The following is a 57671-nucleotide window of genomic DNA, read 5'->3' on the forward strand; positions in this document are numbered from 1 at the left end:
GGGATCCAGGCGGGTGGGGTCGGGGGGGATTCGGTTGTCTTCCCTTTTGATGCGCTGGGGTGACGATTCCCGCGTCTGTTTTAGATGTTGGACGACGCCCTTCTTCAGTGCCTGAGGTGCTTGGGCTGGCGCAGGCCAATCTGCGCCGGATGGCCGACTCTTTCGATGATCAAACTGAATCGATGCTTGCTCGATCTGCCTTGAACCTACTGCTATCGACATTCAAAAACTCCTAAGGAAACTCCAAATTTTCCCTCTACCTATGCGCGAATAATGGGTGAAGGGAAGAGGCGCAGCTCAGGAGGCTAATGGATATAACGACGAAACCCGCGTCACTGCCCGAAAGCATCGCTCGTCGAGCGAAAGCGGGCGGTTTATCGCCATATTTAATTCCGCCATTTTTGATGGCCGTCTCATCGCGGTTTTTCGTCGCGATGGTCAGTTTGACTAAATGTGCTGCGAATTTTTCGAGTGCCGGGATGTCGGGAAAAGCAGGGTGTTGGGTGATTTTGACGAGTCGGAAAATCCGTGAAGCGTGACGGCGCGCGGATACTTGCTGAAAACGCGCGAGCGCACGCCGCCGGTGCAGCCGACCCGCCGTCGTCGCTCGCCGCGCTAATCAGCCGCCTGCTCCGCTGGATCGGTCCGGCCCGCTTGCTTCCACTTCGCCGAGTACCGGAAATGGCTGCCCACCTCGATCGCGACGCCCAATGCGATACCGCAAGCCGCGACCAGCAGTCCGACATGCCGGAACGCAATCTGATCGGCAAGCCAACCGGTCAGCAATGCGAAGAAGACGAGCAAGCCGGTTCCGATCGCATTGCTGCCGGCCGTCAGCGTGACGATATCTTCCGGTTCGCTGGTTTGGATCAGCGCCGATTGCGCTGCTGTAAACGCAACTTCGAACAAGAAGATGAACGCGAAGTAAAGCGCGAGCAATTGCGTGCGCGATTGCGCGAAGGTCGTTGCATAAAGGCTCGCCGATGCCAGAAGGTTGACGGCGAAGCCGAAATGGCCGAGCTTCACGAGCTTCGGCATGATCGACACGGCGAGTGCGCCGAGCACGATCGCAATGCCGCTTGCGACCTGCAATTGCATGACCGCGGTATCGGACAACGCCATCGTCCGGATCGGCAGGATGGTGCGCGCGGCGTTGTGAAAACCTTGGAATACGCCGGTTGCGACACACAGATAGCAGAACGCGCTGAACAGCGCGCGGTGCTTCATGGCTGCGGCGGCGGCCGACGCGATCGCGCCGCGCGCAACAGGTGCAGCGCGCCGCTGCGGTGTCACGTTCGGTAGTAATGCGTAGCAACTCGCCGAGAACACGAATGCAGCCGCGCTGATCTGTGCGACGCCGAGCAACGACACGCGGCTCACGAGCACGCTGCCAAGCACGCCGCCAAGCACGCCGCCCAGGTAATACGACAGATTGAATGTCGATGATGCCAGTTCAAGCTGACGGCCTTCGAACAAGTATTTGACCATCACCACGCGGCTCGTTTTCGTGATCGCTTCGACAAAACCGCGCAGCAGGAAGCAACCAAGCACAGGTATCACCCAGCCGTGCGCGAGCAACAGCCCGATCGTCAATGACAGCACGGCGCCGCTCAGATCGCTGGTTACGATGGTGCGACGCAAGCCGGCGGTCTCGCAGATGCGCCGGATCGTCGAGACGAGCAGCACCGGCAGGATCCATTGGAACGCAAACACCGACGCCGCGCCGATGCCTGAACCATGCACGCGGACCAGATTGGACGACACCGCGAGCAACAGAAAGAACGTGCCGGTGGCGCTGACCAGCATCGCCAGCCATAGCAGCAGGAACCGTCGGTCGCGCGCGAGGAGTAGCCAATCCCGCATAGTTGTCCTTTCTCAATCGTTGATTTCGACCAGCTTGATGCCCAGCACCCGCTCCACGTCCGCGTGCACTTGCGCGACCTGGCGTACCACGTCCGTGTAATTGTCCGCGGTCATGCGCACCACGCCGTGAACGCCATAGTTGTTGTCCATTTTACGCAGCGCCATTCCGGCGCGGATATCCGAGCTGCCGGAATGCAGCCGCGGGAGAAACGCATCGAACCAGTCGGCCGGCAGATCGTCGCGCACCACGCAGTCGCGCTCGGCCGCGATGAACGAATGGCTCGCGGCCGTCAGCGTTGGCAGGCGCTCGATGTTCAGGCGCTCGCCCAGGTAGACGCGCACCAGCAGCTCAAACAGGTTGACGCCGCTCGATGCGCGAATCAGATCCGGAATCGAGCCGCCGGCGATGCGCGGATTGACTTCGACGAGCTGCGGGCCGTCATGAGTGTAGATGAATTCGACGTGGAAGATCCCGAGATCCAGCCCGAGCGTGCGCACTACGCGGATCGCATAATCGGCCGCCGCCGCGTATTGCTCGTCGCTCAGACCGGACGGAATCGTCGAGCCCATTTCGAGGATCGGATTGTGGCGGCCGGTCTTGCGCCGCACGATCGCAAGCGGTGCCCATTCGCCGTGGGCGCTCGCCGCGACTTCGATCGAGAACAGCGGCCCGAGCGCGATCTCTTCGATGATGAACGCGAGCGAGACTTCGTCCTTCAGGCCATCCTCCAGTGCGTCGAATTCCCTGACCGCTTGCTCGAAGTGCGCGGCGAGCCCGGCGTCGTCGTGAACCACCGAGGTCAGGATCTTGCCCATGCCGGTGGCCGGCTTGACGATCGCCGGATAGCCGATCCTAGTGAGTGCGTGCCGTGCTGCGTCGAGCGACGTGACGAACGCGTATTTGACGCACGGCACGCCCGCTGCCGAGAGTAGATCGCGGCACGTTGCCTTGTTGCGGGCATTTTGAATGCCGGCGACGCTGGTGCCGCGCAGTTTTGCGCGCTCGGCCGCGATCGCGGCGGGCAGCGCACACATGTGCAGCGCGCTGAGCACCGTATCGACGCGGTGCTCGGCGGCGCATGCCGTGAGCGCCGCGTGAACGGCGTCGGCGTTTTGCGTGTCGGCGGCTTGCCAGGTGAAATCGACAAGGCGCTTGCGCTCGCCCTTGGCGGTGTCGTCAAGCAGCCAGTCGAACTTGCCGGACGTGATCAGCGACACGGTATGGCCGAACCGCTTCGCGGCTTCCAGCGCTTGAAGGCCGGGGCGGGTCGTTTCGACGAAAACTAGGTGAGCCATGAGGGGGTAGTTTATTCGTATTCGTGGGTGGAAACAGAAATATCGGACGACGGCTCGTTCGGCGCAAGCCCCGGACCTTGCGGCTCGCGGCCGCCTGCGCGCAAAGCTTGCAGGATCTGGCCGCCGCGCAGCGCGTATTGTCCGGTGGGCGTCAGGCTGTTGTCGTCGTATGGGTATGGATTCATCCCCATCACGAAGAGCGGCAGCGTTCCGGCGCCGGGCACGCGCAGCCGGCCGGCGCGATCCGTCTCTACGATGCCGCCTGCCGCGCACATTGGCACGTCGACGCCGTCGACGGTAAGCGGCAGCACGTTGCTTTCGTAGCCGAGCGCCTGAACGATGTAGTCGGCTGCGTCCAGTTTCGGTGCGGCCGCCGCGATCGACGGCGCGCGCAGCAATGTGAAGCCGGACACGCGGCCCGCCGCGATGTCGACGAACGTGGCGCGCGCCGCATGGCGCAGGCCGGAGTAGCGGAACACGTTGCCGGTTTCGGGGCACTGATTGAGCGCCGGATCGGGCACGGCTTCCAGTGGATGATGAGGCTCGGCCGCGTATTCGTCGAAATTGCGGTAGAACAGCTTGACCGGGCCACGGTGCTGCAGCGTCACGGTGCTGCCGGCCGCCAGCGCACCCGGCGCGCGCAACAGATTCGCGATCGCATACGCGCTATGTGAGCCGCCGACGATATGCACGTTGACCGGTGCCTCGCGCCAGCGGGCGGGCACGCCGTGTTCGACGATGTGCCGGGACAAGAGCAGCTTGTCGCGCCAGCGTGCCAATTCGGCGTGCGGCCGTTCGCGGATGCCGGTGGCCAGCACCGCCATATGCGTATGAATGCGCGTGCCGTCGTCGAGATGCACGGTCGCTGCGTCGTGCTCCACGTCGATGCGCATCGCCCGGCGGCGTTGCCATACACGCGTCGCGCCCAATTGATCGCGGATCGCGTCGCCAAACGGACGCAGCGCGTTCGCGAGCCGCGCGAGCGGGAAGCTGCCGGCTGACTGGCGCAGCAAGGTCACGTCGGCGTGGCGCAGCGCACCGCCGAATGCGCGCTCGGGGTGGACCCAGCCGAAGAAATCCGAGCCGTAGGAGTTCGAATCGATCCGATACGACGCGAAGCTGCCCGGACCGAGACGGTCTCCGGCATCGACGACGCCGATCCGGCATTCGAGCAAATCGGGATTGGCGCTCAGCAGGCCGGTGCCGCGCAGTCCGCATCCCACCAGTAGCAAGTCGAGGGCTTGATCGGGTTTCATGGTTGCTGGCATTGGTACGCGACGGCGCATGACCGTCGCGTGCCTGCTTTGCCGTTCAGGCTGCGAGCGAAGCGGGCTGAACCGTCGGCAGCATGACCATCATCCTGTCGCAGACTTCGGCCGCATGTTCGAGCCGGCGCGCCATGCCGAGCGCGATCGGCGCGAGCAGTTCGGGCTGCTTGTCGAGCAACGGCAGTACCACTTCGTTCATCCATCCGTGTGCGTGCTCCACGTCGACCACGGTGTGTTCGAGCAGATAGCGCATCCGGTCATCCGCCCAGCCGACCCGGCGCCAACCCATGATCTGCTGGTCCAGGCGGCCTGGCACCATCAATTCGGTCGCGAGCATCATGCCGATTGCCTGCGGCAGCAACGCGCGATTGAACACGGCGTGGAAGTACATGTTGGCAAGTCGCAGCTCTTCGACGCAGAAGCGTTCGATCTGCGACAGATAAACGTCGTCGACTTCGTCGAGCGCGCTCGTCATGTCCAGGCGCAGTTGCCGGTGCATAGCGGCCGTTTCGCCGCGGCCCATTTCATCCCAGAAGTTCTTCGAAAATTCCGATTTGGCCGCGCCGTAGACGCCCGGCAGCATTTTGGCGAGGATGTCGCCGAAATGGATGTCGAACGGCGTTTCTTGAATCAGGAATTCGCGCAGTTGCGCGTAGCTTGCGGTGTCGCGCAAAAAGGCGAAGAGCGGGTGGCCGACGTTCGAGCGATGCGCTTGACAATGCCGTGTCGCCCACGCTTCGAAATCGGCCGGCGCGGGCAATGGGCCGAAGAAATCGCAATAACACGCGGTTTCGCGTTCGGACCACGCATCCTCGAACATTTGCCGTAGCCGGTCGAAGCGGTGATGATCGAGATTGCGCCAGCCGGGTGTCCACGGCGCGGCGATCCGGCCGGCATACAACGCGTAGAGGACGCGGTGCAACGCCATCTCGGCGCTGGCCTGTCTTTCGTCCGGCGTGCCGAACGCCGCCCTGCAGGCATCCTCGGCTGCCTGGAACAGGCGCTGCCACTCCTGCTCGGTCGAGACGGCCTCGATGCCGAGAAACAGCGGCCAGACGGGATGGCTCGTCGTTGCTTGGGAATGCGCGATCATGGGAGTCATGGTTGTCTCTCGATTTCGTTAGTTGTGTTGAAGCAATTGCGTATTCAGCCACTCGGCGACTTCATCCTCGGTGAAGAGCGACTGATTGAGGGCGCGGTGATAATCGGCGATGCAGCGGCGCAGATCGTCGTGTGCCGATGCGCTGCGCCGTTTCCACTCGGCTTCGAGCAGCGGATACAGCCGATCCGCAAGCTCGGCGGTCGGTTCGAGTCCGTGAGGCTCGAGCAAGCGGGTTTCCCGCAAAAAGCGCAGCAAACCATCCCGTCCACTGCGCACGCCGAACATCTTGACGAGACTTGAGCCGATCTCGTGCGGATCGAGGATGTCGAAAATCGTCGGTGCTTTGGCGAGCAGCTCGGTGCGTATGCCGCTCTGGATGCTGTGCGTGATCACGCCGGTGATCGCTTGCGCGGGATTCTCAAGCAATCCGTACAATCGTTCGCTGAGCCGGCTCAAAGCGAACAGGCCACGGTAGTCGAAGCCCGCGAGTTTGATGCCGTACAGCTTGCGCAATGCCATTGCCACTTCGGCAAGCGCCGGATGGCCGGCGCGATTCGCGAAGCCGCCAACCGACACGTCGACGCCCTGCAAGCCGAGCGACAGGCCCACGATCGCATTGCTCGTTGCCATGCCGAAATCGTCATGGAAATGGCCGTAGAAGCGCAGTGCCGGATGGCGCGTGACGAGCGTGCCGACGGTCTGCTCGAGTTGATGCGGCAGGCAGGTACCGGCGGTATCGACGAGCCGCACCTGTTCGAAGCCATGCCGGGCGACGAGATCGACCGCATTGACGAGATGGCCGTGGTCTGCGCGAAATGCATCGAGCAGACCGATCATCACGCCACCGCCTCGAAAGCGTTTGAGCGTCGGCAGAAACGCGTCGAGCCACTGTAGATTGAAATCGCGCCGCTCGGCCGTGGTGTGGGCGTCCCAATCGGCCTGATCGAAATCGATCGCGCAATCCTTGCGCAGAATCACCGGGAACAGATGTTGGACTTGTTGATCGGAGACCGAATGAATCGCGATCAGCCACACCGAATCCAGCGGCAGGCCATGTTCGTGCGCGATCCCGTCGAGTGCCGCGAACGATTGCTCCATCGTGATGCCGACATGCGAGATCACCATGAAGCGCACATGCGCGGCAATCCGGCCTGCCTGCTGCCGGCGCAGCAATTCGGCGAGGAACGCGATGTTGTGCGGGACGTCCGGAAACATGCCCACCACGATCGTGCGCACGCCGCACGCGGCAATGGCTTCCGCAAGATCGCATTTCGCTTCGATCGTCGGTGGCACGGTTGCGCGCTCGGCGCCTTCGCGCAGCGATTCGTCCATCAAATCGATATCGGACTTGAAGTAATACGTGCGTTCCGGCAGCACCATGCGTGTAATGCTCGAAGCGGTGCTCATGCGGCCACCTCGTCTGTCGCACGCGTGCGATGGTCGGTATCGACGGCGTAGCCGTTGGCGCGCATCCAGTCGTCGTCGAGGAATTTACTCAGATACATATTGCCCGAGTCGGGCAGGATCACCACGATGTTCTTGCCCGGATAGCGGGCGCTGATGCGCGTGGCGACCGACATCGCGCTGCCGCTCGATCCTCCGCACAGAATCCCTTCTTCGCGCACGAGGCGGCGCGCCATCACGAACGATTCGCGATCGTCGACCTGGACGATGTCGTCGATCACGCTGAAATCGACGGCCTTGACCAGATAATCCTCGCCGATGCCCTCGACCTGGTAGGTATGCGGCGTGCTCAGACGCCGGTGATGGAAGTATTCGTAGAACACGCTGCCGATCGGATCGACGCCAATGATCTGCACATTGGGATTGCGCTCTTTCAGATAGCGCCCAATGCCGCTGATCGTGCCGCCGGTTCCAATGCCGGAAACCAGAACGTCGATTTCCCCTTCGGTTTGCTCCCATATTTCGGGGCCGGTGCTCATATAGTGCGCTTCGGCATTCAGCGGGTTGTTGTATTGATCGGGGTAGATCGCGTGCGGCGTCGTCGAGGCGATTTGCCGGGCGACGCTGTAGTAGCTGCGAGGATCGGCGGCGTCGACTGCGGTGGGCGCCACGACGACTTGCGTGCCATAGGCCCGCATTCGAGAGATTTTTTCGCGGCTCATCTTGTCAGGAATGGTGACGATGCAACGCAGGCCATGTGCTGCCGCCACCATGCTGAGTGCCGCGCCGGTATTGCCGGACGAATTCTCCACCAACACCGAATCCTGCGTGAGTTCGCCGCTTTCCTGCATGCGCTTAACCAGATGCTTGACCAGGCGATCCTTGATGCTGCCCCCGGGGTTCATGAACTCGAGTTTGGCGTAGATGTTTGCAACATGCCCCTCGCCGAGTAACCGATTGATCTTGACGAGTGGGGTATGGCCGATCGCATCGAGAATCGATTCTGAAGCCTTCATGTCATTACTCCGCTTATTAATTGGCATAACTAACAGATTGATGTTGGGAACGACGCGTCCAGGCGTGTTCCGACATATCTGTCGGGCCGCCCTATGCCTGAGCATCCGACAAGAAAATGGATATGCGGAGATACCCTCGGTGCAGCGAGTGGTTTGCCCTGATCGCTGCGCTTATCACATTTAGTTCTATGGTTATTCCATAGAAAAAATAAAGCAGTGTCAATCCGTGATTTGGAAGGCCAAATCGAAGGGGCTAAGTAATGTATAGAAAATTAGGAGAACGGTCGTTCGAAAAAGACGGCTTTGAGAGGGCGATGGCAGATATTGAAGTGGGTGCCGGGAATCAGATATTGATTTTGTTATTTTCCGGAAAGAGTTGCTGTCAAAATTAACAGGTTGCGAAATGGGAAGTTCTATTGATTTATTTTTGGACAAATCTATGAAGATTCAGACGTAGGATAAGTTCGATAGGGGATTACCCGCGTTTGGCGCTGGTTGAACTACTTGCATTTCTCGATGATGACTGGTGCGCTTGCTTTTCGACACATTGTGAGGTGCGCTGCCGTGATCGCGCACTTCCTTGGGATTTAATTCGACGGCATGTGACGGTGCAATTCGCTGAATGATCGTAAGATTGATGGATGTGACGAGTGGCTCATGCCGCCTTGTGAAGTGGCTGCTTGTTCGGTGAAAATTAGTCCCTCGAGATCATCCGCGCTCGATATTTTCAGTATTCTTGAAATTGCGCTTTAAAGAAACTGCGCTATGTGACCTGGTCGAGCGAAAGACCTGCAGGAAACGCACGACACCAAAGTTCTTGACGACGATGTCCGATCCCGCCTTCTTTGGGACGAACGGAACTTGGTCATCGGTGAGCCACTACGGCTGGCTGTTTTGCGGCAGGCTCGAAATCACTGCTCGGCAAAATCGGTACACGTCACATTACTTCGAAACGCTTCGCGCGCAGCAAACTTGAACACATTGAGTGCCTTGCGTCATTGAAGCCTTGTCGCGCGACTGTCGGCAATTGGAGCGGAAATCCCGCGGTTTCTATAAGGTCAGGCACAGTCGAGCTTGCTAATGTCAGCGGGTGACAAACGGCGGCGTAACGCCCGCCGCGCTCTCGCTGCGGGCGAATTTTCGTTCGCGTAACAGCGCGACCCGGCAATTTTCGCGGGCCGTTTCGTTGCCGGCGTCGTCGAGCAGCACGAGATTCCCACGCATCACATTGAACGTGACGACCGCGCCGGTATCGGACGCAAGTGCTTCAGGCGTGTGGTGCGAACCGGTTGGCTCGAGCACGGTGCTGCCTGGCCGGGCGACCCAGTCGTATTCGCGATAACGCCATTCGCCTTGCAGCGTATAGACGAATACCGGACCATCGTGCCGATGGCGCGGCAACGCGAGACCTACCGGCATCTTTAGGAGTACAGTCAGTTCGTCGCTTGCGACATTGATGTGCAGATACTTGATTTCGAGACCAGGCAGCTTTGCATCCATTGGCAGCCACGGGCGATCGTCGTCCTGTACGCATGGAATCGGCGGCAAAAGGGCAGAGGGAATGAGCGGAGGCGGTTGATGCATGGCGTCGATATGGCGCTTCGTGCGCGGCAAAATGTGTGAAGCGCGATTATCGCAGACCGGGCCGTGGAATGCCGCGCGGGCTCAATTCGCGGCGGCGCGGATTGGATCGCGAGCGCTGTCGTCGGTATGGTTTGCCGATGAAAGTATTTCCAGCGCGATGCCTTTTGTTTCGATGCCAAGCAAGCCGACTGCGAGCGCCGCCGCGGCGAACGACAGCGCACCAAGCGTGAATACGCCGCGTTGCCCGAACACGGGCAGCACGATGCCGACAACGTATGGCCCGATCAGCGAGCCGACGCGCCCGATTGCCGAGGCGAAGCCAGAGCCTGTTGCACGCACGCCGGTACCGTACAACTCCGGCGTATACGTATAGAGTACGGCCCACATGCCGAACAGGAAGAACTGCATCGCGAGACCGGTGCCGATCAGCAGAGCGATGCTGCTGCCGGCGATCGCACTTTGTCCGTATGCATAAGCCATTGCACCGCCGCCGACGAGTGATGCAATGCAGGTAGGCTTGCGGCCCCAGCGTTCGACGAGCCATGCGGCGCACAGAAAACCAGGGATGCCGCCGAGCGAAATGAGCACCGTATAGAACACCGACTGCGTGACGGCGAAGCCCGCTTGTTGTAACAACGCGCCCAACCACGACGTGAGACCATAAAAACCAAGCAGTGCGAAGAACCACAGCAGCCAGACCATTGCCGTGCGACGGCGATAGGCGGCGCTCCAGAGCTCGAGCAGCGCGCCGCCTCGGCGGGTGACGGGCGCGCCGGGATCGGCGTTCAATCGTGCGGGCGCGGGCAGGCTCGTGATGCGGGCGGATCGCCTTACCTTTGTTTCGATATCTGCGAGCACACGCTCGGCATCGGCGAGACGCCCCTGGTGCTCGAGCCAGCGAGGTGATTCCGGCACGAGCCGGCGGATGACGAGCACGAACACGGCGGGCAGCGCGAGCAACGCAAACACGGTGCGCCAGCCGAACGTCGGTAACACGTAATAGCTGACGATGCCGGCGGTGATGAAGCCGAGCGGCCAGAAACCGTCCATCAGCGCAATCAGCCGGCCGCGTTTTGCCGCCGGAACGAATTCGGACAACAGGGTTTGCGCAACCGGAAACTCCATTCCCATGCCGATGCCGAGCAATACCCGATAGACGATCAGCGTTTCAACGCTTTGCGCGGTCGAACACAGATAGGATGCCGCACCCCATAGCACCATGCTCCACTGAAACACCGGCCGCCGGCCGAAGCGATCGGCAAGCAGGCCCGCGGCGGCGGCGCCGGCCACCATTCCGAAGAAACTCGCGCTCGCCACGGCACCGGCCGTCGCGCTCGACAGGCCGAATTCCTTTTTGATCGAGCCGAGTACGAATGTCATCGTGCCGAGATCGATCGAGTCGAAGAAGAAGGCGATTGCGATGATCGAGAAAATCAGCCGGTGATAGCCGGAAAACGGCAGACGTTCGAGACGCTCGGCGGCACTCGCGCGCGGGGCGGACGAGCGGAAGGCGGCGGTCATGGCATCCTCCGGCAAGGCGGCCTCGAAGCGAGGCGCGGTCTGCTCAGTAGACTCGGCCATTATTCGCCGCCATAGAAGGAAAGCGGCATTGGGCTGGAACGCCCGCGCCATGCACAACGCGCGCCGTTCGTCGATTCAACTCTTCAAGCGGTAGCCGGTCCGGAAGATCCACGCGACGACGGCGAGCAGCACGACGAGGAAAAGCGCGGTCATGCCGAGGCTTGCGCCGATGTGCACGTCGGCGAGCCCGTAGAATGCCCAGCGAAAGCCGCTGATCAAATAGACGATCGGATTGAACAGTGTGACGACTCGCCAGAATGGCGGCAGCATGTCGACCGAATAAAAGCTGCCGCCGAGGAACGTGAGCGGGGTGATGATGAGTAGCGGCACGAGTTGCAGCTTCTCGAAGTTATCGGCCCAGATTCCGATCACGAAGCCGAACAGGCTGAAGGTGAAAGCCGTCAGAAGCAGAAAGACGAGCATCCAGACTGGGTGCAGGATATGGAGCGGTACGAAGAGCGCGGCTGTCGCGAGGATGATGAGTCCAAGTATGATCGATTTCGTCGCCGCCGCGCCAACGTAGGCGACGACGATTTCGAGCGGCGAGATTGGTGCCGACAGCAGTTCGTAAATTGTGCCGGTGAAGCGCGGGAAGTAGATGCCGAACGACGCGTTCGAGATGCTCTGCGACAGCAGTGACAGCATCACGAGGCCCGGCACGATGAACGAACCGTAGCCGATGCCGTTTACGTCGCTGATCCGCGAACCGATCGCGGAGCCGAACACGACGAAGTACAGCGATGTCGAGATCACGGGCGCGATGACGCTTTGCATCATCGTGCGCCGGGTGCGGGCCATTTCGGCGCGGTAAATCGCGCGGATCGCGTGGAAATTGATCATTCGTCGTTACGCTTATCGGGTATCGGCCGCGTGGCCGTTTGCATTTTCGTTGCCATTGCCTTCTCCGTTGCGCTGGTTGCCGACCAGGCGCACGAAGATTTCCTCGAGCGAGCTTTGTGTCGTGCGCAGATCTCTGAAGCGGATGCCTGCCGCGCCGAGCGCGTTCATCAACTCGACGATACTGGTGCGCTCGCTGCGCGTGTCGTAGGTATAGACGAGTTCGCCGCCGTCGCGCGACAGCTCCAGCCGGTACGCGGCAAGCTCGGGCGGCACGCCCGCGAGCGGCTGCTCGAGTTGTAGCGTGAGCTGTTTCTTGCCGAGCTTGCGCATCAGATCGGCTTTCTTATCGACGAGCATGATTTCGCCGCCGTTGATGATGCCGATGCGGTCGGCCATTTGTTCGGCCTCCTCGATATAGTGCGTAGTCAGTACGATCGTCACGCCGTCGGCGCGCAATTCTTCGACGAGCCGCCACATGTCGCGGCGCAGCTCGACATCGACGCCCGCAGTCGGCTCGTCGAGAAACAGCACGCGCGGCTCGTGCGCGAGCGCCTTGGCAATCAGCACACGCCGCTTCATGCCGCCGGACAGCGTGATCAGCTTGCTGTCACGCTTGTCCCAGAGCGACAAATCCTTCAGTACCTTCTCGATATAGTCTGCGGCCGGTGCTTTGCCGAACAGGCCGCGGCTGAAAGACACCGTGTTCCATACCGTTTCGAACGCGTCGATCGTCAACTCCTGCGGCACGAGCCCGATCAGCGCGCGGGCCGCGCGGAAATCGTCGCGGATGTCGTGCCCGCCGACTGTCACACGGCCTTCGGTCGGCGTGACGATGCCGCAAATCGTGCTGATCAGCGTGGTCTTGCCGGCGCCGTTCGGCCCGAGCAGCGCGAAGATTTCGCCGCTCAGGATATCGAGATTGATGTTTTTCAGCGAACGCACGCCGGATTTGTAAGTTTTCGACAGATTGGAAACGGACAGGATCGGCTGCATGCTTGGCGGACGTTGAGTCGAGCGGGCAAAGGCTCTTGTTGCGAAGCGCGCGGGCAGACAGGCCGGATGCGGGACGGCGCGACGCGGACATATCGGAACACTTGCCGCAACGACGGGATCGCTATCTTAGCAACCGCCCGGAAAATTTGCACAACGCACCGACGCAGGCTTTCGGCGATGGTTTTATAGCAGGCGGAAGCAGATGTCAGCAGGAGGGAGATCGGGGAGGCGGCGCGCTGGCTGGCGCGGTTCGGCGCGGCCAGGATGCGGCCGGCGATTTGACGGATCGGCGCAGACGGACTGTTTTCGGCTGCGCCGATGGCCGGCACTGAGCGGGCGCGGCCTGCGCCGTGCATGGGCGGCCGGCGCCTTTGTGCAGCACTGGCCGGACGCCCCCGTTTGCCGGGCCGATTACAGTCTGCCTGCTGTGCGATTGCGCCGGCCGGGCCGATTGCCCTAGTTGGCACGACGAGCCCGCCGTCGGTGTGCGGCCTGATTTGCTCCATTGTTGTCTGCGGGAATCACCCGCTGCCCGGCCGCTCGTCGGTGCGCTTCGCGCGGCGCGTTACGTGATGGCCGGTGTGGGCGCCGAGGTGCCGCACTGCCGCGCGGGCGCGCCGTTCGCGACGTAGTATGCAACGTTTGCCCGAGCGAGCGGCGGACGCTTGCGGATTCTGTCGGCGATTTTTTCGGCAATCATGATCGTCGGCGCGTTCAGATTGCCGGTCGTGATGATCGGCATGATCGACGCGTCGACGACTCGCAATCCGTCGATGCCATGCACCCGGCCTTCATCGTCGACGACTGCCATGTCGTCGAAACCCATCTTGCATGAGCATGACGGATGAAACGCGGTTTCCGCGCGAGCTCGCACGAATGCGTCGAGTTCGGCGTCGGTCTTCAGATCCGCGCCGGGGTTCAACTCACGGCCGCGATAGCGATCGAGTGCGGGTTGCCGCATGATCTCGCGCGTCGCGCGGATCGCGTCGCGGAACTCGCGCCAGTCGAGTGCTTCGGACATGTAGTTGAACAGAATGCTCGGATGGTCGTGCGGGTCGCGCGAGCGCAGCTTCACGCGGCCGCGGCTTGGTGAGCGCATCGAGCCGACGTGGGCCTGGAAGCCATGCATCTCGATTGCATTCGAGCCGTTGTAGTTGATTGCGACGGGTAGGAAGTGGTACTGAACATTCGGCCAGAGGTCGTCGTCGCGGGTGCGGATGAAGCCGCCCGCCTCGAAATGGTTGCTCGCGCCAAGGCCCGTGCCGGCCAGCATCCATTCGAGCCCGATCTTCGGCTGGTTATACCATTTGAGTGCGGGATACAGCGATACGGGTTCCTTGCACTCGTATTGGATGTACATCTCCAGGTGGTCCTGCAGATTGCGTCCGACGCCGGGCAGATCGAGTACGACCGGGATGTCCAGTTCGCGCAGCCATTCGCCGGGTCCGACGCCTGAGCGTTGCAGCAACTGCGGCGACGCGATCGCGCCGCTGCACACGAGCACTTCGCGGCGGGCGTGCGCGGTGACGCGCTCGCTGCCCCGCACGAACGTGACGCCCGTTGCGCGCTTGCCGGAAAACAGAATGCGATCGGCCATCGCATGCGTGACGATTTCTAGGTTCGGGCGCGCGCGGGCTTGATCGAGATAGCCGCGCGCGGTCGACGCGCGTCGGCCGCGGGGCGTGACCGTGCGGTCCATCGGCCCGAAACCTTCTTGCTGGTAGCCGTTGAGATCGTCGGTGCGAGGATAGCCGGCTTGCACGCCGGCCTCGACCATGGCCTCGAACAGCGGATTCACGCCGGGTTTGCTCGTCGTTACCGAAACAGGGCCGTCGCCGCCGTGATAGTCGTTCGGGCCCGCGTCGCGGCTTTCCGCTTTCTTGAAATACGGCAGGCAGTCGAGATATGTCCAGTTGGCGAGGCCCTTGTGCTGCTGTGCCCAGTTGTCATAGTCGAGTGCATTGCCGCGGATGTAGCACATCCCGTTGATCAGGGACGAGCCGCCGAGTCCCTTGCCGCGCCCGCACTCCATCCGGCGGTTGTTCATGTGCGGTTCGGGGTCCGTTTCGTATGCCCAGTTGTAACGGCGGCCCTGCAGCGGATAAGCGAGGGCCGCGGGCATCTGCGTGCGGAAATCGAAACGGTAGTCCGGGCCACCCGCTTCGAGCAGCAGCACACGGACTTCCGGATCTTCGGTCAGGCGCGTGGCGAGCACGTTGCCCGCCGAACCCGCGCCGCAAATGATGTAATCGAATTCGCGAGTCGTCATCGCAGCGGTTCTCCCAAATAGGATGCTTAGAACACCGGCTGATAGCGGCCGAGTTCGACCTGCACCGATTTGATCCGAGTGTAGTGCTCGAGCGTCGTGATGCCGTTTTCTCGCCCGACGCCGGATTGCTTGTAACCGCCAACCGGCATTTCGGCGGGCGATTCTCCCCACGTGTTGATCCAGCAGATGCCGGCTTCGAGGCGATGGATCGCACGATGCGCGCGCGACAGGTTCTCGGTGACGACGCCGGCGGCGAGCCCGTAGTCGGTCGCGTTCGCGCGTGCGATCGCTTCGTCCTCCGTATCGAATACGAGGATGCTCATTACCGGGCCGAAGATTTCCTCGCGGACGATCTTCATATCGTCGCGACAGCCGTCGAACACGGTTGGCGCGACGTACTGGCCGTTCGCGAAATGATCGTGCACGAGGCGCTCACCGCCCGCGAGCAGCTTCGCGCCTTCGGCCTTGCCGCTTTCGATGTAGCCGAGCACCTTGTCGAGTTGCGCGGCGCTGGCGAGCGGGCCGAAATTCGTATCGGGGTCCGAAGGTTTGCCGATGCGGATCCGCGCGACGCGCTCGAGCACGCGCGCGACGAAGGCATCCTTCACTGAGCGTTGGACGAAGACGCGCGTGCCGTTCGTGCATACCTGGCCTGCGCTGAAGAAGTTCGCGGTGACGGCGATGTCGGCTGCGCGGTCGAGGTCGGCGTCGTCGAATACGATGAGCGGTGACTTACCGCCGAGTTCCATCGTCACTTCCTTGAGCGACGACGCGCCTGCGATCGACATGACTTTCTTGCCGGTTTCGACACCGCCCGTAAACGACACCTTCGCGATTCCCGGATGCGCCGTGAGCAGCGCGCCAACCGTGCCGTCGCCTTGCACGACGTTGAACACGCCGGCGGGCACGCCTGCCTCGGTATAGATCTCGGCAAGCTGGAGCGCGGACAGCGGCGTGACTTCGCTCGGCTTGAAGATCATCGCGTTGCCGGCCGCGAGCGCGGGAGCGCTTTTCCAGCACGCGATCTGGATCGGATAATTCCATGCGCCGATGCCGCAGCACACGCCGAGCGGCTCGCGGCGCGTATAGACGAACGAGTCGGGGCGCAACGGCACTTGCAGCCCTTCGATCGCGGTCGCAAGGCCTGCGTAATACTCGATCACATCCGCGCCGGTGGCGATGTCGACGGCGCGCGTTTCCGCGATCGGCTTGCCGGTATCGCGCATTTCCAGCTCGGCAAGCACATCGTTGCGCTCGCGCAGCAACTCGACCGCGCGGCGCAGGATCCGTGAGCGCTGCATCGCGCTCATCGCCGCCCATTCGCGCTGGCCTTCGTGTGCGGAGGCGACCGCGCGGTCGATGTCGTCGGCGCTCGCTTGTTGAACCGTCGCGAGCAGTGCGCCCGTCGCGGGATCGAGCGTGTCGAACGTCTTGCCGCTAGTGGCATCGGCATAGGCGCCGGCGATGTAAAGGCGTTGCAGACCGAATACGGCCATGTGGATCTCCTTGTACGGGATAGGGCGAATGCGCGTCGCGTCAGGGGGCCGACGCGAGCAGCAGGTCGATGTAATCGTTGGCGAGCGCGAGCGCCGCCTGGGTGTCGAATGGTCCGCCCGCGAGCGCGCCGCGCAGCCACAGGCCATCGATCAACGCCGCCAGGCCGCTGGCCGCTTCGCGGGCGCGCAGGCGCGGCAGCGCCAGCGCGAACGCTGCGCACAGATTCGAATAGAGCCGCCTCGTGTTGACGCGTTGCAGGCGCTTCAGCGCCGGCTCGTGCATGCTTTGCGACCAGAATGCGAGCCAGGTCTTCATCGCCGGCGCGTTGATCTGCGTGTCGTCGAAATTCGCTGCGGCGATCGCGCGCAGGCGTTCGCGTGGCGTGCTTGGCGCGGCGGCGCGGTGGCAGGCGGCAGCCGCGCGCAGATCGCCCAGCACCCGGCGCATCGTTGCTTCGAGCAACCCGTCCTTGTCGCCGAAGTAGTGGCTGACGATGCCGGTCGAGATGTTCGCGCGCTGTGCGACGGACGCGAGCGTCGTGCCGGGCAGGCCGACCTCGTCGATCGAGCGCAGCGTCGCATCGATCAATTGCGCGCGACGAATCTCGCGCATTCCAAGTTTCGGCATCGTGTGTCTCAGTGCACCGGGTTGGAAGGAGATCGTGAGGATATCTTTTTTTTATTGAGCGATCAATCAATAAAAAAATAAAAAGGGGATGATCACGTCTCTGGCGTGCGGCTGAGGGTGGAGTGGGTGGCTGTTGTGCGGCGCGGGTGGGTGGCGGCGGCGCGGCGTGAGCGCGTGGTGGTGCGAACGAAAGGAAAAGGAAGGAATGCTGAGAATGTTTAAAACGTTTTAATCGAGTGCTCACCATTACTTATTATCTAAACGGTAATTTAGATACGACTTATTGATCGGCCGATGAGTGGTAATGGATTGGTGGTCGGATATTGAGGTGTCGGATTGGATGTAAGTTTGCACTTGGCCGGGTAGCGTCTGAAATAAAGTGAGTCCGGGGTGGCTGGCAAAAATATGTAAGGTGGAGTTGGGTATTTTTTAAGTCCTATGTGCTTGATTTTTATGGGGCCTCGTGGAGCGAGCCGCGGGCGTAGGGTGTGGCGGGTGCGTTCGGGAGCCAGGCTGCATGAGGGTTCGCTATAGCACAGCCAATATTTCGTGGTGATGAATGAGTTAAGTTTGAAGGGGAATTAGAGGGCGCTGTTCAATGTTGGCTGGAACACATTCGGTGAATTTTTGAAGAAAGTTAGCAAAAGTAGTTGAGGCAGCAATATTTGGCGTATTAATATCACACACATAAAAACGCCAGCGGCCGCGTAATTGCCGGCGAGTACGTTGGAATCGGGGTGCGATTGGCCGAAATCAGAAGGGGCGTCATGCGAGACAAAGGGACTGGAGACCGCGAGCCGATGATGAAGGCAGGACTGGGCTCGGCGGGAAGCATGGTCTGCGATGGTGGTAGGCAGGGGGGGTAAGCAGGCGTGTTCAGTTCCATCGGACGGGTAACCCATGCGGCATTGGGCGTGACCAAGGTCGCGTGCGGATGGCGTGGGGTTACATGAAAGCGCCCTGGAGAGGGGGCGCACTAACAGTTCAATTGTCGAGCAGATGCGGGAGAAACTCGATGGCTATCGAAAAACAGGTCGTAGCGCTGCCGAGCGGATTGAAGGTCCATGTCGAACGTCACGTGTTCGACCCATCTTTTGAAACGGTCATTCTCGTCAACGGAGCGCTGGCGACGACCGCGTCGTTTGGCCAGACGATCCGTTATCTGGGTGAGCGCCTGAATGCGGTGTGTTTCGATTTGCCTTACGCGGGCCAGTCGCGGCAGCACAATCCGAACGAATTCATCCTGACGAAGGACGACGAGGTCGATATTCTGCTGTATCTCGTCGACCGGTTCGCGCCGAGCTATCTGCTGTCGGTGTCATGGGGCGGCGTCGCGTCGCTGTTCGCGTTGGCGCGCGGCTGCGCGAGCGTGCGGCGGGCGGTGATCGCGTCGTTCTCGCCGTTCCTGAACGACGCGATGGTCGACTACGTGACCCGGGCGCGCGATCATATCGCTGCGGGCGAGAACCTGAAGGCCGCGCAATTGCTGAACGATACAGTCGGATGCAATTTGCCGCGGATCATGAAGCTCTATAACTACCGCTATCTGACGAAGCTGCCGAAGAGCGAGCAGAATCAGGTTGCGTTCCACGTGGACCAGATTCTGTCGATGCAGCCGGAGCAGTATTTGCCGTCATTTCGCAATATCAACTGTCACGTGCGATTCATCAACGGCGAGCTGGACGAATACACGACGGCGGCGGACGTGCGGCGGCTGGGCGAGTACATTCGCAGGGCGGATTTTCAGGCGATCCGGCAGGCAGGCCATTTCCTGGATCTCGAGGGGCGGCAGCAGCAGGAGCAGATGCGCAACGCGATGCTCGGTTTCTTCTGCGCGGAACGCGGGGCTGACGACGCGACCGAACCGTTCAGCCGGCAGGCGAATCTCGTCCATGGCGAACTGCCCGCGATGTCGTGATTCGTCGGGCAGACGTTTCCCTCTCCTTCGTCGATAAAGGCTGACAACCGTGAACATCGTTCAAACCCTCGCCATCATCGTGCCGTGGCTCCTATGGCTCGCCTACTGGATCGCAACGTCGAAGGCCGTCAAGAAGACGGCGCGCACGGAGACGTCGATCGCACGCAAGCTTCAGTCGTATCCACTGATCGTCGGGGGCGCGTTGATCGTGCTGCCTGATCTGTCCGCAAGCGCGCTCGTTCCTGACTGGTCGCATATCGGCCCGCTCCAGTATGCGGGCCTGGCGGTTTCAATCGCCGGTTTGCTGTTCTCGGTTTGGGCGCGCGTGCATCTGGGCACCAACTGGAGCGTGTCGGTTACGCTGAAGGAAGGACATGAACTCATCCGTAGCGGCCCTTACGCACTCGTTCGGCATCCGATCTATACCGGCTGCCTGCTGGCGCTCGTCGGCGACGTGATGATCGGCGGCGTGTGGCGCGGCGTGCTCGGCATCGTGCTGATCTTCGCGTCGCTCGCCTACAAGGTGCGCGTCGAGGAAAGCTGGCTGTCCGGGTACTTCGGCAACGCCTATGCACAGTATCGCCGTGAAGTGGCGGCGCTGATCCCCGGCCTTTACTGATCTCTCGCCGGACGTTCGTCATGGCGAAGATGGTGATTACCGCTATCGGCTCGGCCGGAGACATCCATCCGATGCTCGGGATCGGTCGCGCGCTCGGCGCGCGCGGCCATCACGTCGTGTTCTGCACGCATCCGCAGTTCGAAGCCGACGCGCGGCATTGCGGCTTCGAATTCGCGCCGGTCGGCACTGCCGACGAATACGCACGCGCGATGGCGGACCCGGCGCTTTGGAATCCGCGCACGTCGTTCAAGACGCTGTGGCGCGTGATCGCGCCGAGCATGCAGCCGCACTTCGATACGTTGCGTGCATTCACCGATCGCGACACGGTGCTGATCGGCACGCTTTGGGCGTTTTCCGCCCGGATGATGCAAGAGCGGTACGGTACGCCGTATGTGTCAGTGCAGATCTCGCCGTCGACGCTGTTGTCCGCGCACGCGCCGCCGACGCACAAGCGCCTGACGATCCCGCGCCGCATGCCGCTCGTCCTGAAAGCGGGGCTGATGACGCTGATCGAGCGGCAGGTGCTCGATAAGGTGTGCGGCCCGCAGCTCAATGCGTTGCGCGCGTCGCTCGGCCTTGCGCCGGCCAAGCGTATTCTCGGCCGCTGGCTGCATTCGACGGACGGCGTGCTGTGCTTGTTTCCGGACTGGTTCGCGGCGCCCCAGCCGGATTGGCCCGCCAATCACCTGCAAAGCGGTTTCCCGCTCTTCAACGATGCAGGCGAGCGCAACGCCGATCCGGAACTCGACGAATTCGTCGCGGCAGGCGAGCCACCCGTCGTGTTCACCGCGGGCTCGACGCTTGTCGATGCGCTCGAGTATGCGCGTGCGGTTGCCGAAGCAGTGCACGCGACGGGCGTGCGAGGGTTGCTGCTGACGCCCGATGTGGAGCGCGTTGCGCGCGACGCGGTATCGGCTGGCCTGCTCGTGCGCCGCTACGTGCCGCTGCGCACGTTGCTGCCGCGCTGTCGCGCGCTCGTTCATCACGGCGGTATCGGCACTGCATCGCTTGCATATGAAGCGGGTATTGCACAGGTCGTTACGCCGTTCGCGCACGATCAATTCGACAATGCGCAGCGCGTTGCCGACAGCGGCTGCGGGTTGCGCGTCGACGCGCCGGTGCGCGGCGTGGCACTTGCCGATGCATTGGCGCGGGTGCTTGGGAACGCGTCGATTGCGAAGCGCTGCGCGCAGGCCCGCGAGCGGATTCTGGCCGCGCCGGACGGTTGTGTCGAAGCGGCGCGGTTCATCGAGCGTTTCGTACCTGCCGCCGGCGGCGTGGGTGCGCGGCTCGCGCCCGCGCCCGCGGTTGTCGGCGCACCGATGGCGCGAGGCGTATGAGTACCGCTCCGGTGTTGCCGGCCGAGGCTGCGGCGCCTTCGGCGAACCGTGGTTTGCGGCTCGTGCTGCTGACGTTCGCGCTGTCGCTCGCGACCTTCATCGAAGTGCTCGATTCGACCGTCACGAACGTCGCGGTGCCTGCGATTTCGGGCAGTCTCGGTGTGTCGAACAGCCAGGGTACGTGGGTGATCAGCTCATATTCCGTCGCCGCGGCAATCGCAGTGCCGCTGACAGGCTGGTTCGCGCGGCGCGTCGGCGAGGCGCGCTTGTTCGTTGCGGCGGTGATCCTGTTCACGTTGACATCGCTGCTTTGCGCGTTCGCAACCGACATACGGATGCTGGTCGTCTGCCGCGCGCTGCAAGGATTGTTCTCCGGGCCGATGGTGCCGCTGTCGCAGACCATTCTGTTGCGCAGCTTCCCGCCCGAGCGGCGCACGCTCGCGCTTGCGCTATGGGCGATGACCGTGCTGCTCGCGCCGATCTTCGGGCCGGTGGTGGGCGGCTGGATCATCGATAACTTTTCGTGGCCCTGGATCTTCCTGATCAATCTGCCGATCGGCGTGTTCTCATTTGCCGTCTGCACGACGTTGCTGAACCAGGAGCCGGGCGACAAGGCGGCAGGTCGGGTCGATGTCGTCGGTATTGTGCTGCTAATGGTCGGCGTCGGTTCGCTGCAGGCCGTGCTCGATCTCGGTCATGACCGAGGCTGGTTCGATTCCACGCTGATCACGACGCTTGCGATCGTCGCGGTGCTGTCGCTTGGGTCGTTACTGATCTGGGAGGCGGGCGAGGCCCATCCCGTCGTCGATCTGAGCCTGTTTCGAGATCGCACGTTTTCGTTCTGCGTACTGATCATTTCGCTTGGGATGATGAGTTTTTCCGTCGTCGGCGTGGTATTTCCGCTGTGGCTTCAGGCCGTGATGGGCTATACGGCATTCCATGCGGGGCTGGCGACCGCGCCCCTCGGCATCCTTGCACTCGTGTTTTCGATTCTCGTCGGCATCTATGCGAACCGCTTTGACGCACGCGTGCTCGTGACGTTCGGCTTTCTCGTGTTCGCGGGCGTGCTGTGGTGGGATGCGCATTTCACGCTGACAATGACATTCACGCAGATCATCACGCCGGGCCTGATCCAGGGGATTGGCCTGCCGTGCTTCTTCATTCCGCTGACGGCGGCGACGTTGTCTCGAATTCCCGACGACAAACTTGCGGCGGCTTCAAGCCTGTCGAACTTCCTTCGGACGCTGTCGGCGGCATTCGGCACGGCGATGAGCGTGACGCTCTGGGACAACCGTGCGACCTATCATTACGATATCGTGTCGCAGGCGGTCAACCAGGCATCGGGCAACACGCAGCGTTTTGTCGGGACGCTCCATGCGATGGGATTCGACGGTGCGCGGGAGTTGAGCGTGCTGCATCAAGTCGTGATGCAGCAGGCCTATATGATGGCCACGGGCGACATGTTCTTCATCGCATGCGTCACGTGCTTGGTGCTTGCCGCGATGATGTGGCTGACGCGCCCGAAACGCGGCGCCGCTGCCGCGTTCGGGCATTGACGGGGAGCCGCGATGAAACTCGGGGCGCTGGTCATTCTTTATCATCCGACTGCCGATCATCTGGCGCGTATCGCGACGATTCGGAGCGAGTGCGACGCGCTCGTCGTCGTCGACAATACTCCGCAGCCCGATCGGGAGGCGCGCGCACTGGCTGAGCGAGACGGTATCACGCTATTGCATCACGGCAATCGTGGCGGCATCGCCGGCGGGTTCAACGTGGGGCTTGAGGCGTTGTTTCCGGACGTCGATGCGGTTGCGTTGTTCGATCAGGACTCGACGTTGCCGGATCGATATTTCCCGATGATGCGCGAGATCGGCTCGGGGCTCGCGCCGCGACCGTTCATCGTCGGTCCGCGTATTTTCGACGAGAACGGGCAATGCTTCCTGCCCGAACTGATGACGAACGGCGTGACGGTGCGCCGCGTGCGGTTGGAGCCGGGCGGCGAGATGCAGCGCTGTGCGTTTCTGATCTCGTCGGGAAGCGTGGTGTCTCGAGAAGCGTTCCAGTTGCTCGGGCGCTTCGACGAGTCGCTCGTCATCGATCACGTCGATACCGAATACTGCTTTCGCGCGCTCGCGAGCAATGTACCGCTTTACGTGGTGCCGTCGCTCGTGCTGTCGCACAGGATCGGCGTGCGGCAGCGGCACCGGATCGGGCCGTTCGAATTCACGTCGATGAACCATCCGTGGTATCGCCGCTATTACAGCGCGCGCAATGCGGTGCGGCTCGGCATTCAATATGGCATGCGTTTTCCCGTGGCGATCGTGCCGAATTTGCTGACCGTCTGGCAAATCGTGCAGATCATGTTGTACGAGCACGATAAGCGGACGAAGCTGAAGGGTATTCTGCTGGGCGTCGCTGACGGATTGCTGGGGCGGCTCGGCGCGCTTGAGGATGTGCGGCCGCAGTGGACGGCGCGTGTCGCGCGGCGCAGAGCAGCGCGTCACGGATGACAAGGTTGACGAGGAGGCGGTCGAATATGGTTTTGCGCGCTTGGGCCGGGGTGGTCGCGCTCTCGTTCGTACTCGCCGGCTGCGTGCCGTCGGGTTTTCACACGTCGCTCACGCCGCGCGCGAGCGCGAGCGACGCGCTCGCGCATACCGCGCCCGGCTCGCCCGACGGCGAGTGGCCTGCGCCCGACTGGGTCGCGCGGCTCGGCGATCCGCAGCTTGACGCGCTCGTGGCCGACGCGCTGCGCGACAACCCCGATCTACAGGCGGCGCGCGCGCGAATCGACATTGCGCAGGCACAGTTGCAGCAATTCTCGTCGTTGACGGGATTGACGGGCACCAGCGCGCTGTCCGTCAGCAAGGCGCGCATGCCGCAATCCGACGACGTCGCCAACGTATCGGTTCAAGGCTATCAAGTGCCGGTGCAGTTGTTCGGCGATCCGGTGGTGTCGCCGTCGTCGTTGTTCGTCGCGCTTCATTACCAGCTCGACTTATGGGGCAGCAACGCGGCCGCGACGCGCGGGCTGGTGTCGATGCGCGACGCGGTGCGCATCGATGCGCAGCAGGCGCGGCTCTCGCTGACGGTTGCTCTCGTCACGCTGTATTGCCAGCTCGACCAAGCGTATGCGACGCGCGATTTACTCAATGAGAAGCTTGCCGCGAGCGAGCAAGTCGACGCAGTGCTGCGCGAACGTGCGGCGCGCGGCATCGATAACGCATACGACGCGAACGACGCGACGCTCAAGCGCAACCGGCTGCGCGCGCAGGTACAGCTCAACGACGAGCGCTTGCAATTGACCGAACTGCAGCTCGGCGCGCTGTCGGGGCGCGGGCCCGAGGCCGGGCTGTCGCTGAAGCGGCCGCATCTCGCGCCGCTGGCCGATGCACCGCTGCCGCCGCGACTGTCGCTGGACCTGATGGGCCGCCGGCCCGACATCGTCGCGGCGCGGTTGCGCGTCGAAGCCGCTTATGCGAATCTTGATTCGACACGCGCGCAGTTCTACCCGGATGTGAATCTCGCCGCATTCGGCGGGCTGTTCGCGCTGACGCCGGCCGGGCTGTTTTCGAGGAAGGCGCTCGCGGGTTCGATCGGCCCGGCGATCTCGCTGCCGATCTTCGATCGCGCGAGGCTCAAGGCGAAGCTCGGCGAGGACGCCGGCCGCGCGGATGTCGCGATCGCGCTGTACAACAAGACGGTCGACGATGCGCTCGGTCAGGTCGCGCAGCAGATGACGTCGCTGCGCTCGGTCGATGCGCTTCTCGCGCATCAGGCGCAATCGGTCGACGCGGCTGCGAAGATCGCCTCGATTGCCGCGCAGCGGCACCGGCGCGGCCTGATGATGATGCGCGACGTGAATCTCGCGCGGCTTTCGCTGATCGACGAGCGCATGCAGCTCGTCGAGTTGCGCGCGCGTCGGCGCACGTTGCGCGTCGGGTTGATCGGCGCACTTGGCGGAGGCTTCGACGCGGGCCCGGACGCGGCCGCGCCGCCGACGCCCGGCCGGCGCCAGCCGCCTGCCGGGAAGAGCCGGCACGATGGCGCTGGCACGCCGTCCACCTTGTCTCAACAACACGCTCGTCCGAACGATACAAGACTCGACTGAATGCACGCCGATAACCACGTTCACCAAGATCCGATCGTCGCCCAGCGCGAAGCTGAAGCGCTCGAGAAAAAGCGCGCAACGCGCCGGCGCCGTTTCGCGATATTTTTTGGCCTCGTCGCGCTGATCGCGATCGGCGCGGGCGCGCACTGGTTTCTCAGCGCGCGCTTCAACGAAGAAACCGACGATGCATATGTCGCCGGCAACGTCGTGCAGATCGCCGCGCAGACGGCGGGCACGGTCACCGACATCCTCGTGGCCGATACGCAGCAGGTCAAGGCCGGTCAGACGCTCGTGAAGCTCGACGACACCGAGGCATCGGCTTCGTTCGAGCAGGCGCGCGCGCAACTCGCGCAAGCGGTGCGGCAGGTGACGAACACGCGTGTTTCGATGGGCATGTACGAGCAGACGGTCAAGGCGCGCGAAGCCGATCTGAAGCTGGCGCAGCAGGCATACGCGGCGCGTGCCGGCGCGTCGGTCGAAGTGGTCGCGCCGGAGGAGTTGGCACGGGCGAAATCGGCGCTTGCGGGCGCGCAGGCGGCGCTTGCCGGTGCGCAGGCGCAGCTCGATGCGGCGCGCACGTTCGGCCCCGAGCGTCCGGTCGACCAGGCGCCGAGCGTGCAGCAGGCGGCCGCGCAATTCAAGCTCGCGTTTCGCAACCTGAAGCGCACGACGATCATATCGCCCGTCGACGGAACGGTCGGGCAGCGTTCGGTGCAGATCGGCCAGCAGGTGGGGCCCGGTGTGCCACTGATGTCTGTCGTGCAGTTGCGGAAGGTCTGGGTCGACGCGAACTTCAAGGAAGGGCAGCTTCGGCATATGCGGGTGGGGCAGCCGGTGCGACTGGTCTCGGATCTGTACGGCTCGCAAATCGTGTATCGCGGGCGGGTGGAAGGTTTTTCCGCGGGAACGGGAAGTGCGTTCTCGATGCTGCCGTCGCAGAACGCGGCGGGAAATTGGATCAAGGTCGTGCAGCGGGTGCCGGTGGTGATCTCGCTCGATCCGGCCCAGCTCGCCGCGCATCCGTTGCGTGTCGGGCTGTCGATGCAGGTGACGGTCGATACGCGGGAACGCGGCGGCCACTTGCTGGACAGCGACGCACCGCTGCCGGCGCTTGGCACGCGCGTGCACGACAGTTACGCGAGCGAGGCGGACGCGGCGGCCGACGCGGTGATTCGGGAAAACAGCGGGCGGCGCTAAATCGGGTGGCGGGCCGCACGTGCTGTGTCGCAAGCGCGTTTGCGCTGCATGCGCAGCCGAGGATCGAGCCGGTGCGCACCGATGATGCGCCAAGCGCGTCGGATAACGAAACATTCGCGGCGATGCGGTGCACCGTTGGGTTTGATTGGAGGATTCGGCTATGGGCAGCCGTTTCTGTGGAGCGTTGATCGGAAAATTGCGCTACCGGCGTTTCCGGGCGATCGCGACGGGGTTGCCCGCAGACGATCGCACGCCACGGCTTCGATCGCCGTTTGAGCGCTCGGCCGCGGCCACCGATCTTTGCGCAGCCGGACCGTCTCTTCCGCCTGTTCGGCCGCAAGCGGCCTATTTAGGCCGCTGCGTATGCGGGGCGATTCGCGACGTTATTTCTATCGTTTGATCGTTGTCCGTTCTTTTGAAATGAAAAATAATTAGTTCGACTTTTTCGGCGTCTCTCTCATAGTGGGTGCCTGATGGCTATAGACGGCATCAGGTCGTCAAGCCTGCCCCATATTTAGCGCGCCACGCGCGATATTCCGAAGGAGACGCCATGACGGTCGAACTCGACGAACGCACCACTCATCCAATACTCGAAGCCGCACGCGAAGCCGCTCGCGAGGCGGGATTGCCTTATGCAGGCGGTGTATCGCCGCAGGACGCATGGGCGCTCGTCACGGCCGGCAGCGCATTGCTCGTCGACGTGCGCACGGCCGAAGAGCGCGCGTTTGTCGGCCACGTGCCGGACAGCCTGCACGTGCCCTGGGCCACCGGCACGAGCCTGACGCGCAATCCGCGCTTCGTGCGCGAACTCGAGGCGAAAGCAGGCGGTAAGGATACGGTCGTGTTGCTACTGTGCCGCAGCGGCAATCGCTCGGCGCAGGCCGCCGAGGCTGCCGCGAAGGCGGGCTTCTCGCAGGTTTTCAATGTGCTCGAAGGCTTCGAGGGCGACCTCGACGGCGCCGGCCATCGCGGTGCAATCAACGGTTGGCGCCTGCACGGTTTGCCGTGGCAACAAAGCTGATGCACGGGTGCGTGCGCAGGCACTGACGAGAATCAATCGCAATGCAGGTGAACTGCATATATAGACTGAGGGGCGGCAACCGTGGCGGTATTCGATATCGACGACATCGTTCAATCGCTTCAGACAGTGCGCCAACGCTGGCGCGAAGTGCAGCGGCGTTCACTGGAACCCGGCGGGCGCGAGTTTCCGGCGCGCGAGGCGCTCGCGGATATCGTCGACGCATTGAAAGGCGTGCTGTTTCCGATGCGGCTGGGCCCCCCCGAACTTCGTCAGGAAAGCGAAAACTTCTATATCAGCCATGCGCTCGACGATGCGCTGCACGCGCTTCTTGCGCAGGCGCGGCTTGAGCTGCGCTACAGGGCTCGGCACGATACTGCGCCGCCGGCCGACGCCGCGCTCGACGCGAATGCCGCAACCGCGGTGCGCGCATTCGCCGCCCGGCTGCCGGAGATTCGCGCGCTGCTCGATTCCGACGTGCTCGCCGCGTTTCATGGCGATCCGGCGGCAGGCAGCGTGGACGAGGTGTTGCTCTGCTATCCCGGCGTGCTCGCGATGATCCATCATCGGCTTGCCCATGCCCTGTACCGCCTCGGGCTGCCGTTGCTCGCGCGCATCGTCGCCGAGCATGCGCATGCGCAGACCGGCATCGACATTCATCCGGGGGCGCAGATCGGCGCCGGATTCTTCATCGATCACGGCACGGGTGTCGTGATCGGCGAAACCGCGATCATCGGCGAGCGCGTGCGTGTCTATCAAGCGGTGACGCTCGGCGCGAAGCGTTTTCCACGCGATGCGGCCGGCCATCTCGAGAAAGGGCTCGCGCGCCATCCGATCGTCGAGGACGATGTCGTCATTTATGCGGGCGCGACGATTCTCGGCCGCGTCACGATCGGCAAGGGCGCGGTGATCGGCGGCAACGTCTGGATCACGCAGGACGTCGCACCTGGCAGCCATGTCACGCAGGCCGTTACACGCAACGATCCAGCGCGGCCGGCCGATGCCTCGCTGCCGTCACCGCAGGCGCAAGGCGCGGGCGGCGCGGCGCTGTCGTCGGCCGGAGTGCTGTGATGACCGCGCTCGTTCAACGCTTTGGTGCGGCGATTCGCGCGTTGCGCGAATCGCGCGCGTGGTCGCAGGAGCAACTCGCCGAGCACGCGGGGCTGAATCGTTCGTATGTCGGCGAAATCGAGCGCGGCACCGCGATTGCGTCCATCGTTACCGTCGACAAGCTTGCGCGCGCGTTCGATGTGCCGATCGCGCACCTGTTGCCGCCCGCCGTCGAAATGTCCGATCAACCGCCGCCTGGCCTCGGTGCGTCGGGCACATCGAGCCGGCGTTGTGCCGATCCGAGCTGAATTTTCAGCGTCGAGTTCCGATTCCAATCGTTGAATGTTGACGGCTATAGCATGTTGAGCCGCCCAAATCACGTCTCGATAATGCAAATGCATTCTCGTGATAAGCATTTCTTTTTTTGTTCTAAGAAATCCGGAGTTACCTATGTCGACGACCGTGGGCGCCCAGACGGCGCTCGGCGACAACGCAGCACGGCAACTCGCCAATGCCACCAAGACTGTTCCGCAGCTTTCCACGATTACGCCGCGTTGGCTGACGCATTTGCTGCAATGGGTGCCGGTCGAGGCCGGTATTTACCGGCTCAATCAGGTGAAGAATCCCGAAGCCGTGCGCGCCGCCTGCACCGCGCGCGAGGACGAAGGCACGCTGCCGACCACATTCGTGCCTTACGAGGAAGAGCCGCGCGAATATTTTCTGAATGCCGTGAGCACGGTGCTCGACGTGCATACGCGGATTTCGGATCTCTACAGCAGTCCGCACGATCAGATCAAGGAACAGCTTCGTCTGACGATCGAAACGATCAAGGAGTTGCAGGAAAGCCAGCTCATCAACAATCCGGACTACGGACTCCTTGCGAACGTCGCTGAAGAGCAGCGCGTGTTTCCGCTGACGGGCGCGCCCACGCCCGACGATCTGGACGAACTGCTGACGAAGGTATGGAAGGAGCCCGCGTTCTTTCTCACGCATCCGCTCGCGATTGCCGCGTTCGGCCGTGAGTGCACGCGGCGCGGCGTGCCGCCGCCGACCGTCAGTCTGTTCGGCTCGCAATTCCTCACCTGGCGCGGCATTCCGCTGATTCCGTCGGATAAGGTGCCGGTGGCCGATGGCAAGACCAAGATTCTGCTGCTGCGCGTGGGCGACAAGCGTCAGGGCGTCGTCGGCCTCTACCAGCCGGGCGTCGCGGGTGAGCAGGGGCCGGGGCTGTCGGTCCGCTTCATGGGGATCAACAATCAGGCGATCGCGTCGTATCTGATTTCGCTTTATTGTTCGCTTGCCGTCCATTCGCCGGATGCGCTGGCTGTCCTCGATGACGTGGAGATCGGCAAGTACCATGACTATCCGGACACCTACCGTTAATCCGGCGGCGAGCGCCGCCACCGCCACGCCGGCCGCGCGTGGGTCCTTGCCTGCGGCTGGCGTGCCGAACGCGGCGGTGCCGCCGTCCGATGTGGCCGTGCCCACGGCGACTTTGCCCGCGGGATTGCCCGATCCGGCCGTGCTTGCCCGGCTCGCGTCGGAGTTCTTGTCGGCGTTGCCGGGACAAGCCGCCGCGCCGGACGTGAGCGCAGGCAGCGGCGCGGTGGGCGGCGTGCCGTCGGCGCTGCCGGCCGCCGCGCCGATCATCGCTTCAGTATCGAACCCCGCGCCGCCGGGTTCGCCATTCGCTGGCCCCGGCGGCAGTGGAACCGGCGTGCCGGGCGTTGGCGTGCCGCAGGGCAAGGTGCCGGGCGCGAATCTCGCGCCCGCTCCGACGCATGTGCTGTCGCTTGGCAACCGCGCGCCCGCGCTTGTGCCGCACGCGGCCGCGCAGAACGGCCTGCCGGACAACGTGGTGTCGGTTGCGCCGGCGTTGGAGCCGCGGGTCGGCGGCGTTGCGCTTGGCGTGCCGCCGGTGGACGGGGCTGCCGCGCAGCCGGCGCTCGCGCACGAAGCGCCGCCCGTCGCTGCGTCGCCATATTACTTCGTCGGTGATGCGTTGCACGGTTGGCATCGCGATGCGCAGCAAATCGGCGTGCCGCAGCAGGGTATTGCGTCGCCGCAGGCTTTCGGCTTGCCGGACGAGAGCGAGTTGCGCGAACTGCTGTGGATTCGTCGTCCTGATGCCGGGCTGCACGATGCCTCGCCGCGCTATTTCATTGACGACGCACGGGCGGGCAACCCACACGCGCCCGCCCCGGGCATTGCGCAGGACAACGTACTGCGCGGCGCTCATCCGCCGTTCGACGTCAACGCAATCCGCCGCGATTTCCCGATTCTGGCCGAGCGCGTGAATGGCAAGCCGCTGATCTGGTTCGACAACGCCGCGACGACGCATAAGCCGCAGTCGGTGATCGATCGCCTCGCCTATTTCTATGCGCATGAGAATTCGAATATCCATCGCGCCGCGCATACGCTCGCGGGCCGCGCGACCGATGCTTACGAACATGCGCGCGAAACGGTGCGGCGCTTCATCGGCGCCGCGTCGCCCGACGAAATCGTGTTCGTCCGCGGCACGACTGAAGCGATCAACCTGATCGCGAAGACGTGGGGTGTGCAGAACGTAGGAGAAGGCGACGAGATCGTCGTGTCGCATCTCGAACATCACGCGAACATCGTGCCGTGGCAGCAGCTCGCCGCGCTGAAAGGGGCGAAGCTGCGCGTGATCCCGGTCGACGATTCCGGCCAAGTGCTGCTCGACGAGTATCGCAAGCTGCTCAGCGACCGGACCAAGATCGTGTCGGTGACGCAGGTGTCGAATGCGCTCGGCACGGTCGTGCCTGTGCGGGAGATCATCGAGCTTGCGCATCGCGCGGGCGCAAAGGCGTTGGTCGACGGCGCGCAATCGATCTCGCACATGCGCGTGGACGTGCAGGCGCTCGACGCCGATTTTTTCGTGTTTTCCGGCCATAAGATTTACGGACCGACGGGTATCGGCGCGGTGTACGGCAAGCGCGCGCTGCTCGACGCGATGCCGCCGTGGCAAGGCGGCGGCAACATGATTGCCGACGTGACCTTCGAGCGTACCGTGTTCCAGCCGCCGCCGAACCGTTTCGAAGCCGGCACGGGCAATATTGCCGATGCGGTCGGGCTTGGTGCGGCGCTCGATTATGTGTCGCGGATCGGCATCGAGAACATCGCGCGTTATGAGCACGATCTGCTTGCCTATGCGACGAGCGTGCTCGCGCCGGTGCCGGGCGTGCGGCTCATCGGCACCGCGCGCGACAAGGCGAGCGTATTGTCACTCGTGCTGAAGGGTTACGAGACAGAGGAGGTCGGACAGGCGCTGAACGAAGAGGGCATTGCCGTGCGCTCCGGACATCACTGCGCGCAACCGATCCTGCGGCGTTTTGGGCTCGAGGCGACGGTGCGGCCCTCGCTCGCGTTCTACAACACGTGTGACGAAGTCGATGTGATGGTCGACGTGATACGGCGGCTCGCCGCCCGGCGCGCGTAGGCGGTGCAGCCGCAGAGCGGTTTGACTTGACGCGCTGCATGCGCGAGCGGCGGGCAACGGCGCCCGCCGCTCGCGTTTGGTTTATCCAGTCAGAACGCTGTTCCGCCTGGCGCGATATCGCCGATAAATTGCGCTGCATCGAAGTGCTGCAAGAGCCCATATCCTTGCGCCCAATCGTCTAACTGGCTGTCGGCGTTCAGATGCCCGCGTGCCCCGGCGTCGACGAAAGCGCTGCCCCATTTATTTGCGTGGTAACGCGCATAGTCGATGGTTGCGTAGACATCGTCATTGCTTGCGACCACGATGCTGCGAAAGGGCAGCCTCGTGAGCGGTACGGGCGAAAACCCCGTGCAGAAGGCGCGAGGAAAAGCGGGTGCAGACGGATCGGGAACTGCCACGAGCAATGCGCCGCGGATCGCAACCGCATGCTGCGCGGCCCAGTGCGCGAGTGCGAGGCAACCGAGACTATGGGCGACGATGATCGTATCGGGGCCAAGCGCCTCGATTTCGCGATGGATTGCCCTCACCCATTCGTCGCACACGGCGTGCTGCCAATCGTCGACCTTCATGCGGCGCCAGTGCCCTGGCTTCGTGACTTCCCAGATGCTCTGCCAGTGCGTCGCTCCCGAGTTGCCGTGACCGGGCACGTTCAATACGCGGCGGTTCATGCGCGATTCTCCTGAATGAGCATTGAGTGTAAAAGCGGTTCGTCTTCGCCGGAACAGTTAAGCTAATGAAATCGACGCTGGCGGGCATGGAAACCACGGAAATGACGGGTACGCACGAATGAAACCTAAGCAGGTCGAACTGGATCGGCTCGATTGGCGCATCATCGAGGCACTGCAAGCTCACGCGCGTATGACCAATACTGAACTGGGCAAGCGGATCGGACTGTCGCAACCGGCAGTCAGCGCCCGGATCAAACGACTGGAGGAACAGGGCGTAATCGAAGGCTATTCGGCGAGGATCAACGCGGCGCTGGTAGGGCGCGACATTTCAGCGTTGATCCGGATACGGACGAGCCATGCGCAGATTGCGAAGTGCCTGAAGGTATTCGCGACGATGCCGGAGGTTGTCGATGCGCATCGCATCACCGGCGAGGATTGCTTCGTTGTGCGTGTGGCAGTCCAGCGAATGAACCAACTGGAGGCGGTTATCGATGCACTGGCGAAATTCGGCCCGGTGACTACTTCGATGATTCTTGCAAGCTATCCACCTAAGGCGATCGGCGAGCCGAAATGAGACGATTCACGCCTCTTTCTCGGCCTGTTGGCGGTATTGGTTTAGACCGATTTGAGAGAGACATCGCGCGTCGAAGCGCCGCTTTTACCGATGCGAAGCATGTCTTGTTGTCAGACTTGTGCCAATGAGCAGCGCATTCGATATGCGTGAAAATCGGCTTGGAGGTGTCGAGCACACGAGCTTTGCCAATATCGGTCAGGTGATTGTGTTTCGTCTGATTATGAAGGGAGCGTCGATCTTCTTGTCGGTGCGATTGTTCGGTGGTGAAGAAGCGTATAAGGGCTGCAAATTGGCGTTTGAAATATTCGCACCCATGCTGGAAAGAATGCGCGGTTTTGAGCATTCTATGATTTAAGCTGCATCTTGCCGCGTCCCCGCCCCTGATGAATGATATTCTGCCTGCTGAGGCGCGTTACGTATTCCACGACGGAGCGATGGCGTATGCGCGACGTATCCGCAGAGAAACGGAATTGTGCCGCTGTAACATAGCAGTCGCGTCTGCTTGTTGCATTGGAGCGATCGTGCGTCTATTGTGTTTGCGCATGGTGTTGACGGAATGCGCAATCGTATTGACCTGATTCAGTCCTTAACGGTGGCGTAAGATCATCTGGATTATATGATTTATTTGTTTTTGTTTTATGGGTTTTGTGGGAAATAGATATTGATTGTTTGGCGGTGATTTGATTGTATTTAATTTATAAAATTAAAATATAAGTGAGGCGTGCATTTATTCGGTAAATATTTGTCGGGCATGAATCTCGCGGATTGGGGGCGATATTGGTAAAAACTTATATGACCGGCGCGGACGCATTGACGGTGCTGTCTCGACGGACGTTGCGCCGCGCGTTTGCGTTCACCGCTGGACTGGCGGCAGTGGCCGGACTGGCTGTCGGTCTGGCATTGGGTAGCCGGTTCTTGCCTTCCGTTCCTCCGGTTGCCGGATCTGCCGATGGCGCGATGCAGCGCTATATGGCATCGGAACTCGGCCAGCTCAGTGCATCGCTCAACCAGATCGAACCGCGCATGCAAAGGCTCATGGTCGAGGTTGATCGGTTGCGGGATTTCGACGAACACCTGCATCGCGCATTTTCAGCCCGTCCCGGCACCGGCGCCCGGAAGCAAGCAGGGCCTTTGGGCGGGGAAGGCGGTCCTGAACGGCCGCCTCAGGTCTGCACTGCGCGGTCTAACAGCGTTACGGCGCTCGCCAAGCAAACTCAGTGTGTGCTGCAAACGCTTGCCGCGCTCGAAGCGGAACTCGGTCACGACCAGGTCGCGTTGGCGACTTATCCAGGTCGCTTGCCCACGCTGGCGGCCAAGTTCGGTTCACCGTTCGGCAATCGGGTCGATCCGTTTACGCATCATTTGGCATTCCACCCCGGCCTTGATCTTGTCGCGTCCGCGGGCACGGCAATTCTCGCCACTGCCGCCGGACGCGTGAGTTTCTCCGGAGAGAAGCCCGGTTATGGCAAGGTTGTCGAGATCGATCACGGCCACGGTATTGTTACCCGTTATGCCCACGCATCGCGCTTGCTCGTACACGCAGGTCAACCCGTGTTGCCGGGCGACGTGATTGCCGAGGTGGGTTCGACCGGCCGCTCCACGGGGCCGCATCTTCATTTTGAGGTGTTGCGCGATGGTATGCCGACTGATCCCGAAATGTATTTGACGCTCTTCGATCATCATGCACCCGGTTGATTTGGTTTCCTTACGATCGCTGCAGCGCCGGCGCGCGCAGCAGAGGTATCGCGTGAGGCCGGTTCGCTCGCCAAGCGTGCTGCTCGCCATCATGTTCGGTTTTTGCGTGGTATGCGCGGCGGCGGGAGGCGCGGTTGCGCGGTTCGTTTGGCCGTTGCCTGCCGCATCTTGTCCGGCAATACCGCCTGGCGATGTGCTGCAAGCCGAACTCGTGCGTGCGCAGTTGGCCCTCACGCAGGAGCGTGCGTCAAAAGCAACCATCCAGCATCTGGCCGATGCGTCGGCCGCTGAACTGGCACATCTGAAGAACGATCTTCGTGTGCTGCGTAGTGTAGCCAGGCCGCGTGATGCATCGGCGCGACGATGATGGCGAGGGGCTTTGGCATTTCCAACGGAGATAATCATGTTTGGCAAAAATAAATCGATCAATTCGATCTCGACCAAGATCACGACGCTGATTTCCAGTGATGTGCAGATCGTCGGGGATGTGGAGTTTGGTGAAGGATTACGAATTGATGGCCGCATTACCGGCCATGTAGTCAGCAGACCGGGTAGCCAGACGCTGCTGGTGGTGAGCGACCAGGGGACGATCGACGGTAACGTACACGGCTACGACGTGGTGGTGAACGGTACGATCAACGGAGATGTGACGGCTGAGCACTTCGTGGAGTTGCAGCCGCAAGCCCGTATTACGGGCAATATTGCATACCAACAGTTGCGAATGGATTGCGGCGCCGCCGTGGACGGCAAGCTGACGCGGCGCGAGAACACGCCGGGGATGGATGCGGGGCAGCCGGCACGGCTGTTACAGGCCATTGCGGCGAGCGATAGCGAGGGTCCGAGCCACGAGGCGCGGCGGATGGCGGACGAACTCCGCGTTTGATCAGGTTGCAGCGACTTCGGATACTGCGGTAAATCGTGTTCAAGCTACAACGAAGGTAGCGTGGCTTTCCCGCGTTCTCTCCATCCGGAGCCTCCGATTACGCGGTCGTCTCTTTTGCCTGCAGAGCAGCGAATGACGAGCGCGACCCGCGTGTGCGAGCCAATGCTTTGATGAATCGCATAGGGCTGGGCGCCTGGCGCAACGCTGGAAATGCGGCAGCGCAGGGCGGCGTTCCAGCAAGCGATTCGGCGCGTGGACTATCTGCCCGCATACGCCGCCAGATGCTGGCGAATCAACGACAGGTAACGGTCGCCAACCGAATGATCTGTATCGTCGCGCTGAGCGGGATAGCGCAGCGAGATCGGCGGCCAGACGCCTAGATAGCGGCATACGGCCGACAGATAAGGCTTGCGGACGCGTCCCATGTGCCGCGCAGCGCGTTCGACGCGTTCGTCACCGACTTGGCTGCGCAGCCACGCGAGGATTTGGCGGTCTGTTTCGTTGACGATGCGGACCAGGTGCTCCATCTCACACCTCACTGGCTATAAATACAGTGCTGTTAATTTATACAGTATTTGGCGGATGTGCAACATCAATAAATGGGGTGTGAAGAATTGCAAGCGCTCCGAACCGCTTTTAAAGGGTGTCGATACGAGAGGGGCATCGAGATTGCGGTTGGCCGATTCTTGACGGTAATTTGGTTATCGCCGTCGTCCATGCTCGAGGAACGCTGCGGGGAGGCTTCGAGCGAGGCTCGGACGAGGCGCTGAGGAGTCCGGACAACTGATGAACGCGGCTTGGCCACCCGTTGGATGCGTTCGTTCGAAATGCAACTTTTCGGCGGCAATGGCGTATGGGACCGGCGAGCGGGGTTTTTGCCGTCAGCGGGCAGTGCATCCAGCGCGAGGTGCTTTCACTTGCATCGGGCTCGTCGGAAAAGACGCCACGGCGGATAGGCGGGGGTGAACGCTCGATGAATTGGACACGATATTTGAAACGATTTATCGGAGCGCGCTTATTCGACGATGCCCGCAGGCAGGGAGTTTCGGACGACGAACGACCGGAGTGTCCCGTGACGGCTGTATGATAAATAAGGCCGAACCCGCCCGCCCATCAGATATAGGCGAGCATACTACATATACTACCCGATCCGTGCGGGATGCATGGCAGCAGACTATTGCCGCTCAATTATCTTCGCCCGGCCACCAAGGCTTGGGGGCGCGGTCGATCAGATAGTCGTCCAGATCCTTGCCCTCGAGCCACTTTGGCCGCGGGCCGCGACCGGACCATGAGCGTCCCGACGATGGGTCGTAATACTTGGCTTCGGCACGACGTTTGCGCTCCGGTTTCAAGTAACCGAGTGCGCGCATTACTTCGTCCTGCGTAATATTGTACAGCTCGACTTGTTCCTTGAATGCCGCGAGCGCTGCGCGTTTTTCATCATTCTTGGCTTCTGCCAGACGGATATTGGTGTCGCGCAACTGCGCTTGGAGTTCCTGGAGGGTTGGGTTCACGATCAAATCGAAGTTGAATACGGTACTGAGCCGCAATGATACAAGACACTTGCGGAGTGGGGAAATCCGAAGTACCGGGCTAGCGGTTTTCGGACGGATTTTAATGCTTGCATTGGGATTACTGCCGTGAAGATTCACTCGCTTACCGCTTCGAGGAGACGGTAGCGAATGGCGGTAATTGTGAGTTATATGAACTCGTTCGTACAGCCTCTGCTGATAAGTGCCGGCCCGAGCCGCGCGGGCCTGGGCGCTGTTCGGCTGTTTCTCGCGCATCCAACTTGCATTCCTGTTGGAGAAGCGGTCGCGGGAGGGCGGGGCATCATTCGAACGCGACTGGGAGCAATACGCCGATCTCATGCGGGACGAAGGCGCACCGCTCAGCGTGCGCGTGGCGGCGGCGCAGCCGCTGTGCGAGCTTGTCGAGGCGATGAATTGTTGCGATGCATCTCACATATTTCGAAGGTGCTCCGAGGCGCCATGCGGCGCCTGGGGGCAATCACAGCTCTTCACGGACGCTTTGGGCTGGCATGGACGATGACGCAGGGATCGAAGTGGCCGGGCGCGCCGGTCCTGATCCGGCCTTCGATAGGATGAAATCGTAGCGGCGCCGAAAGCCGGCATCAGGCCCGAACCGACGCCACGACGAATTCCTCACCGCTTGCCGGCCGAAGGCCGTCGGTCCGCTTCGAGAAATAGCGTTCGACGAGATCGCGTCCGCTGACATGCCGAACGTCGTCGAAGCCGGCTTGCTCGGCGAGCGCGACGATCTCGGCCGGGCTGAAGAAACTGACGAAGGGCGTTCCGGCGGCGCGCGCCCGTTCATACACGGCCTGATGCTGTGCCCGCTCGGCCGGATCGATTAGATCCAGCGGCAGCAGGAACGTCATCGCAAGTGTCGTGCCCGGTCCGAACGCTGCGATCTGGCGTAGCGTCGCCGCGATTGCGTCGCGGGTCAAATACATCGATACGCCTGTCGATGCGACGATCGCTGGCCGGGTGACATCGAAGCCGGCGGCGCTCAGTTGATCGCGCCAAAGTTCGCCTGCCTCGAAATCGACAGGCACGAACGTCAGCCAGGCAGGCGCGCCGAAGCCGAGTTCCGTCAGGCGTTGCTGTTTCCATGCTTGCGTGCCGGGTCGGTCCACTTCGAATACGCGCAGACGGGAGGCGATTTCCGGCCTGCGCTGGGCGAAAGTATCGAGACCCGCGCCGAGTATCACATACTGATCGACACCCTGGTCCGCCCGTTCGGCGACTAGATCCTCGACGAAGCGGGCGCGTGCGACGATCGCCGCGCGATAGCCGGCCGTGCCTTGCGGGTGCATGTCGGGGCGCTCGCGCCAGCCTTCGGGCGGCGCGGCGAGCCGCAGGCCGATCTCGTCTTCGAGCACATGCGGCGGCGGATCGATCTGCACGTGCAGCGCACGCCACAGCGCGACGCGCACCGCTGTGCTGTCAGGTATCGCAGTTTGCTCGTCTTGCATGCGGTTCTCCGTTCACGGCCGAGCGCCGTTTGCCGATGAGCGCAAGTGTAGCGGGTAACGAGCCGCATCTCATCCTGCCCGTGCCATATTTCCAGTATCGATCGGGCGTCGCGCCGCTTGCCGCAGCGGGTGCGTTCGGCTTGTTGTCGAGCGGATGCGGATTGATAGACGGCTGCGGATGCCGGTGTGCATGCGGTTCGCTTCCGGCGATGGTCCGGCTCGTGAAAAACCGGCGGGCTGGCTCGCTTGATGTCCGTCTCCTCGCTGATCCGCGAATCCAGTTGCGATTCCAGCGATTCGGCAAACACATGTGGAGCAGCGCCACCGCCGTGGCGGCAGGTGGGCGCGCGCTGCGCACGGGTTTCCATCGCGGCGGCGGTTTGCGGCTGGCGTGTGCGGCGAGGTTCGCTCAACGTCTCCATCTAGGTGTGCGCGCGGCGTCGACGCAGTAAACTTTGGCTTCCTTCCGAGGGAGACGAACGATGAGGATCGACTCCGCGCCTGAGCCGGGCTATCCGGGCATCTCGTTGCGGCAACTGGAACGCGTCGATCTGCATGACTGGTATGCATACTTGCGGGTTCCGGCTGTCACGCGGCATACGAGTTGGGATTTGCGATCCGCGCAAGATCTCACGCCGATATTCGATGCGATCGAATCCACCGATCCGCAGTCGGTTCGGCGCCTGGCGATCGTCGACGCGCGGTCGGGAAAGCTTGCCGGCACGATAGGATTCCATACGATTTCCTTGCGCAACCAATCGGCGGAAATCGCTTACGATGTCGCGCCCGAATACTGGGGAAAAGGTATCGCGACGGCTGTTTGCAACGCCGTGACCGAGTGGGCGTTTGCCGAATACGGCTGGGTGCGCGTGCAGGGCACGGTGTTGACGACTCACCCGAACTCAGCGCGCGTGCTGCGCAAATGCGGCTTTTGCCATGAAGGTGTGCTGCGATCGTATCGGATCGTGCGCGGACGGCCGAGGGATTTCGATAGCTATGCGCGCTTGGCGGACGAACGCGGTGCTGCCGCCGCGCCGTGAATGCCATGCATCGCGCCTGCGCGCGGCGGACGGTATCGTGCATGGTTTGCCGCAAGGTCAAGGCCGTGCGGCCTTGCCGCCGAGAGTCGCGGGCATCAGGCCGGCATAGCGCTCGTCGGTCAGCGTTCGCAGGAACGCGACGAGATCGTCGATATCGGCTTCTGTCATTGCGGGCGGCATGCCGGGGCGGCGGTTCATCGGTGTCGAATTCACGTTGATGTTGCCGCGATACGCGGTGGGCACGTCATCGAACGTGTCCCGGCCGTGGTACCAGTGTTTGGGATCGGTCGACCGCGTGTTATAGAACGCGACTGCGTCTCGCAGCGTGTCGAACACGCCGTTATGCATGAACGTCTCCTTGATCGCTACGTTGCGCAACCCAGGGGTGCGCAGATAGCCGCACCATTGCGTGGGATCGGGCCAGCGCAGTTGCTTGGCCGTCTCGCACAGGCCATTGTCGAAATGGCGCGGGTCGCGGTTGGCGGGCAGCGCGTAATTGCGCGGCACGGCGATCGCGTCGTAACCGAAATCGGTGAACAGCGAGCGTTCGGGGCGGCTGGCCGTATCCGACAGCGCGTGGCAGCTCATGCAGTTGCCCTTGTCGGGATTCTTGAAGAGCGCCAGTCCGTGCTGTTCCTGCGGCGTGAGCGGCACATGCTTCGTCACGTATCGATCGAAGCGCGACGTGAAGGGTGCCATTTCGTCGCTTTGCAGATACGCCTGCATCGCGTCGCCGAGCGCGCGCGTCATGCGTGCGGCATCCCGGTGGACGTCCGGGCCGAAGCGTTCGACAAGCGCCTGGCCGAGCTCCGTGCTTTCGATCTTGCGCAACAGTGCGGCGGGTGATGCATTGTTCATCTCGTTCGGATCGAACAGCGGGCCGCGTAGCTGCTCGGCGAGCGTGTCGGCGCGGCCATCGGAGAAGAGGCCGCCGAACGGTGCGGGTGCGAGGGCGTCGTCGTCCTGATAGAAGTAGCGGCGTGGTATGTAGCGCACGTACAGTAGCGACGGCGCGTTGCGGCGGCTGAAGTGCGTGGGGCGGCTGCCCTGCGGCACGCGTGGGCCGGCGAGTGACGCGGGCGACAGCGTCGGTGCGAACGCGCGGCCGGGGTCGTGGCAACTCGCGCAGGACGTGCCGCGCGGCTCGGACAGGCGCGGGTCGAAAAAGATGCGCCGCCCGAGCGCGGCAAGCGCCGGGTCGGGGCGGAATACCGCGGCTGCCGGATCGATTTTTGCCGCGACTTGCGGTGTGCCGCGGCCGATCATGGCGACGATGCGCGATGCCGGCGCGCCGGGTAGCAGCTGTGTGGACGGCTGAGGCTCGGATTGCGCCGACACCGCAACGGGGCGGGACAGGTCGGCGGCCGTGGCGGCTACGGTCGTTGCCGTCGTCGCGGCCGCGGCCGCGAGCATCGCGACGACGAGCGCCGCGCGCGCCCATCCCGCGCTGGCACGACGCTGTAATGTGCGAGGCGGGGAATGGGGTGCAGCCGGGGCCGCTGCAAACGCGCCGGTGCGCGGCACCCGATACCGAGCGGGAGCATTCGCGTTGGCCGGATCGGATCGATGCAGGGCATTGTCATGCATATGTCGCGATCCGATGTGCGTCTGCGATTCGTTGATTGGCCGCTCGCGATGCCTGCACGACGTCATGGCGCGATGAAACCGGTCTTGTCGCACGTAAGCGTCGTGCCGGACTGGTTGCAGGTTGCCAGCAGCTTGCCCGCCGCCGTGTAGGCATTGAACGTCCAACCGCGCGCCGGCGCCGCGCGGCGCTCCATGATCAGGAAACCGAAGCTGTTGTTGTGCGACAGCTTGTCGATCACGACGCCGGGTGCGGGCGTCAAATTCGCCGGGAACGGATCGGGCAGCGCGACATCGAGGTTATCGCCGCCGTTGCCCGACACGATCGTCGCCGGATGGCCGGATGCGAAATTGATCGCCTGGAAGTCGTGCACGTGCCCGTGCAGCGCGACCTGCACGCCGGGCGGATAGTACGCCTGCGCATAAAGGCTCGACATCACCGATTGCAGTGCGAGATTGCCCGGCGCGGGCGAGTTGCCAGGGATCGGTGCGAACGCGAGGATCGGATGATGGTTCGTGAAGATCGTCGTCGTCATGCCTGCCTTGTTCGCGAGCGCAGCAACCGTCTGGAACTGCTTCTGATAGATCTGGAACTGCACGTCCGTCGTTTTCAGCGGGTTGCGGCCGACCTTCGCGGTATCGAACACGATCACCTGCGAGCCGGTGCCGAGCGGCACTGCATAGGGCTCCGAATAGTTTGCGTTGCCGTCGTTGGCCGGATCGTCACACGAGCGCGCCGCAGTGTATGGCCGCGGATCGAGGAAGCGGAACCAGCCCTGGCCGCCGCGCGCGCATTCTTCATGATTGCCGCGCACGACTACCCATGGCGCCTTCGCGAACAGCGGCGCGGCGGGCTCGAACAGATCCGCGCGCCAGGTGTCCCAGCCGTAGCCCCACGGGCTGTTTCTGCAGCCGGCGATGTCCGGCGGGCAGGCGTTTTCGCGGTAGTGATAGTCGCCTACATGCAGCACGAGATCCGGGTTCAACCGCGCGACGCTTGCCGCGATCGTCGCGAACGGCCACGCGGCCGCGTCGCTGCATGCCTGGAATGCGTTATCCGCCTTCTTCATCCGGCAGCCGGTGTCGGCGATGATCGCCACACGCTGCGGCTCGGCTTTCGGCAGCGGCAACGCGCGCCCGGCGACCGTTACGTCCTTGGTGCCGGTGGGTAGCGTCGTTTCGCACACCGATACCGGAAAGCTCGACGGCTTCGAATCTGCCGGATCGCTTGCGGTCGGGCGTTGCGCGACAGTGCCCGCGGCGACGCGCAGCGTCATTCGCGCGATCTTGCCGTCGGCATTCAATTGCGGACAGACCGGGCTTGCCGGATCGCTCGCGGCGGCAGGCAGTGCGTAGCTGGTGATGACCCGAGCGATCGCCTGATTCGCGTCGCCGATCTCTACCCAAGCGGCCTGGATGTTTGCGGCGGCGCTGGCCGGGTCCTGCTGCGCGTCGATATCGCTCTTGCAGGCGTGGAGAAAAAAAGTGGCGCTCGCAAGCGTCAGCAGGAACGCGGCGGTATGGCGAAGGAGCGGTCGTCGCATGGTCGTCCTCGTTTGGGAGCCGTAATGGTAAGCATGCTATATGCAATATATGTGAAAGCCGTTAGCTTGGTTGCGGCGAGCGGCATGCCTACGCAGGCGCCGGGGCGGCGTGCACGGCGGCGCGAACGGCAAAGCCGCCGTGCGTTGCCGGCCGCGATGGCGAAGGAGCGATCGCTGCACGTACGTTCGTGCGTCAGCGGATTTCGGCCTGATAGACGAATTCGCGCGCCGGGCCACGCGAGCGTCGCCATTCGAGCGGCCGGCGATCGTAGCCATATGCGAGCCGCTCGATCACGACGGCGGGCGTGCCCGGTTCGATCCGCAGCAGCCGCGCATGCACGGGGCCGATCGCCTCCACCGTCAGCGTTTCGGTTGCGGACGCGACGATTTGGCCGCAATGCGATTCGTAGGCCGGATAGAGCAGATCGCCGATCGCGTCGAGTTCCAGCCGCGCGAACGCGGCGAACGGCTCGTATGGCAGCCAGATTTCTTCGGCGAGCATCGGTATGGCGTCGATCACGCGCAGCCGCGTCATTTCGATGACCTGCGCGCGGTTCGGCAGTTGCAGCGCGGCGGCGACGGCCGACGTCGCTTCGACGATTTCGCGGCGTAGGATCCGGCTCTGCGGTATCCGCCGCTCGCCGTCCTTGCTCTGGAAGCGGAAGAATCGGAACAGCGAACTGTCGAAGCTCGCGCGCCTGACGAACGTGCCGCGCCCCTGAAAGCGTTCGAGCATTCCTTCGCTGACGAGCAGTTCGACCGCCTTGCGTACCGTGCCGATCGCTAGGTCATAACGTTTCGCGAGCGCTTGTTCGGTCGGAATCGCTTCGCCCGGCTGCCAATGGCGAGCCGCGATCAACGAGGCCAGTTCGTCGTGCAGGCGTTGGTAACGGGGCAGGCGGTCGTCGGCAATCATGGGAGGTCGCTGTATTCATCTGTATGTTTGCATGACTGGATCGGGCCGGAATCGGGAAAAACCCGTTTAGACAGCCGGATATTTCATCTTCTGCACGGGTTACCACGCATTGTCGAAGCAGGTGGGTCAATCAATCATCTATATGAATTTGACGGCAAGGAGACGGCCGATGGACGAGCCCGCAGTCAGCGAGCAGGCATTGATGACAAAAATCGCGCGGCGGCTGATGCCGCTGCTCGTCATCATGTTTCTGATCGCATTCATCGATCGGCAGAACGTCGGCTTCGCGAAACTGCAGATGGTGCATGCGCTCGGGATGAGCGAGTCGTCTTACGGGCTTGGCGCGTCGCTGTTCTTCATCGGCTATCTGCTGTTCGAAGTGCCGAGCACGCTTGCGTTGCATCGGTTTGGCGCAAGGCTTTGGCTCGCACGGATCATGATGACGTGGGGCGTGGTTACGATGCTGCTCGGCTTTACGCATTCGACCGGGCTTTTTTACGTGTTGCGTTTCGCGCTTGGCGTCGCGGAAGCGGGGTTTTACCCAGGCGTTATCTATTACCTGACGCTGTGGTTCCCGCAAAGCCAGCGTACTCGCGTGCTTGGTTTTTTCACGCTTGGCAGCGCGCTTGCGAACATGCTGGGCTCGCTCGCCGGCGGGTTGCTGCTGTCGCTCGACGGATGGTTTGGGCTTGCCGGCTGGCAATGGGTGTTCGTTGCGACGGGTGCGCCCGCCGTCGCCGTTGCGCTCGTCGCGCTGCGCTGGTTGCCGGAATCGGTCGAGCGCGCGACGTTCCTGTCCGACGACGAGAAGCGGCGCGTGCGCGCCGCGCTCGAACGGGAGGCGTCGCCCGAGGCGGTATCCGAATCGCCGTGGCGCGCGCTCGTCGATCCGCGCGTGCTGATGTTCGCGCTCGCGTACATGCTGATGTCGACATCGCTGTACGGCGTGACATATTGGCTGCCGACGCTGCTCAAGAGCAGCGGCGTGGCGGCATCGGCGAACGGGATGCTAAACATGATCCCGTGGGCGATTGCCGCGCTGCTGCTGCTGTGGCTGCCCGCGCGGCTCAAGCGCGAGCGTATCGTGTTGAAGGCGATGGCGGCCGTGGCGGGCATCGGTGTTGTCGGCTTCGCGCTCAGCCTCGCGCTGCCGGGCCTGCCGCTGCGCTTTGCGGCGCTCGTGCTCGGCGGCGCATGCATCCCGCTGCTTTACCCGTGCTTCTGGTCGCTGCCGCCGCGTTTCTTCTCCGGCGCGCGCGCCGCCGCGAGCATTGCCGCGATCAATTCGATCGGCAACCTCGGCGGCTTTTTCGCGCAAAACCTGATGCCGTATGTCGGCAAGGTCGCGGGCAATGCGGGCGCGCCGATGCTCGTGCCCGTCGTTTGTCTTGCGGCACTTGGCATCGGCATGCTGGTGGCGTCGATGTCCGGGCGCAGGCCGGCGGCTGGGGTGGCGGCGTGATGGGGGCGGCCGCGTGCGGGCTGGCGGATCGCTCCGCCTGCGAGGATGCTTCGCCGCAGCCGGGTTCAGCAGCCCCGACGCCGGTAACGCAGGACTGCGCCGGCGGCGCACGCCTCCGTATCGCGCCGTGTTTAGGCTTCGTCTGCCGATGCGCTCTTGCGCGGCCGCCGCGGGCGCGCCACCGATTGACGCGCCGGTTTTTTCACCGTCGTCTGCGCGAGCTCGGCCCCTGCACGGGCCCGGGCCGGGATTCCTTCGTCAGGTATGACGTCGTCGGTCGCCGCTTGAGGTTCGGCTGCGTGGTTCGCGCGGCCCTGGGTTTTTTTCGGCGTGGTTTTGCGCGCACGCGAACGGGCGGGCTTCGGCGTATCGGCCGCGCCGAGGTCTGCGGCTTCGTCCGTGTTTGCTGATTCGTGGGCGGCGCGCGATGCGCGTGCCTCTTGCGCCATGCGCGCACTATGCGCGGTGTGATGCGCGACGGTTTCGGCGTCGGTTTCGACAGCGAAGTCGATTTCGTCGCCGATGCTCGCTGTCGCCTCGACGATCAGCGGCATTTGCTCAGGCAGCCGCTTTTTCGCGCCGCGTGCCTTGCCGTGCCCTTTCTTGCCGGATGGCTTCGTATCGGGCGTACCGGCTACGTTGGTTACGGCAGCCGGTTCGGCCGGCACGATTGACAAGCCGGGCGTTTCGAGCGCGGCGGCGCGTGGCGAAATCTGAAGCGGCCGGAATACGAACGTGCCGGATTTGTCGTCGCGGCCGATCCCGAGCAGGCCGCGCGCCTGCGCTTCGTCGAGCAGATTGCCAAACGCGCGGAATCCATAATATGACTCGTTGAAATCGGGTTTGCGGCGCTTGATCGCGCTTTTCAGCACCGACGCCCAGATTTTGCCGCTCTCGCCGCGCTCGGACGCGAGTGCGTCGAACGTCTCGACTGCGAGCGAGATCGCCTCCGACTTGCGCGCGTCGCCGTCGTGCTTGCGGTGCTTGTCGTCGTCGGCCGGACGCTTGGCGTTCGGGCTTGCCGTGCGCGCGTCGCGTTTGGCGAGCGCGCGCTGCTGTTCGCGAGCGAGATCATCATAAAAGATGAATTCGTCGCAGTTCGCGACGAGCAGATCGGACGTCGAGTTCTTCACGCCGACGCCGATCACGCGTTTCGCGTTTTCGCGCAGTTTCGACACGAGTGGCGAGAAGTCCGAATCGCCGCTGATGATGACGAAGGTATCGACGTGCGCTTTCGTATAGCAGAGATCGAGCGCATCGACGACCAGGCGGATATCGGCCGAATTCTTGCCGGATTGGCGCACGTGCGGGATTTCGATCAATTCGAAGCTTGCTTCATGCATCGCCGCTTTGAACGTCTTGTAGCGTTCCCAATCGCAATACGCCTTTTTGACGACGATGCTGCCTTTCAGCAGCAGTTTTTCGAGGACGGGCTTGATGTCGAATTTTTCGAACTTCGTGTCTCGCACGCCGAGCGCGATGTTTTCGAAGTCGCAAAAGAGCGCCATGTTGACGCTGTCTTGAGGTAAGGCCATGAAATCTCCAGTGTTTGTCGACCGGAGTTGGCGCTTTAGCGCTTACTCCGGTCCCATGCCCTGTGGCGGTCGACCGGAGTTGGCGCTTTAGCGCTTACTCCGGTCCCATGCCCTGTGGCGGTCGACCGGAGTTGGCGCTTTAGCGCTGACTCCGGTCCCATGCCTTATGGCGCCCGACCGGAGTCAGCGCTTTCGCGCTCGCTCCGGTCCCACGCCGTGTTTGGCACAAGGGGGCGCTCAGTACCCGCTCCATCCCCGGTGGCGGCCGGCTGGTTGCGGCGCTGCAACGTCCACTTCAATCCCTGATGCTGCCGGCCGGAACCGGCATTTCGACGCCGGCGTCTATCCGGGCGGCCTGCCGGAGCCGCGTTTGCAGCCGTGCTGCCGTCCCGGCCCGGGTAGCCAGCCGATCACGCTACCGGATTCGGCGCACATGATACCGGTTGCGGCTCGCCGTTCATCCGAGCGCGCCGCCCGGCGGCATACCGGCGAGCGCGCGGCTGCGCATCACCTTCCGATACCAGAACGTCCAGAGCATCAGTGCGCCATAGACGCCGTAACCGACAATCGGCGTGACTACCAGCACGCGTTCGACTGGCCAATGCCAGACCATCCAAGCGCGCAACAGGTTTTCCGCGACGAGGCCGCAACCCCAGACAAGCGTGATGAGCCGCATCGCGAAGACGAACGCCGGCTGCTCGTTCCAGAGGCGGTCGAGCCGGGCGGCGCCGTCGCTCTGCTCACGTGCGACGGTTGCGCGCGCAAGATAGAACACGAGCGGCTTGCGCCGTGCGAGCGACAACAGGAACGTGACGCCGATCGCACCGGACGCGAGCGATTCGCGCATCAGCAGCATTCGCGGGCTGCCGCCTGCGAGCGCGGCGGCGATCGATAGCACGATGCCGAACAGCACGAGCGCGGAGAGCGCGTCAATCCGGCGAAAGCGAACGAGTTCGAGCACACTCCAGACGATCGGCGGCACGGCCGACGCGATCAGGCCGCCTGTTTCCCCCCAGTGAGGCGCCGCCGCGCGGTAGGCGGCCCAGGGAAGCAGCAGATTGACTGTCAGTTCGACGAGCAGGCCGGGACGTATTTTCATGTCGATGAAATCGTTGGCGGTGGGCAAGAAGGCGGTCGCGGCAGCGGGAGTGCCATATCGCGGCGCGCCTATCGCATCATGCCCGATTCTGGCCGATTTTGAAGAGGCTTAAACATGGCGGCCGGCCGCTGGCGCAGCGCGCGATGCACCGTTGCCGATTGCAACCCGGCACATCGATGGCAGGCATGCCTGCGCGCGTCAAACCGGCGGCGGATCGCCGAGCCAGCGCCGAGCGCCCGGCCCGGCGCGCCCCGCGCGGTCATCGGGATTCGTCAGCTTGCAGCGGCGCAAGGACAGGCAGCCGCAACCGATGCAGTGATCGAGGTCGATATTCAGGCGCTGCAATTCGTCGATCTTTTTCGCTACGCGCTGCTTCCATTGCCGCGATAAGCGCAGCCAGTCCTTGTTGGTCGGCAGTGTATCGATCGGCAGCGTCGCGAGCTGTTCGGCGATTTCGTCGAGCGAGTAACCGATGCGCTGCGCGAATACGATGAATGCGATCCGGCGCAGGCTCGAGCGCGGATAAAAGCGGTGGCTGCGTCCGTGCCGTGTCGACACGAGCAGGCCGCGCGATTCATAGAAACGCAGCGCGGACGCTGCCACGCCGCTGCGCGCGACGACCTCGCTGATCGGCAACAGCGGATCGTTGACGGGACGGGATGGAGTCATGGCTCGCCTCTCTGATTCTGTTTCAACTTCATGTTAACTTTAATTTAAACGGCTGGCGACGGGCGGCTAGTCTAACGCACATCGGCGGCGTGATGCGCGGCTGACGCCGAATCGTTGCCGCGCGCGATGCGTGCGGCGTGCCTGTGTTCAGTCAGTGAGTCAATCAGCGATCTTCGGCATCTGTGCCGGATGGCGAGCGGGGGTATTGTGGCGTCGACTATTGACGCGGTGGCTGCTGGGAAGCGGCGAAGCAAACACATGCGGTCGAATCGACGCGACCGGGCCGAGCATTGTGCGCCGCGCGCGCTCGGGCCTGCGGTTGTGATGACCAGAAGGAATGGAAAGCGAATCGGGTTATCGGCGAACCATGACAAAGGGCACCGCTCACGGCGCGGATGCCCTTTGTCACCGCGTAAATCGTGCGATACCCGGTTCGGGCGGCGATCGGCTTACGATTCTAGTCCGCGCGGCTCGTTGCGGGGCACTTGAATGAACGTCACGGCCGCATCGATTACTTCGTCGGCGTCCAGAATCCGGCGGTGGCCGAGGCCGTTGACCGCGACAAAACGCGCGCCCGGCCAAGCCGCGGCGATTTCGCGGCCTTGCGAAACCGGCACCACGCGATCGTCCTCCGAATGAACGATCAACGCACGCGTGCCGAACGCTTGCACGGCGCGGGGGGTATCGACAGAAGCGACGTCGACGCCAAGCGCGAGAAGATGGGCGACCATTTGCTTTGCATCGTCGGTCGACAGCCCCGCTTGCATTGCAAAGGCGCTGGCGTAATCGCGGTATCGGGCCGGTGGAGCGATCAGCACGGCCGCATTCGCCGATGCGCCGGCCTTCATCGCCTCGACGGCGATCGCGCAGCCGATCGAGTGCGCGACGAGCCCATGAACGGGGCCGAGATGCTCGATCAGCTGGCGCACGGCCCTCGCGCCATCGACGATCGACGTGCGCGAGCCGGCGGAGCGGCCGTGCGCGGGCAGATCGATCGCCACGACCCGGTAGCCCGCCGCGACGAGCGGTGGCACGAAGCGCTTGAATGCGCCGGCGCTCGCCTCCCAACCGTGAACCAGCAGCACGGTCGGCCCCGCACCCGCCTGCCATGACACGAGCGCGGCGCCTTCGAAGTCGGTGGTGTCGCCGGATGCGCCGTCGAAAGGCGGATGGTTGTCGGTGACGGCCTCGCGCCTCGGCGTGAGAAAAAGAATGGCGGCTTGTTCAGGAGTCATCGCTGATTTCTCGACAGAAGGGCGCCCGTGGCACGTCGCCCGCTACGGGCTATCGAATCTGAGCCACCGCGCTTTCGATTTGCGAGAACGTCGACGTGGCTTGCCTGGCGGCCTGCTGGATATCGGCCGGTTGCGCTCGGTTTTTGATCATCCGACGCGCAGCGAGGCAAGCTTGATCGACGCCGAAATGAACGATCGGATAGTCGTCGTCCCAATTCGATTGTACCTGCTCGCAAATATAAATATCTTCGTCGATCGTTTTCTTGATTTGCTGTGCCGTGAGTTCGCTCAGCTGCCGATTACCGATCTCGAAGTTGCGGTACAGTCCGGCGAACAAATGGCATGTCGATTCCGTCTCGGGCGTGAACAGGCCGAAGGTGCGCGTTTTCATCATGGGACTGTTCTCGACGCCGCAAAGCGTGATCGTCGTATCGATCCACGTATGGCTGATCGGGCGAAAGACGGCGTCCTGGATGCGATCGATGAAATCGACTTTCAGCATGCTCTTGAACATCGGTGAGCAGGCTTCGTTGGGCATCGTGCGGCGAACGCGCACCTCGTCGTCGGTGACGAACAGTTCGGTCTGCGCGGCGGTGACGGCTGCCGACGCGACGGTCCATGGGTGCACGAAGAGAACGTGCGAGGCATCGAGAAAATTGTCGATGCCGAGCCGGTAGTCCGTTTTGGCGTGCGCATAGAGCATTTCGCCCGCGTACTGCTCGGACGAGCACACGGAGAATTCGTCGGGCGCGCTGAACGATGCGGGTTCGCTGTCGCCGATCCAGATCCATGCGAAGCCGTGCGCATCAGCGACGCGATACGGCTTCAGATGTGCGCGCTCGGGCACGATCGACTGGCTGGGAATGCTTACGCACCGCCCGGCCGACGAGAATTTCATGCCGTGATAACCGCATTGGATATGATCATCGACGACGCAGCCTTCCGAGAGCGGCACTTGACGATGCGGACAACGATTTGGCAGTGCAATCAAATCGCCATTGGCCGTGCGATAAAAAACGATCTTTTCATTGGCGATGGTTCTTGGAAACGGCGTCGCGCCGATTTCGCTCGACAAACCGGCGACATACCACTGATTTCGAACAAACACTTGGACCCCCTCGTGGTTGAATGGAATAGCACGGCGCATGTCACAATCATATTCTTTATATTAGTTGCGTATGCATATATTGGTTAGAACGTTGACTCCAGATGCCAGGGCACAGGTATATATCATGCGCGCGAAGCGGCGACGGCGCATACCGCTTCATACTTTGAGCATGCCAATGCAATGGAATGAACAATACGCCGGAGGTAAATTTTTGACCGGTTGACAGAACGAAACTGTCATCCCAGATAGGTGGGCGGCGGCGAATATTGCACTGGTCGGGTTATTTTCATGATTCGAAGCGAAAGTGTTGAATGTTTTTTTGTCGCATTAAATAAGAATAAGGATTGGGTGAGAACGGCAGGCTTGGTATGAAAAATAATTTTCGACTGTTGCTCGATCGATCGCGCCGATTCGAAATGGCCGGTGAATCCGGTTATTCGCGTGCGGTGCGTGAAGACTCGGCCCGCTGGGCGCCGCGCTCGGCGATGCAACGATAGATCGACTGCCGATCTGCCGGCCCGGTGCGAGATTTTTCTGCTCGCCGCGAGCGATGGCGGCGGCGAATGACTGCACATCGCCGTTTGCCGGGCCGAGTGCCCTTGCACGGGTTCGGCTTCGCATGGTGACTGGCGCGGGCCGGTGTGCGCCGCCGCCTGCCAGAAAAGACACGGCTTAATGGAATTTGTGCCGCAATCGTGCGATTGTTTGCCACGCGCAGCCCGCGCTCACGCCGGCGATGCCAAGCAGCGCGACGTCCACGCCGAACCCGAAGCCTGCCGGCATTTCGTCCGAGCCGGCCGGCGACGATGTCGCAAAGTATGCGATTGCGCTGCCGGCGGCGATCAACGCGATGCACGCGAGCCAGTAACCGCGTCCGCGGGCACGTGTGATCGCGCAGTACGACGCCCAACCGATGCCGAACAGATACAACAACGCGAGCGCGCCTAATCCGATCCATTCGGCGGCTGGCATCGCGCCGGCGGACGCGAGCGTGACGGGGGAATTCATCAACGGTTCCTTTTCGACATTTCTCGACTCGATAACCGGATATCTTAGCGAATGACGCCGCGTGGCCCGGCCGCGCATGGCAGGCGCGTCGCGCGCCGTCGTGCGTGTTGTTCGATCGGTCGATCGCGCCGCATTTGTATCCGGCGGCGCGAGTATGTCCGCAGGCGCGACCGACGCGCTGCGTGGGCAAGAAGCGATTCATATGGAGCCGCACGCGCGGGTATGCGACGGCCTCGATGCCGCGCGCGGCGTGACCGTGTTGCGGCTGGCCTATAACGCTGACGCCGCAGTGGACGGGGCGTTGCCGGCTGTCATGAGAGACGCGGTTTATGTCACGCGAGATGACCGATCCGGCCCGGCCCGTGCGCGCAACGTGGTCCGTGAGCCCGACGGGTGGGCTGGTACGGCGCCGCTCGCCTCAGATATCAGATATCGAAAAACACCGTCTCCAACTCGCCCTGCATCCGCACGTCGAAGCGGTACACCACGGCGCGGCGAGCCGCCGTGTCCGGATCGCGCCGGGCGATCAGCGTCGCGCGCCGGTCGGCGGGCACGCGCGCGAGGGTCGCGTCGGCTGCGTTGGCGGCCGCTTCATCGTCGAAGTAGATCCGCGTGAATGCGTGTGTGAGTACACCGCGCATCATCACCGTCACGTCGATGTGCGGCGCGTCCGTCTCCGATGTCCGCCCCGGTTTGACGGTATGGACGACGAAGCGATGGTGCGGATCGGTGCCTGTGCCGATTCGCGCGAAACCCCGAAAGCCGCTTTGCCGGACGTCGTCGCGCGACGTCGGATAGTGGCCGTCGCCGTCGGCCTGCGTGAATTCGAGCAGTGCATCGTTGACCGGCTTGCCGTCGCCGTCGAGCACCTGGCCGATGACGACGATGTGCTCGCCCGCCGCATCGGGCGTGGCCAGCGCCGGCTCGAACAGGCTCTCCAGGTCGTAGCCATATTGCCGAGGGCAGAGACCGTATGCGAAATACGGGCCGACGGTTTGCGAAGGGGTTTGTTTCAGCTTGAGGGTCGTCATGTTCAGCGCTCCATCGGGGTGGCGTCGCGGCCGCGCAGCACGATGTCGAATTCGTAGCCGAGCGCGAAACCTTCCTGGGTCGTGTCGATCGAGAAGCGCGAGATCAGCCGCTCGCGCGCGCTTTCGGGCGTGCCCTGGAAAATCGGATCGAGCGCGAGCAGCGGATCGCCAGGGAAATACATTTGCGTGACCAGGCGCGAGCCGAAATATTCGCCGAACAGCGAGAAGTGGATGTGATTAGGCCGCCATGCATTCGGATGGTTGCCCCACGGATACGCGCCCGGCTTGATTGTGAGGAACCGGTAGCGGCCTTGCGCGTCGGTCAGGCAGCGGCCCGCGCCGAGAAAATTCGGATCGAGCGGCGCGTCGTGCTGATCGGCTTTGTGCACATAGCGGCCCGCTGCGTTCGCCTGCCAGATCTCGACGAGCGTGTTGGCGAGCGGCCTGCCGGACTCGTCGAGTACGCGGCCGGTTACGATGATCCGCTCGCCGAGCGGCTCGCCGTTTTTCACGGCGTTCTTCGTCAGATCGTGATCGAGCGGGCCAAGATCGTCTGCGCCGTAGACGGGCACATGCTGGTTGCGCAGCTTCTCTTGCAGCGGAATCAGCGGTTGCGTCGGCCCGCGTTTCACCGACGAGCGGTACGGCGGGTGCACGTAGGCGGGATGCGACGGCCAGTCGCGCGGGGTCAGGTGAGGGGAGTCCATCGCGGGTGTCTCCTGATGATTTTGTGGATGACAAAGCGGGTTTTCAGGACTTTAGCTAATCAGAAAAGTTATGCAAAATGATGTTTTATCGCCATTCGTATAACTAGACGTTATGCAAAATCGTGATCGCGGCGGCCGCCGCGCCGTCGGCCGAAGCCCAAGCGGGGACCGGCTCGCCGACGGCTGGGTCAAATTCCGGCATTTGCAGTGCTTTCTCGCCATCGCGCAGTTCGGCAGTGTGCAGAAGGCGGCGCAGAGCTTGTCGATCACGCAGCCGGCGGTATCGAAGACGATCGCCGAACTCGAGTCGATTCTCGGCGTGCCGCTGTTCGAAAGGGGGCGGCACGGCGCGACGCCGACGCGCGACGGGCAGCGCTTCCTGCCGCACGCGAACGCGTGCGTGCTTGCGCTGAGGCAGGGCGTCGGGTTGCTGGCGCGCGACAGCGGCGGCGCGGCGGCGACGCTCGCGCTCGGCATGCTGCCGAGCGTTGCGGCATCGCTTGCGCCTGCCGTGCTGAAGGCGCTGGCCGATGCATGGCCGCGCGCCGTGGTGCGGATCACGACCGCCGCGAATGCCGAGCTGCTCGAGCACTTGAAGTCCGGGGCGCTCGAATGTGCGATCGGGCGGCTGTCGGAGCCCGAGCGGATGGTCGGGCTGTCGTTCGAGCATTTGTACAACGAGCCGCTCATCGCGGTCGTTCGTGCGGGGCACCCGCTCGCGGCGAGCGCCGCGCCCGCCGAGCGGCTCGCGCAGTATCCGGTCGTATTGCCGCCTTACGGCACGCTGATCCGCCAGTCCGCCGAGCAGTTGTTGAGCGCGTGCGGCGCGCCTTTGCTCGAATCGTTCGTCGAGGTGCTGTCGGTATCGGTGGCGCGCGCGCTCGCGCTCGAGAACGATGCGATCTGGTTCGTGCCGCGCTATGCGGCCGAATATGACCTCGCGGCCGGCACGCTCGTGCGGCTGGCATTGCCGGTCGAAGGCGCCGACGAGCCGGTCGGTTTGATCCTGCGCACCGACGCGCAGCCGTCGCCCGTCGCGTATACGCTGATCGATGCGGTGCGCGCGCTCGCGCGTGCTCGCTTGGCCTCGGGGCGCCGGGCGCCGTGACGGGCGTGGGCGGCCAAGCCCGTCAAAGCGCGCGGCGGCGGCGCACTGCGTGCGCGAGCGTATCGAGCACCGGCTCGGTCTGCGCCCAGCTCAGGCACGCGTCGGTGATCGACACGCCGTATTGGAGCGGGACGCCCGGCTTCAGATCCTGGCGGCCGGCCTCCAGATGACTCTCGATCATCACGCCGACGATGCGCCGTTCGCCGTCCGAGATCTGTTGCGCGAGATCGCCGGCGACGTCGATTTGCCGCCGATGCGATTTGTTCGAATTCGCGTGCGAGCAATCGACCATCACCTGCTCGCGCAGACCGGCCGCGCGCAACGCCGCGCAGCTTGCTTCGATGCTGGCGCGCTCGTAGTTCGGGCCTTGCTTGCCGCCGCGCAGGATCACGTGCGTGTCGTCGTTGCCGCGCGTCTCGAAGATCGCGGCCTGGCCCATTTTCGTCATGCCCATGAACGCATGGTTCGAGCGCGCGGCGATAATCGCATCGGCGGCGATCTGCACGCCTCCGTCGGTGCCGTTCTTGAAGCCGATCGGGCACGACAGCCCCGATGCGAGCTGGCGGTGGCTTTGGCTCTCGGTCGTGCGCGCGCCGATCGCGCCCCACGCGATCAGGTCCGCGATGTATTGCGGACTCAGCAGGTCGAGAAATTCGGTTGCCGCGGGCAGGCCGAGCGCGTTGATGTCGAGCAGCAATTGCCGGGCGGCGCGCAGCCCTTCGTTGATGCGGAAGCTGCCGTCGAGCCGCGGATCGTTGATGTAGCCTTTCCAGCCGATTGTCGTTCGCGGTTTTTCGAAATACACGCGCATGACGATCAGCAGATCGTCCCGCAACGCGTCGGCGGCGGCCTTCAGCCGCTGCGCGTAGGCGAGCGCCTGATCGTGGTCGTGGATCGAGCACGGGCCGACCACGGTCACGAGCCGGTCGCCACGGCCGTGCAGAATGTCGCCGATCTCGGCGCGGGTGCGCTCGACGAGCGCCTGGGCGCCGGGCGGCACCGGCATCTCGTCCTGCAGCAGTGCGGGCGAAATCAGCGGCCGCACCGCGCTGATGCGCACGTCGTCGATGCGGGTGGTGTCCTGGGTGGCGTCGGCGGTGCCGGCTTCGTGGTCGTGGCGGGGATCGTCGATGTGGGTCATGTCGTTGTCCTGGCGGCGAGGCCGGCAAAGCGGAAATTATCGCATTGGTTGCACGGCGGCATAGGCGTGACGGCGGCGTATGCGGGATTGATCGAATGGCGATGGCCGGCGTTGTCGATTTCGGCTAGGTTGGCGCGTCGTGGTATCGGAGCCGCCGGATGCCGGGTCGGCGGCGGACATGTGGCCCGTTGGGCCGATTCTGTTCAAGTCAAGGAGAGACGAAATGCGTGTGATGGTGATCGTCAAGGCGACCAGCGAATCCGAGGCCGGCAAGATGCCGAGCACCGCGCTGCTCGACGCCATGGGCAAATTCAATGAGGAACTCGTCAACGCAGGCGTGATGCTGGCGGGCGAAGGCTTGCATCCAAGCTCGAAGGGCAAGCGGGTGCGTTTTTCCGGCAGCGGGCGCAGCGTGATCGATGGGCCGTTCGCGCCAACCGGCGAACTCGTTGCCGGGTTCTGGCTGTGGCAGGTCGAGTCGATGGAAGAAGCCGTCGAATGGGTCAAGCGGTGCCCGAATCCGATGGAAAGTGAATCCGAGATCGAGATCCGGCCGCTGTTCGAGGCGCAGGATTTCGGCCCGGAGTTGACGCCGGAATTGCGCGGCCAGGAGGAGCGTCTGCGCGCGCAAATCAGCGGCGGGCAATCGCGCGGTTGAGGTGAGGCGCGCCGATGCGCGCTGCGGGCGGCGCATTCGCGCGCCCGCGTTTTCCCGCGGCTCGGGCGGGGTGCCGGTACGCCGGTTTGCCGGTGGTTGCGCGCATGGCGGGGCGGCTGCGCGGCCGGGCGCCGCACGCGGCGTACCGCGCCGCGTCACTGGCTTTGCGCGGGCCGGCTGATTCGCGTATAAGCCAGCGCCGCCGCCGTCACCAGCAGCGGCCAGAGCAAATACCACCCGCTCGTTGCGAACAGCATGGCTGCCGTTACGAACGCGACGAGCGAGCATCGATGCGCGAACGCGCCGCGCGGCAGCAACTTTGCCGCGGCGGCCGCGCCGAGCAGATAAACCATCACGAAATTCCCGGAGGTCGCGAGCACGAGCGGCTTCGGCCCCATGCCGGTCGCAACCGTGGCGCCGAGCGCGCAGCCCGCGAGCACGGCGATCAACGCGAGGCTGCGTCGCGGCACGCCGCCGGTCTGGCTGCCGTGTGCGAGCCATGCCGGCAGTGCGCCGTCGCGTCCGAGCGCCGCGCCCAGCTTCGCCGCGCCGGCAAAGTAGGCGTTCATCGTGCCGAGTGTCAGCAGCAGCGCAGCGGCGGTGGCGAGCCATTGCGCGCGGGCGCCGATGCCGCGCGCGATCAGCTCGGCAAGCGGCGCGCCCGACGCGCCCGCTGTCGGGCCGAGCACGAGCACGCTGGCCGCCGCGACCGACAGATACAGCAATCCGACCACCGCGACGGCAATGCCGGTCGAGCGCGGCAGATCGCGCGCGGGGTGGCGGAATTCGGCGGCCAGATGCGTGATCGCTTCCCAGCCGGCGAAGCTCCAGACGAGCAGCGCGGCGGCTTGTCCCACGGCGAGCCAGCCGTGCGGCGCGAACGGATGCAAATTGGCGGTGCGCGCATGCGGCGCGGACGCCAGCACGGCCGCGAGCAGCAGCGCGACGAGCAGCG

General features: G+C 63.2%; 52 protein-coding genes (1 of these 52 running past the window's edge). 21 read left to right on the forward strand and 31 right to left on the reverse strand.

Annotated features, from left to right (window positions below; all coding sequences use genetic code 11):
* The 14 genes from BSIN_RS26185 to betI all read right to left on the reverse strand — a co-directional run.
* Window positions 1–222, reverse strand: a 222-nt coding sequence (locus BSIN_RS26185) for a hypothetical protein (protein ID WP_218192406.1), incomplete at its 3' end; no start/stop codon positions are given.
* A 393-nt stretch (window positions 223–615) separates the two neighbouring features.
* On the reverse strand, window positions 616–1863 hold the full coding sequence (locus BSIN_RS08850) for an MFS transporter (protein ID WP_089340203.1): 1248 nt from the start codon (window positions 1861–1863) through the stop codon (window positions 616–618).
* A gap of 12 nt (window positions 1864–1875) precedes the next feature.
* Complete coding sequence (locus tag BSIN_RS08855) at window positions 1876–3159, reverse strand: ATP-grasp domain-containing protein (protein ID WP_089340204.1); 1284 nt, start codon at window positions 3157–3159, stop codon at window positions 1876–1878.
* An 11-nt stretch (window positions 3160–3170) separates the two neighbouring features.
* A complete protein-coding gene (locus BSIN_RS08860) occupies window positions 3171–4415 on the reverse strand; it encodes an FAD/NAD(P)-binding protein (protein ID WP_175581864.1) in 1245 nt (414 codons plus the stop codon).
* Window positions 4416–4470: 55 nt separating this feature from the next.
* Window positions 4471–5529, reverse strand: a complete 1059-nt coding sequence (locus BSIN_RS08865) for an iron-containing redox enzyme family protein (RefSeq protein WP_218192407.1) — start codon at window positions 5527–5529, stop codon at window positions 4471–4473.
* An 18-nt stretch (window positions 5530–5547) separates the two neighbouring features.
* On the reverse strand, window positions 5548–6936 hold the full coding sequence (locus tag BSIN_RS08870; protein WP_089340206.1) for a hydroxymethylglutaryl-CoA lyase-like TIM-barrel protein: 1389 nt from the start codon (window positions 6934–6936) through the stop codon (window positions 5548–5550).
* Window positions 6933–8054, reverse strand: a complete 1122-nt coding sequence (locus BSIN_RS08875) for a PLP-dependent cysteine synthase family protein (RefSeq protein WP_256583705.1) — start codon at window positions 8052–8054, stop codon at window positions 6933–6935. The genes BSIN_RS08870 and BSIN_RS08875 overlap by 4 nt, the downstream gene beginning before the upstream one ends.
* Before the next feature lie 978 nt (window positions 8055–9032).
* Entirely contained in the window at window positions 9033–9533 is a 501-nt protein-coding gene (locus BSIN_RS08880) for a 2,4'-dihydroxyacetophenone dioxygenase family protein (protein ID WP_089340239.1), read from the reverse strand.
* Window positions 9534–9614: 81 nt separating this feature from the next.
* Window positions 9615–11054, reverse strand: coding sequence for an MFS transporter (locus BSIN_RS08885; RefSeq protein WP_089340207.1), 1440 nt, complete (start codon window positions 11052–11054; stop codon window positions 9615–9617).
* Between the two features lie 135 nt (window positions 11055–11189).
* Window positions 11190–11954: an ABC transporter permease gene (locus BSIN_RS08890; RefSeq protein ID WP_059520261.1), complete on the reverse strand. Its 765-nt coding sequence runs from the start codon at window positions 11952–11954 to the stop codon at window positions 11190–11192.
* 12 nt (window positions 11955–11966) lie between these two features.
* On the reverse strand, window positions 11967–12947 hold the full coding sequence (locus tag BSIN_RS08895) for an ABC transporter ATP-binding protein (RefSeq protein ID WP_059520262.1): 981 nt from the start codon (window positions 12945–12947) through the stop codon (window positions 11967–11969).
* A 565-nt stretch (window positions 12948–13512) separates the two neighbouring features.
* Complete coding sequence (gene betA, locus BSIN_RS08900; RefSeq protein ID WP_059520263.1) at window positions 13513–15216, reverse strand: choline dehydrogenase; 1704 nt, start codon at window positions 15214–15216, stop codon at window positions 13513–13515.
* Window positions 15217–15242: 26 nt separating this feature from the next.
* Window positions 15243–16712, reverse strand: a complete 1470-nt coding sequence (gene betB, locus BSIN_RS08905; protein ID WP_089340208.1) for a betaine-aldehyde dehydrogenase — start codon at window positions 16710–16712, stop codon at window positions 15243–15245.
* Between the two features lie 40 nt (window positions 16713–16752).
* A complete protein-coding gene (betI, locus tag BSIN_RS08910) occupies window positions 16753–17340 on the reverse strand; it encodes a transcriptional regulator BetI (protein ID WP_089340209.1) in 588 nt (195 codons plus the stop codon).
* Between the two features lie 1015 nt (window positions 17341–18355).
* Between betI and BSIN_RS08915 the strand changes: the two genes are divergently transcribed.
* The 12 genes from BSIN_RS08915 to BSIN_RS08970 all read left to right on the forward strand — a co-directional run bounded on the left by BSIN_RS08915 (window position 18356) and on the right by BSIN_RS08970 (window position 32053).
* A complete protein-coding gene (locus tag BSIN_RS08915) occupies window positions 18356–19258 on the forward strand; it encodes an alpha/beta fold hydrolase (protein ID WP_089340210.1) in 903 nt (300 codons plus the stop codon).
* A gap of 49 nt (window positions 19259–19307) precedes the next feature.
* Entirely contained in the window at window positions 19308–19877 is a 570-nt protein-coding gene (locus BSIN_RS08920) for a methyltransferase family protein (protein ID WP_069235996.1), read from the forward strand.
* Window positions 19878–19897: 20 nt separating this feature from the next.
* Window positions 19898–21217, forward strand: a complete 1320-nt coding sequence (locus BSIN_RS08925; RefSeq protein ID WP_089340211.1) for a glycosyltransferase — start codon at window positions 19898–19900, stop codon at window positions 21215–21217.
* The gene (locus BSIN_RS08930; protein ID WP_089340212.1) at window positions 21214–22773 is read left to right on the forward strand and encodes a DHA2 family efflux MFS transporter permease subunit; all 1560 of its coding nucleotides are present in this window, start codon (window positions 21214–21216) and stop codon (window positions 22771–22773) included. The genes BSIN_RS08925 and BSIN_RS08930 overlap by 4 nt, the downstream gene beginning before the upstream one ends.
* Before the next feature lie 12 nt (window positions 22774–22785).
* A complete protein-coding gene (locus BSIN_RS08935) occupies window positions 22786–23727 on the forward strand; it encodes a glycosyltransferase family 2 protein (RefSeq protein ID WP_089340213.1) in 942 nt (313 codons plus the stop codon).
* Window positions 23728–23753: 26 nt separating this feature from the next.
* On the forward strand, window positions 23754–25328 hold the full coding sequence (locus BSIN_RS08940; protein ID WP_256583706.1) for an efflux transporter outer membrane subunit: 1575 nt from the start codon (window positions 23754–23756) through the stop codon (window positions 25326–25328).
* Window positions 25329–26525: an HlyD family secretion protein gene (locus tag BSIN_RS08945; protein ID WP_089340214.1), complete on the forward strand. Its 1197-nt coding sequence runs from the start codon at window positions 25329–25331 to the stop codon at window positions 26523–26525.
* Window positions 26526–27075: 550 nt separating this feature from the next.
* Window positions 27076–27546 (forward strand): rhodanese-like domain-containing protein, encoded by a 471-nt coding sequence (locus BSIN_RS08950; RefSeq protein ID WP_059520272.1) that lies wholly within the window; start codon window positions 27076–27078, stop codon window positions 27544–27546.
* Between the two features lie 81 nt (window positions 27547–27627).
* Window positions 27628–28614, forward strand: coding sequence for a serine O-acetyltransferase EpsC (gene epsC / locus BSIN_RS08955; RefSeq protein WP_059520273.1), 987 nt, complete (start codon window positions 27628–27630; stop codon window positions 28612–28614).
* On the forward strand, window positions 28614–28901 hold the full coding sequence (locus BSIN_RS08960) for a helix-turn-helix domain-containing protein (protein ID WP_059520274.1): 288 nt from the start codon (window positions 28614–28616) through the stop codon (window positions 28899–28901). Before epsC ends, BSIN_RS08960 begins: the two co-directional genes overlap by 1 nt.
* A gap of 142 nt (window positions 28902–29043) precedes the next feature.
* Entirely contained in the window at window positions 29044–29976 is a 933-nt protein-coding gene (locus BSIN_RS08965) for a family 2A encapsulin nanocompartment shell protein (protein WP_059520275.1), read from the forward strand.
* Window positions 29951–32053: a family 2A encapsulin nanocompartment cargo protein cysteine desulfurase gene (locus BSIN_RS08970; RefSeq protein ID WP_089340215.1), complete on the forward strand. Its 2103-nt coding sequence runs from the start codon at window positions 29951–29953 to the stop codon at window positions 32051–32053. Before BSIN_RS08965 ends, BSIN_RS08970 begins: the two co-directional genes overlap by 26 nt.
* An 89-nt stretch (window positions 32054–32142) precedes the next feature.
* Here the strand turns inward: BSIN_RS08970 and BSIN_RS08975 are convergent, their stop codons facing one another.
* Window positions 32143–32721, reverse strand: a complete 579-nt coding sequence (locus BSIN_RS08975; protein ID WP_089340216.1) for an RBBP9/YdeN family alpha/beta hydrolase — start codon at window positions 32719–32721, stop codon at window positions 32143–32145.
* Window positions 32722–32839: 118 nt separating this feature from the next.
* On the opposite strand from BSIN_RS08975, the gene BSIN_RS08980 reads away from it, so the two are divergent.
* The 5 genes from BSIN_RS08980 (at window position 32840) to BSIN_RS08995 (ending at window position 35873) form a co-directional block, all read left to right on the forward strand.
* Window positions 32840–33295 (forward strand): Lrp/AsnC family transcriptional regulator, encoded by a 456-nt coding sequence (locus BSIN_RS08980; RefSeq protein ID WP_059520277.1) that lies wholly within the window; start codon window positions 32840–32842, stop codon window positions 33293–33295.
* A 124-nt stretch (window positions 33296–33419) separates the two neighbouring features.
* Entirely contained in the window at window positions 33420–33650 is a 231-nt protein-coding gene (locus BSIN_RS08985) for a hypothetical protein (protein ID WP_143757387.1), read from the forward strand.
* 437 nt (window positions 33651–34087) lie between these two features.
* Window positions 34088–34990, forward strand: coding sequence for a M23 family metallopeptidase (locus BSIN_RS08990; protein WP_089340218.1), 903 nt, complete (start codon window positions 34088–34090; stop codon window positions 34988–34990).
* Window positions 34991–35042: 52 nt separating this feature from the next.
* Entirely contained in the window at window positions 35043–35357 is a 315-nt protein-coding gene (locus BSIN_RS25795) for a hypothetical protein (protein WP_159935908.1), read from the forward strand.
* A gap of 36 nt (window positions 35358–35393) precedes the next feature.
* A complete protein-coding gene (locus BSIN_RS08995) occupies window positions 35394–35873 on the forward strand; it encodes a bactofilin family protein (protein WP_089340219.1) in 480 nt (159 codons plus the stop codon).
* 257 nt (window positions 35874–36130) lie between these two features.
* Here BSIN_RS08995 and BSIN_RS09000 read toward each other — a convergent pair whose 3' ends face one another.
* The 3 genes from BSIN_RS09000 to BSIN_RS09010 form a co-directional block, all read right to left on the reverse strand.
* Window positions 36131–36400 carry a CppA family protein gene (locus tag BSIN_RS09000; RefSeq protein ID WP_089340220.1) on the reverse strand — a complete coding sequence of 90 codons (270 nt, stop codon included), beginning with the start codon at window positions 36398–36400 and terminating at the stop codon, window positions 36131–36133.
* Window positions 36401–37057: 657 nt separating this feature from the next.
* Window positions 37058–37387 carry an H-NS histone family protein gene (locus BSIN_RS09005; RefSeq protein WP_059520338.1) on the reverse strand — a complete coding sequence of 110 codons (330 nt, stop codon included), beginning with the start codon at window positions 37385–37387 and terminating at the stop codon, window positions 37058–37060.
* Window positions 37388–38007: 620 nt separating this feature from the next.
* Window positions 38008–38871 carry a class I SAM-dependent methyltransferase gene (locus BSIN_RS09010; RefSeq protein WP_089340221.1) on the reverse strand — a complete coding sequence of 288 codons (864 nt, stop codon included), beginning with the start codon at window positions 38869–38871 and terminating at the stop codon, window positions 38008–38010.
* Between the two features lie 482 nt (window positions 38872–39353).
* Between BSIN_RS09010 and BSIN_RS09020 the strand changes: the two genes are divergently transcribed.
* Window positions 39354–39911, forward strand: coding sequence for a GNAT family N-acetyltransferase (locus tag BSIN_RS09020; protein ID WP_089340223.1), 558 nt, complete (start codon window positions 39354–39356; stop codon window positions 39909–39911).
* A gap of 57 nt (window positions 39912–39968) precedes the next feature.
* Here the strand turns inward: BSIN_RS09020 and BSIN_RS09025 are convergent, their stop codons facing one another.
* The 3 genes from BSIN_RS09025 to BSIN_RS09035 form a co-directional block, all read right to left on the reverse strand.
* Window positions 39969–41498, reverse strand: a complete 1530-nt coding sequence (locus BSIN_RS09025; protein WP_256583707.1) for a cytochrome-c peroxidase — start codon at window positions 41496–41498, stop codon at window positions 39969–39971.
* Window positions 41499–41560: 62 nt separating this feature from the next.
* A complete protein-coding gene (locus tag BSIN_RS09030; RefSeq protein WP_089340224.1) occupies window positions 41561–43039 on the reverse strand; it encodes a metallophosphoesterase in 1479 nt (492 codons plus the stop codon).
* 193 nt (window positions 43040–43232) lie between these two features.
* Window positions 43233–43955 (reverse strand): GntR family transcriptional regulator, encoded by a 723-nt coding sequence (locus BSIN_RS09035; RefSeq protein WP_059520285.1) that lies wholly within the window; start codon window positions 43953–43955, stop codon window positions 43233–43235.
* Between the two features lie 202 nt (window positions 43956–44157).
* Here BSIN_RS09035 and BSIN_RS09040 point away from each other — a divergent pair, with 202 nt between their 5' ends.
* Window positions 44158–45417 carry an MFS transporter gene (locus BSIN_RS09040; protein ID WP_173678651.1) on the forward strand — a complete coding sequence of 420 codons (1260 nt, stop codon included), beginning with the start codon at window positions 44158–44160 and terminating at the stop codon, window positions 45415–45417.
* Between the two features lie 131 nt (window positions 45418–45548).
* Here the strand turns inward: BSIN_RS09040 and BSIN_RS09045 are convergent, their stop codons facing one another.
* The 8 genes from BSIN_RS09045 to pcaH form a co-directional block, all read right to left on the reverse strand.
* Window positions 45549–46925, reverse strand: a complete 1377-nt coding sequence (locus BSIN_RS09045; protein WP_173678652.1) for an NYN domain-containing protein — start codon at window positions 46923–46925, stop codon at window positions 45549–45551.
* Window positions 46926–47409: 484 nt separating this feature from the next.
* Window positions 47410–48051, reverse strand: coding sequence for a VC0807 family protein (locus tag BSIN_RS09050; protein WP_059520288.1), 642 nt, complete (start codon window positions 48049–48051; stop codon window positions 47410–47412).
* Between the two features lie 198 nt (window positions 48052–48249).
* Window positions 48250–48720, reverse strand: coding sequence for a redox-sensitive transcriptional activator SoxR (gene soxR, locus BSIN_RS09055; RefSeq protein WP_069235977.1), 471 nt, complete (start codon window positions 48718–48720; stop codon window positions 48250–48252).
* Window positions 48721–49169: 449 nt separating this feature from the next.
* Window positions 49170–49955, reverse strand: coding sequence for an alpha/beta fold hydrolase (locus BSIN_RS09060; RefSeq protein WP_089340227.1), 786 nt, complete (start codon window positions 49953–49955; stop codon window positions 49170–49172).
* A 49-nt stretch (window positions 49956–50004) separates the two neighbouring features.
* Window positions 50005–51102, reverse strand: coding sequence for a Rieske 2Fe-2S domain-containing protein (locus tag BSIN_RS09065; RefSeq protein WP_089340228.1), 1098 nt, complete (start codon window positions 51100–51102; stop codon window positions 50005–50007).
* Between the two features lie 633 nt (window positions 51103–51735).
* Window positions 51736–52071 carry a hypothetical protein gene (locus tag BSIN_RS09070; RefSeq protein WP_089340229.1) on the reverse strand — a complete coding sequence of 112 codons (336 nt, stop codon included), beginning with the start codon at window positions 52069–52071 and terminating at the stop codon, window positions 51736–51738.
* A gap of 425 nt (window positions 52072–52496) precedes the next feature.
* A complete protein-coding gene (gene pcaG / locus BSIN_RS09075) occupies window positions 52497–53102 on the reverse strand; it encodes a protocatechuate 3,4-dioxygenase subunit alpha (RefSeq protein ID WP_089340230.1) in 606 nt (201 codons plus the stop codon).
* A gap of 2 nt (window positions 53103–53104) precedes the next feature.
* Complete coding sequence (gene pcaH, locus BSIN_RS09080; protein ID WP_069235971.1) at window positions 53105–53809, reverse strand: protocatechuate 3,4-dioxygenase subunit beta; 705 nt, start codon at window positions 53807–53809, stop codon at window positions 53105–53107.
* Between the two features lie 112 nt (window positions 53810–53921).
* On the opposite strand from pcaH, the gene pcaQ reads away from it, so the two are divergent.
* On the forward strand, window positions 53922–54917 hold the full coding sequence (pcaQ, locus tag BSIN_RS09085; RefSeq protein WP_089340231.1) for a pca operon transcription factor PcaQ: 996 nt from the start codon (window positions 53922–53924) through the stop codon (window positions 54915–54917).
* A gap of 22 nt (window positions 54918–54939) precedes the next feature.
* Here pcaQ and BSIN_RS09090 read toward each other — a convergent pair whose 3' ends face one another.
* Window positions 54940–56058, reverse strand: coding sequence for a 3-deoxy-7-phosphoheptulonate synthase (locus BSIN_RS09090; RefSeq protein ID WP_089340232.1), 1119 nt, complete (start codon window positions 56056–56058; stop codon window positions 54940–54942).
* 223 nt (window positions 56059–56281) lie between these two features.
* On the opposite strand from BSIN_RS09090, the gene BSIN_RS09095 reads away from it, so the two are divergent.
* Window positions 56282–56716: a YciI family protein gene (locus BSIN_RS09095; protein ID WP_089340233.1), complete on the forward strand. Its 435-nt coding sequence runs from the start codon at window positions 56282–56284 to the stop codon at window positions 56714–56716.
* Window positions 56717–56871: 155 nt separating this feature from the next.
* On the opposite strand, the gene BSIN_RS09100 is transcribed toward BSIN_RS09095, so the two are convergent.
* A protein-coding gene (locus tag BSIN_RS09100; RefSeq protein ID WP_089340242.1) for an APC family permease crosses the window boundary here: on the reverse strand, window positions 56872–57671 show its 3' portion. 496 nt of this gene lie beyond the right edge of the window; 800 of the gene's 1296 nt are visible here — the last part of the coding sequence; the start codon falls outside the window, past its right edge; the stop codon is at window positions 56872–56874.

Source organism: Burkholderia singularis (assembly GCF_900176645.1).
In the GTDB taxonomy this organism is placed as follows: domain Bacteria; phylum Pseudomonadota; class Gammaproteobacteria; order Burkholderiales; family Burkholderiaceae; genus Burkholderia; species Burkholderia singularis.

Coding starts and splice junctions, on each gene's coding strand:
- BSIN_RS08980 (WP_059520277.1), top strand. CDS start 32,840: ATGAAACCTAAGCAGGTCGAACTGGATCGGCTCGATTGGCGCATCATC.
- betA (WP_059520263.1), bottom strand. CDS start 15,216: ATGACGACTCGCGAATTCGATTACATCATTTGCGGCGCGGGTTCGGCG.
- BSIN_RS08930 (WP_089340212.1), top strand. CDS start 21,214: ATGAGTACCGCTCCGGTGTTGCCGGCCGAGGCTGCGGCGCCTTCGGCG.
- BSIN_RS09010 (WP_089340221.1), bottom strand. CDS start 38,871: ATGCAAGACGAGCAAACTGCGATACCTGACAGCACAGCGGTGCGCGTC.
- BSIN_RS08960 (WP_059520274.1), top strand. CDS start 28,614: ATGACCGCGCTCGTTCAACGCTTTGGTGCGGCGATTCGCGCGTTGCGC.
- BSIN_RS08880 (WP_089340239.1), bottom strand. CDS start 9,533: ATGCATCAACCGCCTCCGCTCATTCCCTCTGCCCTTTTGCCGCCGATT.
- BSIN_RS09020 (WP_089340223.1), top strand. CDS start 39,354: ATGAGGATCGACTCCGCGCCTGAGCCGGGCTATCCGGGCATCTCGTTG.
- BSIN_RS09025 (WP_256583707.1), bottom strand. CDS start 41,498: ATGCATGACAATGCCCTGCATCGATCCGATCCGGCCAACGCGAATGCT.
- BSIN_RS09050 (WP_059520288.1), bottom strand. CDS start 48,051: ATGAAAATACGTCCCGGCCTGCTCGTCGAACTGACAGTCAATCTGCTG.
- BSIN_RS09095 (WP_089340233.1), top strand. CDS start 56,282: ATGCGTGTGATGGTGATCGTCAAGGCGACCAGCGAATCCGAGGCCGGC.
- BSIN_RS08865 (WP_218192407.1), bottom strand. CDS start 5,529: ATGACTCCCATGATCGCGCATTCCCAAGCAACGACGAGCCATCCCGTC.
- BSIN_RS09035 (WP_059520285.1), bottom strand. CDS start 43,955: ATGATTGCCGACGACCGCCTGCCCCGTTACCAACGCCTGCACGACGAA.
- BSIN_RS09040 (WP_173678651.1), top strand. CDS start 44,158: ATGACAAAAATCGCGCGGCGGCTGATGCCGCTGCTCGTCATCATGTTT.
- BSIN_RS08970 (WP_089340215.1), top strand. CDS start 29,951: ATGACTATCCGGACACCTACCGTTAATCCGGCGGCGAGCGCCGCCACC.
- BSIN_RS09030 (WP_089340224.1), bottom strand. CDS start 43,039: ATGCGACGACCGCTCCTTCGCCATACCGCCGCGTTCCTGCTGACGCTT.
- BSIN_RS09000 (WP_089340220.1), bottom strand. CDS start 36,400: ATGGAGCACCTGGTCCGCATCGTCAACGAAACAGACCGCCAAATCCTC.
- pcaG (WP_089340230.1), bottom strand. CDS start 53,102: ATGACGACCCTCAAGCTGAAACAAACCCCTTCGCAAACCGTCGGCCCG.
- BSIN_RS08990 (WP_089340218.1), top strand. CDS start 34,088: ATGACCGGCGCGGACGCATTGACGGTGCTGTCTCGACGGACGTTGCGC.
- BSIN_RS08890 (WP_059520261.1), bottom strand. CDS start 11,954: ATGATCAATTTCCACGCGATCCGCGCGATTTACCGCGCCGAAATGGCC.
- BSIN_RS09045 (WP_173678652.1), bottom strand. CDS start 46,925: ATGGCGCTCTTTTGCGACTTCGAAAACATCGCGCTCGGCGTGCGAGAC.
- betB (WP_089340208.1), bottom strand. CDS start 16,712: ATGGCCGTATTCGGTCTGCAACGCCTTTACATCGCCGGCGCCTATGCC.
- BSIN_RS08940 (WP_256583706.1), top strand. CDS start 23,754: ATGGTTTTGCGCGCTTGGGCCGGGGTGGTCGCGCTCTCGTTCGTACTC.
- BSIN_RS08950 (WP_059520272.1), top strand. CDS start 27,076: ATGACGGTCGAACTCGACGAACGCACCACTCATCCAATACTCGAAGCC.
- soxR (WP_069235977.1), bottom strand. CDS start 48,720: ATGACTCCATCCCGTCCCGTCAACGATCCGCTGTTGCCGATCAGCGAG.
- BSIN_RS09065 (WP_089340228.1), bottom strand. CDS start 51,102: ATGCGCCGTGCTATTCCATTCAACCACGAGGGGGTCCAAGTGTTTGTT.
- BSIN_RS08875 (WP_256583705.1), bottom strand. CDS start 8,054: ATGCTCAGGCATAGGGCGGCCCGACAGATATGTCGGAACACGCCTGGA.
- betI (WP_089340209.1), bottom strand. CDS start 17,340: ATGCCGAAACTTGGAATGCGCGAGATTCGTCGCGCGCAATTGATCGAT.
- BSIN_RS08945 (WP_089340214.1), top strand. CDS start 25,329: ATGCACGCCGATAACCACGTTCACCAAGATCCGATCGTCGCCCAGCGC.
- BSIN_RS08860 (WP_175581864.1), bottom strand. CDS start 4,415: ATGAAACCCGATCAAGCCCTCGACTTGCTACTGGTGGGATGCGGACTG.
- BSIN_RS08995 (WP_089340219.1), top strand. CDS start 35,394: ATGTTTGGCAAAAATAAATCGATCAATTCGATCTCGACCAAGATCACG.
- BSIN_RS08985 (WP_143757387.1), top strand. CDS start 33,420: ATGAGCAGCGCATTCGATATGCGTGAAAATCGGCTTGGAGGTGTCGAG.
- BSIN_RS09070 (WP_089340229.1), bottom strand. CDS start 52,071: ATGAATTCCCCCGTCACGCTCGCGTCCGCCGGCGCGATGCCAGCCGCC.
- BSIN_RS08915 (WP_089340210.1), top strand. CDS start 18,356: ATGGCTATCGAAAAACAGGTCGTAGCGCTGCCGAGCGGATTGAAGGTC.
- BSIN_RS08975 (WP_089340216.1), bottom strand. CDS start 32,721: ATGAACCGCCGCGTATTGAACGTGCCCGGTCACGGCAACTCGGGAGCG.
- BSIN_RS08885 (WP_089340207.1), bottom strand. CDS start 11,054: ATGACCGCCGCCTTCCGCTCGTCCGCCCCGCGCGCGAGTGCCGCCGAG.
- BSIN_RS08855 (WP_089340204.1), bottom strand. CDS start 3,159: ATGGCTCACCTAGTTTTCGTCGAAACGACCCGCCCCGGCCTTCAAGCG.
- pcaQ (WP_089340231.1), top strand. CDS start 53,922: ATGCAAAATCGTGATCGCGGCGGCCGCCGCGCCGTCGGCCGAAGCCCA.
- BSIN_RS08965 (WP_059520275.1), top strand. CDS start 29,044: ATGTCGACGACCGTGGGCGCCCAGACGGCGCTCGGCGACAACGCAGCA.
- BSIN_RS09060 (WP_089340227.1), bottom strand. CDS start 49,955: ATGACTCCTGAACAAGCCGCCATTCTTTTTCTCACGCCGAGGCGCGAG.
- pcaH (WP_069235971.1), bottom strand. CDS start 53,809: ATGGACTCCCCTCACCTGACCCCGCGCGACTGGCCGTCGCATCCCGCC.
- BSIN_RS08850 (WP_089340203.1), bottom strand. CDS start 1,863: ATGCGGGATTGGCTACTCCTCGCGCGCGACCGACGGTTCCTGCTGCTA.
- BSIN_RS08925 (WP_089340211.1), top strand. CDS start 19,898: ATGGCGAAGATGGTGATTACCGCTATCGGCTCGGCCGGAGACATCCAT.
- BSIN_RS08935 (WP_089340213.1), top strand. CDS start 22,786: ATGAAACTCGGGGCGCTGGTCATTCTTTATCATCCGACTGCCGATCAT.
- BSIN_RS08895 (WP_059520262.1), bottom strand. CDS start 12,947: ATGCAGCCGATCCTGTCCGTTTCCAATCTGTCGAAAACTTACAAATCC.
- BSIN_RS09090 (WP_089340232.1), bottom strand. CDS start 56,058: ATGACCCACATCGACGATCCCCGCCACGACCACGAAGCCGGCACCGCC.
- BSIN_RS08870 (WP_089340206.1), bottom strand. CDS start 6,936: ATGAGCACCGCTTCGAGCATTACACGCATGGTGCTGCCGGAACGCACG.